47 protein-coding genes (2 of these 47 cut by a window edge) are annotated in these 57,671 nt (G+C 40.6%); 35 read left to right on the top strand and 12 right to left on the bottom strand.

The genetic code is table 11. The features are described 5' to 3' along the window. Positions 1-818, bottom strand: the 5' portion of a protein-coding gene (gerBB, locus tag V756_RS0108320; RefSeq protein WP_024714254.1) for a spore germination protein GerBB. Its footprint begins 289 nt before the window's first position; 818 of the gene's 1,107 nt are visible here — the first part of the coding sequence; the start codon lies at positions 816-818; its stop codon lies beyond the left edge, outside the window. A 6-nt stretch (positions 819-824) separates the two neighbouring features. Beyond that, on the bottom strand, positions 825-2,276 hold the full coding sequence (gene gerBA, locus V756_RS0108315; RefSeq protein ID WP_024714253.1) for a spore germination protein GerBA: 1,452 nt from the start codon (positions 2,274-2,276) through the stop codon (positions 825-827). Positions 2,277-2,540: 264 nt separating this feature from the next. Here gerBA and manA point away from each other — a divergent pair, with 264 nt between their 5' ends. Beyond that, complete coding sequence (gene manA / locus V756_RS0108310) at positions 2,541-3,491, top strand: mannose-6-phosphate isomerase, class I (RefSeq protein ID WP_024714252.1); 951 nt, start codon at positions 2,541-2,543, stop codon at positions 3,489-3,491. A 129-nt stretch (positions 3,492-3,620) separates the two neighbouring features. After that, positions 3,621-6,263, top strand: a complete 2,643-nt coding sequence (locus tag V756_RS0108305) for an N-acetylglucosaminidase (RefSeq protein WP_024714251.1) — start codon at positions 3,621-3,623, stop codon at positions 6,261-6,263. Between the two features lie 38 nt (positions 6,264-6,301). Here V756_RS0108305 and V756_RS0108300 read toward each other — a convergent pair whose 3' ends face one another. The 6 genes from V756_RS0108300 to V756_RS0108275 all read right to left on the bottom strand — a co-directional run bounded on the left by V756_RS0108300 (position 6,302) and on the right by V756_RS0108275 (position 13,197). Beyond that, on the bottom strand, positions 6,302-8,161 hold the full coding sequence (locus tag V756_RS0108300) for a CDP-glycerol glycerophosphotransferase family protein (RefSeq protein ID WP_024714250.1): 1,860 nt from the start codon (positions 8,159-8,161) through the stop codon (positions 6,302-6,304). Positions 8,162-8,179: 18 nt separating this feature from the next. Next, the gene (locus V756_RS0108295) at positions 8,180-9,349 is read right to left on the bottom strand and encodes a CDP-glycerol glycerophosphotransferase family protein (RefSeq protein WP_024714249.1); all 1,170 of its coding nucleotides are present in this window, start codon (positions 9,347-9,349) and stop codon (positions 8,180-8,182) included. A 3-nt stretch (positions 9,350-9,352) separates the two neighbouring features. After that, positions 9,353-10,378 (bottom strand): ribitol-5-phosphate dehydrogenase, encoded by a 1,026-nt coding sequence (locus V756_RS0108290; RefSeq protein ID WP_024714248.1) that lies wholly within the window; start codon positions 10,376-10,378, stop codon positions 9,353-9,355. After that, positions 10,375-11,088, bottom strand: coding sequence for an IspD/TarI family cytidylyltransferase (locus V756_RS0108285; RefSeq protein WP_024714247.1), 714 nt, complete (start codon positions 11,086-11,088; stop codon positions 10,375-10,377). Before V756_RS0108285 ends, V756_RS0108290 begins: the two co-directional genes overlap by 4 nt. A gap of 88 nt (positions 11,089-11,176) precedes the next feature. Beyond that, a complete protein-coding gene (locus V756_RS0108280) occupies positions 11,177-12,328 on the bottom strand; it encodes a CDP-glycerol--glycerophosphate glycerophosphotransferase (protein WP_024714246.1) in 1,152 nt (383 codons plus the stop codon). A 95-nt stretch (positions 12,329-12,423) separates the two neighbouring features. Next, the gene (locus tag V756_RS0108275) at positions 12,424-13,197 is read right to left on the bottom strand and encodes a WecB/TagA/CpsF family glycosyltransferase (RefSeq protein WP_024714245.1); all 774 of its coding nucleotides are present in this window, start codon (positions 13,195-13,197) and stop codon (positions 12,424-12,426) included. A gap of 507 nt (positions 13,198-13,704) precedes the next feature. Between V756_RS0108275 and tagD the strand changes: the two genes are divergently transcribed. The 6 genes from tagD to tagH all read left to right on the top strand — a co-directional run bounded on the left by tagD (position 13,705) and on the right by tagH (position 22,520). Continuing rightward, complete coding sequence (gene tagD / locus V756_RS0108270; RefSeq protein ID WP_024714244.1) at positions 13,705-14,094, top strand: glycerol-3-phosphate cytidylyltransferase; 390 nt, start codon at positions 13,705-13,707, stop codon at positions 14,092-14,094. Positions 14,095-14,186: 92 nt separating this feature from the next. Then, positions 14,187-15,377, top strand: a complete 1,191-nt coding sequence (locus tag V756_RS0108265) for a CDP-glycerol glycerophosphotransferase family protein (protein WP_024714243.1) — start codon at positions 14,187-14,189, stop codon at positions 15,375-15,377. Between the two features lie 41 nt (positions 15,378-15,418). Continuing rightward, positions 15,419-18,643: a CDP-glycerol glycerophosphotransferase family protein gene (locus V756_RS0108260; protein WP_024714242.1), complete on the top strand. Its 3,225-nt coding sequence runs from the start codon at positions 15,419-15,421 to the stop codon at positions 18,641-18,643. 16 nt (positions 18,644-18,659) lie between these two features. Further along, positions 18,660-19,874 (top strand): glycosyltransferase family 4 protein, encoded by a 1,215-nt coding sequence (locus V756_RS0108255; RefSeq protein WP_024714241.1) that lies wholly within the window; start codon positions 18,660-18,662, stop codon positions 19,872-19,874. A 215-nt stretch (positions 19,875-20,089) separates the two neighbouring features. Beyond that, positions 20,090-20,917, top strand: a complete 828-nt coding sequence (tagG, locus tag V756_RS0108250) for a teichoic acids export ABC transporter permease subunit TagG (RefSeq protein ID WP_014665585.1) — start codon at positions 20,090-20,092, stop codon at positions 20,915-20,917. Positions 20,918-20,936: 19 nt separating this feature from the next. Beyond that, the gene (gene tagH / locus V756_RS0108245; protein WP_024714240.1) at positions 20,937-22,520 is read left to right on the top strand and encodes a teichoic acids export ABC transporter ATP-binding subunit TagH; all 1,584 of its coding nucleotides are present in this window, start codon (positions 20,937-20,939) and stop codon (positions 22,518-22,520) included. A 38-nt stretch (positions 22,521-22,558) separates the two neighbouring features. Here the strand turns inward: tagH and galU are convergent, their stop codons facing one another. Then, complete coding sequence (gene galU, locus V756_RS0108240) at positions 22,559-23,437, bottom strand: UTP--glucose-1-phosphate uridylyltransferase GalU (RefSeq protein WP_024714239.1); 879 nt, start codon at positions 23,435-23,437, stop codon at positions 22,559-22,561. A gap of 341 nt (positions 23,438-23,778) precedes the next feature. On the opposite strand from galU, the gene V756_RS0108230 reads away from it, so the two are divergent. The 4 genes from V756_RS0108230 to wecB all read left to right on the top strand — a co-directional run bounded on the left by V756_RS0108230 (position 23,779) and on the right by wecB (position 29,845). Then, positions 23,779-25,146 (top strand): alpha-glucosyltransferase N-terminal domain-containing protein, encoded by a 1,368-nt coding sequence (locus V756_RS0108230; RefSeq protein WP_024714238.1) that lies wholly within the window; start codon positions 23,779-23,781, stop codon positions 25,144-25,146. Between the two features lie 34 nt (positions 25,147-25,180). Further along, a complete protein-coding gene (locus tag V756_RS0108225) occupies positions 25,181-26,701 on the top strand; it encodes a glycosyltransferase (RefSeq protein ID WP_024714237.1) in 1,521 nt (506 codons plus the stop codon). A gap of 74 nt (positions 26,702-26,775) precedes the next feature. After that, complete coding sequence (locus tag V756_RS0108220; RefSeq protein ID WP_024714236.1) at positions 26,776-28,680, top strand: glycosyltransferase; 1,905 nt, start codon at positions 26,776-26,778, stop codon at positions 28,678-28,680. A gap of 22 nt (positions 28,681-28,702) precedes the next feature. Next, positions 28,703-29,845 carry a non-hydrolyzing UDP-N-acetylglucosamine 2-epimerase gene (gene wecB / locus V756_RS0108215; protein WP_024714235.1) on the top strand — a complete coding sequence of 381 codons (1,143 nt, stop codon included), beginning with the start codon at positions 28,703-28,705 and terminating at the stop codon, positions 29,843-29,845. A gap of 39 nt (positions 29,846-29,884) precedes the next feature. On the opposite strand, the gene tagU is transcribed toward wecB, so the two are convergent. After that, on the bottom strand, positions 29,885-30,805 hold the full coding sequence (tagU, locus tag V756_RS0108210; protein WP_024714234.1) for a polyisoprenyl-teichoic acid--peptidoglycan teichoic acid transferase TagU: 921 nt from the start codon (positions 30,803-30,805) through the stop codon (positions 29,885-29,887). A gap of 213 nt (positions 30,806-31,018) precedes the next feature. Here tagU and lytA point away from each other — a divergent pair, with 213 nt between their 5' ends. From lytA to V756_RS01000000122090, 13 genes are all read left to right on the top strand, one after another. Further along, on the top strand, positions 31,019-31,342 hold the full coding sequence (gene lytA / locus V756_RS0108205) for an acidic lipoprotein LytA (protein ID WP_024714233.1): 324 nt from the start codon (positions 31,019-31,021) through the stop codon (positions 31,340-31,342). Between the two features lie 27 nt (positions 31,343-31,369). After that, complete coding sequence (locus V756_RS0108200) at positions 31,370-33,523, top strand: SpoIID/LytB domain-containing protein (RefSeq protein ID WP_024714232.1); 2,154 nt, start codon at positions 31,370-31,372, stop codon at positions 33,521-33,523. Positions 33,524-33,611: 88 nt separating this feature from the next. Further along, entirely contained in the window at positions 33,612-35,099 is a 1,488-nt protein-coding gene (locus V756_RS0108195; RefSeq protein WP_024714231.1) for an N-acetylmuramoyl-L-alanine amidase, read from the top strand. A 208-nt stretch (positions 35,100-35,307) separates the two neighbouring features. Then, positions 35,308-37,212, top strand: coding sequence for a (poly)ribitol-phosphate teichoic acid beta-D-glucosyltransferase TarQ (gene tarQ, locus V756_RS0108190; RefSeq protein WP_024714230.1), 1,905 nt, complete (start codon positions 35,308-35,310; stop codon positions 37,210-37,212). A gap of 233 nt (positions 37,213-37,445) precedes the next feature. Further along, positions 37,446-38,105 (top strand): sugar transferase, encoded by a 660-nt coding sequence (locus V756_RS0108185; RefSeq protein WP_024714229.1) that lies wholly within the window; start codon positions 37,446-37,448, stop codon positions 38,103-38,105. Positions 38,106-38,160: 55 nt separating this feature from the next. Then, positions 38,161-39,612 carry a teichuronic acid biosynthesis protein TuaB gene (tuaB, locus tag V756_RS0108180; RefSeq protein ID WP_024714228.1) on the top strand — a complete coding sequence of 484 codons (1,452 nt, stop codon included), beginning with the start codon at positions 38,161-38,163 and terminating at the stop codon, positions 39,610-39,612. After that, complete coding sequence (tuaC, locus tag V756_RS0108175) at positions 39,609-40,778, top strand: teichuronic acid biosynthesis protein TuaC (protein WP_024714227.1); 1,170 nt, start codon at positions 39,609-39,611, stop codon at positions 40,776-40,778. Before tuaB ends, tuaC begins: the two co-directional genes overlap by 4 nt. 61 nt (positions 40,779-40,839) lie before the next feature. After that, the gene (tuaD, locus tag V756_RS0108170) at positions 40,840-42,225 is read left to right on the top strand and encodes a UDP-glucose 6-dehydrogenase TuaD (RefSeq protein WP_024714226.1); all 1,386 of its coding nucleotides are present in this window, start codon (positions 40,840-40,842) and stop codon (positions 42,223-42,225) included. 84 nt (positions 42,226-42,309) lie between these two features. After that, positions 42,310-43,776 (top strand): teichuronic acid biosynthesis protein TuaE, encoded by a 1,467-nt coding sequence (gene tuaE, locus V756_RS0108165; RefSeq protein WP_024714225.1) that lies wholly within the window; start codon positions 42,310-42,312, stop codon positions 43,774-43,776. A 28-nt stretch (positions 43,777-43,804) separates the two neighbouring features. Next, the gene (tuaF, locus tag V756_RS0108160) at positions 43,805-44,485 is read left to right on the top strand and encodes a teichuronic acid biosynthesis protein TuaF (RefSeq protein WP_024714224.1); all 681 of its coding nucleotides are present in this window, start codon (positions 43,805-43,807) and stop codon (positions 44,483-44,485) included. A gap of 23 nt (positions 44,486-44,508) precedes the next feature. Continuing rightward, on the top strand, positions 44,509-45,267 hold the full coding sequence (gene tuaG, locus V756_RS0108155; RefSeq protein ID WP_024714223.1) for a teichuronic acid biosynthesis protein TuaG: 759 nt from the start codon (positions 44,509-44,511) through the stop codon (positions 45,265-45,267). 28 nt (positions 45,268-45,295) lie between these two features. Then, complete coding sequence (gene tuaH, locus V756_RS0108150; RefSeq protein WP_081719810.1) at positions 45,296-46,483, top strand: teichuronic acid biosynthesis protein TuaH; 1,188 nt, start codon at positions 45,296-45,298, stop codon at positions 46,481-46,483. Positions 46,484-46,627: 144 nt separating this feature from the next. Beyond that, entirely contained in the window at positions 46,628-47,704 is a 1,077-nt protein-coding gene (locus V756_RS01000000122090; protein ID WP_032681962.1) for an MraY family glycosyltransferase, read from the top strand. A gap of 72 nt (positions 47,705-47,776) precedes the next feature. Here V756_RS01000000122090 and V756_RS0108135 read toward each other — a convergent pair whose 3' ends face one another. Next, positions 47,777-48,946: an LCP family protein gene (locus tag V756_RS0108135; protein WP_024714220.1), complete on the bottom strand. Its 1,170-nt coding sequence runs from the start codon at positions 48,944-48,946 to the stop codon at positions 47,777-47,779. Next, positions 48,946-49,599 carry a YigZ family protein gene (locus tag V756_RS0108130; protein WP_024714219.1) on the bottom strand — a complete coding sequence of 218 codons (654 nt, stop codon included), beginning with the start codon at positions 49,597-49,599 and terminating at the stop codon, positions 48,946-48,948. The genes V756_RS0108135 and V756_RS0108130 overlap by 1 nt, the downstream gene beginning before the upstream one ends. Before the next feature lie 216 nt (positions 49,600-49,815). On the opposite strand from V756_RS0108130, the gene degS reads away from it, so the two are divergent. From degS to flgK, 10 genes are all read left to right on the top strand, one after another. Then, complete coding sequence (degS, locus tag V756_RS0108125) at positions 49,816-50,973, top strand: two-component sensor histidine kinase DegS (protein ID WP_024714218.1); 1,158 nt, start codon at positions 49,816-49,818, stop codon at positions 50,971-50,973. An 82-nt stretch (positions 50,974-51,055) separates the two neighbouring features. Next, positions 51,056-51,745: a two-component system response regulator DegU gene (gene degU, locus V756_RS0108120; protein ID WP_003219701.1), complete on the top strand. Its 690-nt coding sequence runs from the start codon at positions 51,056-51,058 to the stop codon at positions 51,743-51,745. A gap of 97 nt (positions 51,746-51,842) precedes the next feature. Next, complete coding sequence (locus V756_RS0108115; protein ID WP_024714217.1) at positions 51,843-52,688, top strand: DegV family protein; 846 nt, start codon at positions 51,843-51,845, stop codon at positions 52,686-52,688. Positions 52,689-52,799: 111 nt separating this feature from the next. Further along, entirely contained in the window at positions 52,800-54,176 is a 1,377-nt protein-coding gene (gene comFA, locus V756_RS0108110; protein ID WP_024714216.1) for an ATP-dependent helicase ComFA, read from the top strand. A 68-nt stretch (positions 54,177-54,244) separates the two neighbouring features. After that, complete coding sequence (gene comFB, locus V756_RS0108105; protein WP_024714215.1) at positions 54,245-54,541, top strand: late competence protein ComFB; 297 nt, start codon at positions 54,245-54,247, stop codon at positions 54,539-54,541. After that, positions 54,505-55,227 carry an amidophosphoribosyltransferase gene (locus V756_RS0108100; protein WP_024714214.1) on the top strand — a complete coding sequence of 241 codons (723 nt, stop codon included), beginning with the start codon at positions 54,505-54,507 and terminating at the stop codon, positions 55,225-55,227. The genes comFB and V756_RS0108100 overlap by 37 nt, the downstream gene beginning before the upstream one ends. A 73-nt stretch (positions 55,228-55,300) precedes the next feature. Next, complete coding sequence (locus tag V756_RS0108095; protein WP_024714213.1) at positions 55,301-55,720, top strand: TIGR03826 family flagellar region protein; 420 nt, start codon at positions 55,301-55,303, stop codon at positions 55,718-55,720. A 79-nt stretch (positions 55,721-55,799) separates the two neighbouring features. Continuing rightward, positions 55,800-56,066 carry a flagellar biosynthesis anti-sigma factor FlgM gene (gene flgM, locus V756_RS0108090; RefSeq protein WP_024714212.1) on the top strand — a complete coding sequence of 89 codons (267 nt, stop codon included), beginning with the start codon at positions 55,800-55,802 and terminating at the stop codon, positions 56,064-56,066. Positions 56,067-56,081: 15 nt separating this feature from the next. Further along, the gene (gene flgN / locus V756_RS0108085; protein ID WP_024714211.1) at positions 56,082-56,564 is read left to right on the top strand and encodes a flagellar protein FlgN; all 483 of its coding nucleotides are present in this window, start codon (positions 56,082-56,084) and stop codon (positions 56,562-56,564) included. 17 nt (positions 56,565-56,581) lie between these two features. Further along, positions 56,582-57,671, top strand: partial view of a flagellar hook-associated protein FlgK gene (gene flgK, locus V756_RS0108080; protein ID WP_024714210.1) — the 5' portion only. It continues 434 nt past the right edge of the window; the window shows 1,090 of its 1,524 coding nt (coding positions 1-1,090); it begins with the start codon at positions 56,582-56,584; its stop codon lies beyond the right edge, outside the window.

Below are 57,671 nucleotides of genomic sequence, written 5' to 3'. Positions count from 1 at the left end.
AAAAACAAATCAAAGCGTTCGATGAAAATCCCCTGTATTTCAAGCGCATGAATAAGGGAGATGGTCGGCCATGTCACTGTTTTTGCTTCAGCCACGGTCATGCAGCCAATCACAACAAACAACGTGATGCTGTAAAAAACCGTTGAGATGGCAATCCCAAAAGCGACCGCTTTTTTTACTTGCTTTGGGTTTCTCATAAAAGGAATGAGATAAAGAATGATCTCGAATCCGGAAAAATATAACAAAGTCTTAGGGAATAAGGAAAAAAAACCTTGATAGCCTCCTTCAAAGACCGGACGTAGATAATTAAGATTGAACAGGCGAAAGCTGAACATCAACAGGGTCATAAAAATAATCAGGCTTACAGGGAAAATATACGCATATACCTTCGAGATCGGATAAACGCCGCCAGCCACATGGTAAATGGCAACCGCAAGAAAGATAAACACGACCAATGCCATAGGTGTGTTTTTTAAAAGGAAGAATCCAACGACTTCTCCCAGCACCCGCGCCTGGTAGCAAACGATGCCGATAAAATAAAGAGAAATATATACATTAAATAAAAATCCGATAAACTTTCCGGCTGCTATGCTGTTAAGCTCATAAATCGTTTTCCCGCTGTTTCTTTGCAGGAAAGGCAAAAAAAGCAGAGTAATGATTATAAAAATAACGCCCTGCAGCAATATCATAATCCAACCGCTCGGACTGTTGGCTTCAGCAGCTGATCGGGGAAGGGTTAAGACACCGGCGCCGATCAGCGTGCTGCTTATCATTATCATCGTCTGCATAAATGTCAGTTTATGCTCTGATTTTTTCATAGCTAATCACCTTTGTCTTATATTATCTTCAGGGTCATTTCGCGTCGGTCTTCTTTTTAAGAACATCGTAGGAATACGGATGACGGTATCCTTCAAATCCTGTCCGGGCTGAGCCATGATCGGAATGATGTAATCCTGCCCGAAGCTTTTCAGGCGCATTAAGTGGCCGATAACAAATAGGAAAACCATAATGACGCCATACATGCCAAGTGCTGCTGCGCTTAACATGGCTGCGATGCGTATTATCCGCAGCGGAAAGTTAAAGGCGTATGATGGAGCAGTAAAGGATGCCAGTGCTGTAACAGAAACCACAATGACCATCAGCGCGCTGACAATTTGCGCCTGTACAGCCGCCTGTCCGATGACAACGCCCCCGATAAGGCCAATCGTCTGTCCGATTGGCTTTGGCAGCCGTAATCCGGCTTCCCGAATCAATTCAATCGTAAAGATCATGATAAAGGCCTCCACGAATGGCGGGAAGGGCACATTCAGCCGGCTGCCTGCAATTGAAATGGCCATTCTGGTCGGCAATAGCCCGGTGTGGAAGGAAACAAGTGAAATATACAGGCCCGGCAAATAGATGGTGATCAGAATGCATGAATAACGCAGTAAACGAATAAGACTGACTGGAATCCAGCGATGGCTGTAATCATCAGGCGAATGCATAAATTCGTCAACCGTAGCGGGTACAACTAAAGCAAACGGTGTGCCATCTACTAATATGGATACTCTTCCTTCTATTAGAGCACCTTCAACACGATCAGGGCGTTCTGTGCTTAAGATTGTGGGGAAAATCGAGAATGGTTCATCTTCAATCAGCTGTTCAAGTGTGCCTGATTCCGGCAAATCATCTATTTTGACTGATTTTAACCTTTTAAACACTTCCTTGATGACATAATCTGGGGCGATATCCTGAATATATGCAACAGCGATTTTCTTTTTTGTCCGTTTTCCGATTGTCATTTCCTTTATAACGAGATTAGGATCACCCGTCCGTTCACGCAAAAGCGCTGTATTCGTCCGCAGTTTTTCAATAAAGCCTATTTTCGCCCCGCGTTCCACAACTTCGGAGGTGGGTTCTTCAAGCGTGCGCGTTTGCACTGACTTTGTATCAAAAGCCAATCCTCCGCGATAGCCATCAGCGAGTAAAACGGCGTACCCGGTAAAAACGAGCTGCTCTATTTCTTTGATTGTAGAGACAACACTGTGATGAAAACCGAAAAAAAAGGCGGATAAGTCTTCAATCGAATGTTCCTTATGGACTAACGCCTCTCTTTGTAAAGGAGAAATGACATACTGCGCCAGCATTTTATTCTCTGTCAGACCGTCAATATACAGTAAACACGCTTTCTGTCTGCTGTCTCCGAAAGCAAATGTGTAAAACATCATGTCGTCGTTTTGTCCCAATGATTTTTTCAGTGTGTCTAAGTTGTTCTGGAGATCAGAGTCGATTTGCATAGTTTCTCTCCTTTGTAAACAGATTGACGGTTTTTATTAATTTGTATCAAAAAAGGGGAATTATTCTTATCAAGGAAAAGCCTGAAACAAAGCTTCTTTTCGACGTGATATAATATAAAGGAAGCGTTTTCTTTAAAGGGGTAATCAAAAGATGATGCTTTGTACATACGTTGTCATAGGAAATAGACAGCTTATACGGGTGTTTGTAAGGGGGACGCACCGGGAAAATAATCATGAGTTATTTACAGGGGAGGGGTACGGATCATGACGCAATCACCGATTTTTCTAACGCCTGTGTTTAAAGAAAAAATCTGGGGCGGAACCGCATTGCGAGATCGATTTGGATACGGTATTCCTTCAGAAAAAACGGGGGAATGCTGGGCCATTTCCGCTCATCCAAAAGGGCCGAGCACTGTGGCGAATGGCCCGTATAAAGGGAAGACACTGATTGAGCTTTGGGAAGAACACCGGGAAATATTCGGCGGCGTGGAAGGGGAACGGTTTCCGCTTCTGACAAAGCTGCTGGACGTGAAGGAAGATATGTCGATTAAAGTTCACCCTGATGATTATTACGCCGGAGAATATGAAGAGGGAGAACTCGGAAAGACGGAATGCTGGTACATTATCGACTGTAAGAAAAATGCGGAGATTATCTACGGGCATACGGCCCGTTCAAAAACCGAACTTGTCACAATGATCAACAGCGGCGACTGGGAAGGCCTGCTGCGAAGAATCAAGATTAGGCCGGGTGATTTCTATTATGTGCCGAGCGGTACACTGCACGCATTGTGCAAGGGGGCACTTGTTTTAGAGACCCAGCAAAATTCAGATGCCACATACCGGGTGTATGACTATGACCGGATTGATGATAATGGCAGGCAGAGGGAGCTGCATTTCGCCAAAGCAGTCAATGCGGCCACGGTTCCCCACGTGGACGGATATATAGACGAATCGACGGAATCAAGAAAAGGAATAACCATTAAAACGTTTGTCCAAGGCGAATATTTTTCGGTATATAAATGGGATATAAATGGCGAGGCTGAGATGTCTCAGGATGAATCCTTTCTGCTTTGCAGTATGATAGAAGGGAGCGGTTTCCTGATCTATAAAGACGAAACATGCCCGCTTAAAAAAGGTGATCACTTTATTTTGCCAGCTCAAATGCCAGACTTTACAATAAAAGGAACTTGTACACTGATCGTGTCTCATATTTGAACTTAATCTCACGTCGAGATTAAGTTTTTTTTATTAAAAAATGGGAGGGATTCACCTATAAATGAAGCATACGCGTGCCGATAAATAGACTAGATTTATATACTCATTGAATAAGAAAGAGGAGAAGGAATGAAAAAGAGATTAATCGCACCTATGCTTTTGTCCGCCGCGTCCCTTGCCTTTTTTGCCATAACCGGTTCTGCACAGGCTGCGGCGTATACGGACTACTCGATATATAAGGTAGAGCCGTCAAAAACGTTCAGCACAGAAAGCCAAGCCTCGCAGGCTGTCGCCAAACTGGAAAAGGACACTGGCTGGGATGCTTCCTACCAAGCTTCAGGAACAACAACGACCTACCAAATTTCTGCTGCCGGCATACAAAACGAAGCAGAAGCGAAAGCAATCCTGAGCGGTCTTACCAAACAGACGACGATTACTGGCACGTCAAGCCCTGTCGGCGGCAAACAGCCGTATGTCACCATCACCTCAGGTGCCATTTCCGGAGATAAACAGGCAAACACAATCCTGGCCAAGCTTAAGCAGGAGACGGGAGTGGCTGGCACTGTAAAAGCTTCCGGTACAGCGCAGTCCTATGTAACCGTTTCGACATCAGAAATCGCTGATGAGACAAAAGTCAAAACGCTTATTCAGGGCCTGGCTAAGCAAACGGGGATTAAAAGCACGTATCAGCCCATCACACACACAGTTTCTGTCTCAACCATTCAGTCAGGCACTATCATGGGAGACAAAAAAGCTGAGCAGATCAAAAGCGCATTTCAAAAGGAATCGGGCCTGAAGGCATCATTAAAAGAAACAGTCAAAGGCCAAGCTTACTATACGTTTACAACAGCTCCGATTTCAGGTGAAGCGAATGCCAAGAATCTATTAAATCAGCTGAAACAAAGCACCGGTATCACAGGAAGCTACAAGTCAATCAATCAAACAGCAACAGCGGAGTCATACAATGTCCAATCAGCTTATTTCAAAGGGCTGAATACAGTAAAGGATGCCATCAGCCAAATCAAGAAAAACACCGGCATATCCGGCAGTTATCAACAAGTTGGAAAAAGCGCTTCATATACCGTGAATATGAAGGGATTAACGAAACAGCAGCTGCAAAAGGTAGATACTTTCTTTAAAAAGAAAAAGTGGCATTACACATCATCAAGCGTCAAAAAATCGACAACATCTACAGCCTATCAAATGACGACAGCAAAGATTGTAGGAGAGCAGCAAGCAAATAAAGCCGCAGCCTTCTTTGCTCAGAAGAAAGTCAAGGCAACGAAAGCCGTAGCTGGAACAACTGCAGAAAACCAATACCAGCTCATCTCAGAAGAAACATCGGATCAAGCAAAAGTCACAAAGGGCTTGAACGTATTAAAGAAAAATCAGCTGAGTGCATCTGCAAAAACAGTCAAAAAACAAAAAGCTGCTACGTTTAAAATCACAACTGAATCTCTGCTTGATACAGCGAAAGTCAATCAGGCACTCACATTTTTTCAGTCGAATCACATATCAGCAGCAAGCCAGAAAACCGGTCAGACCGCAGCAAGCAGCTATAAAATCGTGACTGAGTCTATTATCAGCCAAGAAGATATTGACCGCGTTTTAGCATTTTTTAAACAAAACAATGCCGCCGGCACAACGGCAAAAACAAGCGAAACGGCTTATACACAATACAAAATCGTGACAGCTCAGCTAAACAGTAAAACCGCATTGAACAATGGTTTAACGTATCTAAAAGCGCAAAGTTTAAGCCCAAGCTACACAACGAAAAGCAATACGCTTTACAAAATCAGCTTAAACGAACAGTTTACAGGCAATGATGCAGCTGTTGCAGCATCAACGAAGCTAAAACAATTATACGGATGGACATCATCTATCGTGAAAATCAAAAACGGCCCGCAAATCATGAAAACAACTTACAATCTCTCGCTTCGTGATATGGTCCAAAAACAAATGACAGTCAGCCCGCAAACAGACGGAGCGGCTTACGTCTCGCTCACTTATATTAATACAGCAACGTCAACTGTTACAGCTGATGTACTAAATATCCGGTCAACACCGGCAGTCAGTCAGACAAACGTGATCGGCCAATTTAAAAAGGGCGATAAGGTGAAAATCATCAGTCAGACAAACGGCTGGGCCAAAATCAACTTGGGATGGCGAAACGCAAGCAGTGATGAAGTGGTTCAATACGTGGACCCGAATAACTTTTCCAGAGACAGCAAATACTATTTCCAATTTCTCAAGCTGTCACAGACAGCCGGACTAAGCGCAACTGAAGTCAATCAGAAAGTGCTTACTGGCAAAGGCATCCTGACGGGGAAAGCGAAGGCATTTATCGATGCCGCCAATCAATACGGCATCAACGAGCTGTATTTAATCTCGCACGCTCTCCTTGAAACAGGCAACGGGACATCCGATTTAGCCAATGGCTTAACCTATAACGGAAAAACCGTATATAACATGTACGGAATTGGCGCCTACGACAGCAACCCGAATGAATACGGCGCAAAATACGCGTATGAGCAAGGCTGGTTTACACCAGAAGCGGCTATTATCGGCGGTGCCAAATTTATAGGCTCATCTTATATACACAACACAGCCTACAATCAGGACACCCTGTACAAAATGAGATGGTCAGCCACAGCTGCACACCAATACGCAACAGACATCGGCTGGGCATACAAACAAGTAAACCGCATGTACAGCCTGTATTCCTTGCTGGACGGTTATACGCTTTACTTTGATGTTCCGGAATATCAATAAAAAAAACACCTTTTGCAGCCGCAAAAGGTGTTTTTGATTTATCTATTAAGAACTTTATCTTCTAGCGGCTCCTCTTCCTGAGGGAAGACGATCTGATCAACCACACGTTCACTCGATTTTCCGTCAAGATCATCGAAGAAATAGTGAACAAATGAATCAATTTGTTCAAAGTTATACTTCTCTTCCTTAATGATCGAAATCATTTGCTCAGACGTTTTCGCAAGCGGACCAGGAATAAAGTCGAAGTAATCGTAATAGAAATCACGTTTGCGAATATAATCATCTACATCATAGCTGAAGAAGATCATCGGTTTATTTAATAATGCATACTCAAAACATACCGAAGAGTAATCTGTAATCAGAACATCTGTTACTAGCAACAGCTCGTTAATTTCCCTGAATGAAGAGAAATCATAAAAGAAATCGCTGTACTGATAAGGAATATTGGCATCGTTACGTACGAAAGGATGAATCTTAAATAAGAAGATATATTCATCCTTTAGCTCACGATACAGCCGGTCAAAATCAAGCACTTCAAAAGGATAATGAGCTGATTGCTGACCGTTTCCGCGGAAGGTAGGTGCAAAAAGAATAACCTTCTTGTCCTTAAGGAACGGATATTCCGTATAGAGACGTTCTTTCACAAATGCCTTTTTCGCTTCATCAAAGAAAAAGTCAGTTCGCGGTACACCGGTTGCGATGACATTTTCTATGTCTACGCCGAAGCCCTCTGCATAGTGCTTTCTGATATTTTCAGAGCTGACAATAACCTTCGTGTAGTTTCTATGGTTTTTCGAATGCGGCGACGGTCCTCCAGGCAGCCCGATTCGGCTGTAGCCGAATGTTTTAAAGGCGCCGACAGCATGCCACAGTTGGACAAGGTCAGCATTTTTACGGATTTTTAACGGATAAATAATCGGATAAAAATCATCAATAAAAATAATTTTGCTTGTCGCGAAATGATAGGCCATAGACATCAGTTCAGACAGGCTTTTTCTGTCTCGAATGCTGCTTTTTAAGAAAAATTTGAAATCGAAATTTTCTTCGCGCTTCAGCAGTTCTTCGTAAACAAATTCAAAGTTTCCTGTCATATCAAGCCGGCTGTCAGAAGCAAAGACAATCTTATTGGACTTAATCGGCAGCAGGCGGAATACATCATATGCAAAATGGAACAAGCTCGTATTCAGCTTGCGTAAAAAGCGATTTGCTTCTTTTCCAGTGTCCAGCTCCAAAAGGCTCGGATCAATTTCCTGCAGCTTGTTGCAAGACAGGTTAATGGTCTTTTCGCCCTCATCATAGTTAACAATCAAATTGAACTTCATCAGCTTTTTAGCCGAATGAAATTCCATCTTTGTGGCATACACATCATTTGAGAGGAAATTGCTGACGTTCCCGACCGTATGCACTTCCTGGTGTTTTACATTTTGGTCATCTACAGCTTCAATTTCGAGAAACAACTTATACTCGCCCTGCGGAAGAGGTTTGTCATTTATCAGCTTAGAAAAGTTAATTTGCTGTGAAAATCCTGCCCACTTATAGTTCCCAGGCACATTAGAAGTATCGATTGACAGCTTATCTACAGGAACATCCCGCAATGAAATAGCTGTGAATAACACACCGTTATTTACCAACAATAAACGTTTTCGAACTTGATCCTCTTTTTGAAGCGGCAGGCCTTTGATATACATGTAACCTGCAATTTTAAGTATTGATCCATTCCAAGAAAACTCAGAAATTTTTCTGACAGGGACTTGCTGATTTTCTTCAATTCGCTTCGTTTTATCAAAAAGAGAAAAAACCCTGTTATCTGCCGGATGGACAATGACAGCTTCATTTTCTGTTTTCGTTTTCTTTTTTGATCTGAAAAGTCTGTTCTTAATCTTTCTGGCCAGCTTCACTTTGTACCTCACTTTCTCCTAATCGGCACCAGATGTTAAAAATGATGAAATAAAATCGGCTACCCGCTCTGAAGATTTGCCGTCTTGATGGGTAATAAACGTCTGTGAAAAAGCTTCAATCCGCTTTGTATCAGCCTCGTGGTCACTCTCGATATCATGCACAAGAGACGCAACATCTCTAGAAATCGGGCCGGGTACGAATGATTCAAACGGATAGTAGAAATCTCGTTCTTCCAAGTAGTCTTCTAAATCCGGGCAGTAAAAATACATCGGACGTTTTAGCAGGCTGTATTCAAAAATGACTGAAGAATAATCGGTTATCAGCCCATCGGAGATTGCCATCAAATCGTACAAAGAGTACGCTTCGGTTAAATCCAGCACAAAATCATCCTCTTCCGTGTGCACATGCTTGCGCATATACGGATGAAGATGAAGCATCACGACATAATCTTTCTGGTTTAGCGCCGATTTTAATTGTAGCAGATCAAGCGGGGTAGCGTCACCCTCTTGATGATGTCCGCTGCCTCGAAAAGTAGGAGCATACAAAAGTTTTTTCTTATGCTTAAGTTCGGGATAAGCCCGATGGAACTCATCTAATACAGTGTGTATATGTTCCTTATCATAAAAATAATCCGTCCGTGGAACTCCGAGCGGCAAAATCTGCTTTTGCTCCATTTGAAAAGCTTCAGCAAAATGCGGTACGGCAGCGGGTGCGCTGACAACGGCATAATCATAGTTAGAATGCACGGGAACAATCTTCAAATAATCAGAAGAAGGGCCGAATGGCTTGTTCACAATGCTATAACCGAATTTTTTAAATGCACCGCAAGCATGCCAAAGCTGGATAGCGACAGTTTCCTTTCGTTTTGGCACAACATACAAAGGAAAATAATAATCATCCAACAAAAGCACACGGCATGTGGCAAGGTGATATAACGAGCTGAAAAGATGAAGCAGATATGCAGCTCGTCCGATCAGCCCTTTATCCATCTTGCGGAAAAGCAGGGTGATGCGAAGAGACGGATCTTGCTTCAGCTTTTCATAAACACCTTTAAAATTATCACTTAAATGATCCTCACGATAGGAAGCTATGACAACTTTGTTGTGCTGTACTGGTAATAAAGCGCTCAATAGTTTATAAGCAGTGCCGAATACTCCTTTTACGATTCGTGTAAGGAATGTTTTCACTGTTTAAATTTCCCATTCGATAACAGTTTTTCCCCAAGATGAAGTCAAATCTGCTTCAAACGCGTTTGTAATTTCCTCAATACTGCGTACTGGGAAGCGTCCGCCTACTAATGTTTCTAAATAATCAACGACTTCAGGGTATTGAGCTAAAAAGTCCACAGTACGGGCAAAATCCTCACGTCCGCTGCGGCTGCTGCCGATCAGCGTAATCCCTTTTTCAAGCACCATTCTCGTTTCAATTTCAACAGGGTATTCAGATACGCCTAAGAGCGCTACACACGCTTCAGGATGAACATGGGCAATGATTTGATCAATTGCGCTTTCACTGCCGCGTCCGCCTACACATTCAAAGGCATGATCGATTCGGACATCCTCAGGAATATCGTTAATTTGATAAGCTGCATCAACAAAAGAAAAATGATCAAGCTTGTAAGGTGTTTTCCCGAAGATAAATACTTTGCTGTCCGGATATTTCTTCTTCAGGAGAAGCGTCATGATAAATCCGAGATTTCCGTCTCCCCAGACACCGAATGTGTCGCGTTTTTTGTGCGCCATGCGTTCAAAGCGGGAAAGCGCGTGAACTGCAATCGTAATAAGCTCAGTAAAGGCTGCGACATGCGGGTTAATGCTGTCCGGAAGTTCAACGAGCCGGTCCGGCGCCATGAACATATAATCCTGCATAAATCCATCATAGCCGCTTGAACGGAATCTGCTGGAACGCAGGTAATTCTCCGCAATGACTTCATGCTTTTCAACCGGTGTATTTGGCACCATCACAACCTGGGTGCCGACTTTAAATGTGCCTGTCGGATCAAACATGACTTTCCCGATTCCTTCATGGATCAGAGCCATCGGCAGTTTTTTATCCATCGCTTCTTTGCCGCGTGAGCCAGTATAATAACGCTGGTCGGCAGCGCAGATCGATAAATGGGTAGGCCGGACGACGACCTTATCTGAATGGACAACTTTATCTTTATACGTCACTTCAAATTGTCGGGCAGAAACTAAACGATACGTTTGATTAATCATTGTGAAATTCGCTCCTGTAAAATGGCGTTAGCCACTTTTAAGTCATATGGTGTCGTTACTTTAATATTAAAGACTTCACCGCGGACAAGCTTCACTTTTTCACCTGCTAACGAACAGATCTTGCAGGCGTCAGTCAAAACAGCTTTTTGTTCATCGGACAGTTTATTATAAAGCTCGACCAATTTGCTGATCCGGAAGCTTTGCGGTGTTTGCCCCTGATACATGTTATCGCGGACAGGAATATCAGAAATAAATTCCTGGTCTTCCGAAGCTATAATTGTATCAATGGCTGAAATCACAGTATCGACCGCGCCATATTGAAGAACAGCATCAATGTTTTCGTCGATAATACGATGAGTCAGAAACGGACGCACAGAATCATGAGTGATAATCACGTCATCATCCTGGATGCCAAATTCTTTTTCAATATAGCGGATGCCGCTCATAATGGATTCATTACGGTCGCTGCCGCCTTCAACAACAACAAGGCGATCATTATGCCCGATGAATTTCTTCAAAATGTCTTTTGTATGGTTAATCCATTCTTTAGGTGAAACGATTAAAATTTTATCGAAACGGTCATTTAACAAAAACTTTTCAACCGTATGGATGATAATAGGGCGTTTATTTAACGGCAAAAACTGTTTTGGCATATTAACATTTCCCATGCGGGAACCTTTTCCACCGGCTAGAATCTCAGCATAAATCATAAAATGACTCCTTCCTTACTACAACTCATAATGTTTTATAAAGGGTTTTCATATTATTTGCAATACTGATCTCTATTATATATAAAGATCAGTTTGATTTCTCGTTTATATAGCTTAAAAGCTGTTTACTGGCATTCCCTCTGGAGTACAGATTCCACTCACGTGAAAAGCGCTCGACTTCAGACTGCAGCTTGTCCATATCTTTCAGCTGGTCCAGAAGCGCTCTTGAATCAAAGCAGGGCACCCCCGGAATCACCTCAGAGTAATTCCGAATCAAACCGCGGGTTCTGTCGTAAGCCTCCATATCATACGTATAAAACAAAATGGGTTTGTCCAGCAGCGCAAATTCAAAAGGAACGGAAGAATAATCGGATATTAACAGATCACTCATTTTTAAAAGGTCTGCAAGAGGAAGATCTGAAACATCTTTAATCCACGAACTCTCCTCAGGTAATTCAGCAGACTGCTTCATAACAGGATGCAGTTTGACCGCGAGTATATATTCTCCTTTTAAATCATACTGCAAGTGTTTTTCCGAAAACGGCAGTGAAAAGCTTTCGAACTGGTGATCCCTAAAGGTCGGCGCATACAAAATGATTTTTTTCTCTGCCGGCAGATGATATTTGTTTTTAAGATCGGTGCTGTTTTCCCGCACCTCATAGTAAGCATCGGTTAAAGGCACACCAAACCGAAGAAATTTATCATCCTTTATGTCGAAAAATTCCTTGAATATGTCAGCCATATGTTCAGAACCGACGACAATCCGATCAAATGAAGCATACACTTTGCGGAACCGTCTTACGTCAGACCGCGAACGATTCTGTGTGTTGATATCCTTCAGCCCAAATCGCTTAAACGCTCCGTTCGCATGCCAAACTTGGATGCACTCGATATCAGATCTGCCGGTCAGAACGGTTGTCAAAACAAAATAGTTATCAACAATCACAGCCTTGCTGCTCAGCATAGAAAAGACCGCTTTACATATATGAAGCGGGTGTTTTTCATTAATAACTGAAACAGTAAGCTCAGGAAATTCTTTTTCCAGCGACTTGGCATGCTGGGTAAGCAGCACATGAATGGGGAAGGAACAGTGTCCCTTCTGATATTCCTTTAATATTGCACGGGCGTTATCAGGAAAAGAAACCAGAAGCGTCACTTGATTGCCCGGCTTCACCCAAAACAGCAATGTGCCAAAGATTTTAATGAACAAATAATAAAAAAACGCAAACCAGGATTTCATTCTGTCACCGGCTCACAATGACTGTTACAGAATTCCCGTGGGCTCAGCCAAAAATTCATGCATTTCATTACATACCATAGCTCCTTTAAGACCGGTTACAGATGGCGTGATTGATCTTTGACCTGTCCTGTATATTGCGGCTTTGCTGCAGCTCGTTCGTGTTTCAGCACGGCTGTCACATACTTAGGAATGCTCAGCATTCTTCTCCAGCGTGCAGGGTTAGTGATCAGCCTGTACATCCATTCAAGGTGAAAACGGATAAAAAACGATGGCGCTCTTTTTACATTGCCGCTGAACACATCAAAGCTTCCGCCAAGCCCTACAGCAACAGCCTGAGGGAATAAATGCCGATATTGATGGATAAAGAACTCCTGATTAGGATAGCCTAAAGCGACAAATACCATATCAGGATTTGAGGCTGCAATCTTGTCCGCCACCTCGCGCTGATCTTTCACATAGCCGTCAGAGTATCCGGCAATTTCAATTCCTGGATAATCACGTTTCACTCGCTCAATTGTTTGTGCCATCACATGCTTAGCTGCACCGTAAAAGAAAACTCGTTTTTTCTTTTGATCAGCCTTATCCAGCAGCGACGTAAACAAATCATAACCGGCAATTCTGGATTGAAGCGGTTTTCCAATCATTTTGGAAACCATCACAACACCAATGCCGTCCGGTAAAATAAAATCAGCAGACGAAAGAACCGCTTCATAACGCGGATTCTGCATTGCTTCAAATCCGATTTCAGGATTCGCTGTTACGATGAACGCACCTTTATTCTGATCCAAATATGACGTTTCTAAATGTGATACAAATGTAGTCAGTTCGCTGTCTACAAAATCTAATTGATTAATGGGTTTCGTTTGCATCGTATCAACCCTCCTTTTCATCTATATGTCTATAAAAAACACGTTTCATTCGTATAGTTTGATTAAAGCCTCTTAGCCTGAAAACATCTTACTCTATCTTACCACAAAAATCTTTAGGAACTTTTAACATTCACATTACAATTCCTTCACGTTTTGACGATGAATTAATATGAGGAGGGCGTACAAAATAAATGACGCAGAAGAAAGAAAATCGTTTCACTTAAAAATGCGACAAAAGAATCAATTTTTCCGAAATGGAAAACTTGTTATAATGGATATGGATAAGAAAATAGACCTGTAAAATTTATACATCAATACAACAGTGATACCAAAAAATGCTTGTGTTTGACATTTTTAAAGAGCCTTAACTTTTATAGGAACTTATGCTATTATTATTCATTATTAATGGGACGTAAAAAATGTGTCGAAATGATAAACAATCTGTTAAGGTTTTTGTTTTTTTTCTGGTACTCTCAGTTGAAAACGGTTGGAAGGTGATGTTATCTAATGAAGAAAGTGATAACGTACGGAACATTTGATTTATTTCACTACGGACATATGAAGCTGCTGGAAAGAGCAAAAAATCTGGGTGATTACTTAATCGTAGGATTGTCTACTGATGAATTTAATCTTCAAAAACAAAAAAAGTCACATCATTCTTATGAATATCGAAAATTCATTTTAGAAACAATCGATTTTGTTAATGAAGTGATTCCCGAAAAAAATTGGGAACAAAAAATTTCAGATATCCAAAAGTACGATATAGATACATTTGTCATCGGCGATGATTGGAAAGGCAAATTTGATTTCTTAAAGGAGTATTGCGAGGTCATTTACCTTCCAAGAACAGAAGGCATTTCAACTACCCAAATCAAAAAAGACATGGCTAGTTTATAGAAGCACCAACTAAAAGAGGCTTGAAGTAATTCAGTTGCTTCTTTTTTTCTTGTTTGCGCAAATATTAATCCTCACTCTTTAAGGAGTTCATGATGAAATCTTTTATTATAACCAAATGCAGAAGTTTATTAGCCAGGGCCTATACAGTTCTGTTTAAAATTTTTGCTCTTCTGCCGAGAAACAATAAATTAATTTTATTTGAAAGCTATTCTGGAAAACAGTTTAGCTGTAATCCCCGAGCAATTTACGAATATCTGCAGGAAAATAAAGACCAATATGATTATAAACTGATATGGAGTATTGATAAACGATATCTGTCGGCATTAGACGGAGTTGATGCAGCATATATAAAAAGGTTTTCTTTTAAGTGGATTTGGTACATGGCTACAGCTAAATATTGGATTACAAACAGCCGGCTGCCTTTATGGATCCCAAAACCCAAAAATACATTGTATGTGCAAACGTGGCACGGAACTCCGTTAAAAAAACTTGCTAATGATATGGATGAGGTACACATGCCGGGAACCACCACTGAAAAGTATAAACAGAATTTTCTACAGGAAGCTAGCAAATGGGATTATTTAATTTCTCCTAATGCTTACTCGACTGAAATTTTTAAACGAGCGTTTCAATTTAAAAAACAAATTTTAGAGACTGGTTATCCGAGAAATGATTATTTATTTTCGCCAAAAACACATAACGAGAAAAATAATATAAAGCAGAAGCTTGGTATAGATATAAATAAAAAAGTTATTTTATACGCACCTACATGGCGCGATAACCTATATCATAAAAAAGGCGCTTATAAGTTTGATATTCATTTGAATCTAAAAAAATTAAAGGAACATCTAGGCGATGAATATGTTGTTATACTTCGAATGCATTATTTAGTGGCTGATGTTATTGAGTTAGAGGGCTTGGGAGAATTTGCATATGACCTGTCTATGTATAAGGATATTCGTGAACTATATTTCATTTCAGATATCTTAATTACTGATTACTCTTCTGTATTCTTTGATTTTGGGTCACTTAAAAAACCTATTATCTTTTTTGTTCCCGATATTGATACATACAGGGATAAATTAAGAGGGTTTTATTATGACTTTGAAAGTGAAGCCCCTGGACCGTTATTGATGACCACAGAGGAAGTAATTAAATCTATTCATGATGTCGAAAGTTTTGATTACATTACTAACGATAATTATCAGAAATTTCATAGCGAGTTTTGTTATTTAGAAGCAGGCGAATCAACAAAGAGAGTTGTAAAAAGCATTTTTGGATAAAAGAAATTCATTTAAAAGCAAGCAGAGAAAGGCGAGGCTTAATGGACTACGGCATATATTTAATAAATATGGAAGTTAAAAATGAAAATATCATATTGGATCTTATGTGTAAAAAAAAGGATTTTTATGATCACTTTTTTAGTAGAATAAAGAATGTTGGTCTTGCAACTTTTAATGGGCATATAGATATTTTATCTAATATCTCTTTACTTAGCGATGAAGGCATCATGAAAGTTGTTATCCCGTTAAATGAACTTAAGTCTTGTTCGGATCAAACATTTTTAAAACTCAAGCTTATTTTAGATAGTGATGAAGTTTTTATTGATATCCTAAACCATTTAAATGATACATTTAAACTGGTTATTGACGGATCTGTTCTAGAGTTTGTTCCTCAAGAGAATGGTAATTTAATCATAAATAAAACAAGCCTATCCGAATTGGCTTTTGTTGTTGAAAATGTCCAAATGTCATCAAATTTCACTACCTTTTTTGGATCTCATTCGTTTTTCTTTTTAAATAACTCGGTCACATTTATAAATTGTTACTTAGAAAACGAAGTAACTAAGGAACAATTTATAATACCGAAGAAATCTTTTGTGCTTTTAGAAAACTCAACTTTTGAAATATCCTTAGCAATGAAAGATTATCCTTTATATCAAGGTAACTGGTATTTTCATACCGAAGTTAAGGTAGGTAAAGAGCAGTTTACAGTTAAAATGAAAACTGATATTAATGCTGCTTTACAAACCGAAGAGTTTTTTACTGAAAATGGCGAACTCTTTGTTCATAATGTTGCTCAAAATCAAAATGAAGAATTGCTAATTAGCATTTCAAAATTTAATGAACAGTTAATTCAAACTAAAATTCATCATTTAAGCATCGATAATAATAATTTTCATATAAAATGTGAGGTCATTCCAAATGAGGATGAGCAGATTTTTATAAAAAAATTAGTTTTTATCAATAGAAAAACTGAAGATAAGTACATGGTTTATTTGCAGGAAAATGATCATGATAATGGATTTTTACAAGTAAGTGTTCCTCTTTTAAGACAAAGCTTTTTTGAGACGGATGGAATATGGGATGTCTATCTAGATTTTGATACAAACGGATTAATAGTTAGTCAAAGATTATCATTTGATTCAGCAAATGATAAATCCGTAGGTAAATTTATTAGTCTGCCTAAAACCATTTACAATTCTAAAGGAAGCATTAAAAGAGCACGTATGTATGCTACTCTAGATAACAATTTAGCAGTTTTAATAAAAGATTCAGCGATTTATGGAGATATATCTTATATACATCATGATGGTGATGATGTAATAGTTAAAGGTTCTATGGAGATTTTAGATACGGATTTTGAAATTAAGAATATTTTTTTAGCAAATGAGAATGAGCAAAAAATTTATTTTAATAATAACCTTGAAAAGAGAAAAAATTCTTCTTGGCGATTTGAGAGCAGGTTTAAAATAAATAAAGCAGATATAGATGCAATGAATCATTTCATATTTGATTTTTATATCTCTATTCTTATAAAGGGTCAAGAATATGTTGTAAAACTGAAGTCGAACTTGGACAATATTTTAGATAAATCACAATCTCATGTTTATCCGGCGTTTATAATTAAAGGTATTAAACCATTCTCAATACAGCCTAAGTTTAATAAGTTAAATGAATTATCTTTTGTTTTTTCTTCTTATATTAATGCTGAATGCATAGGTATAATCAGCAAAAATAAAGAAATAGAAATTCGCTTAGCCATTGAAAAAGATAATTTGAATTACAATAAAATTTATTTGAAGTTAAGAGATAAGAATAGTAGTTCAATTTTACTAAAACCTGCATTAGAACTGGAGCAGAAAGACTATAAAGAAATTGTGTTTTTATTAAAGGCAAATGAAGCTGAGAGTTATGGCTTGGAAAAACTAATGCAATACGATGTTGGTCTATGTTTATTAATTAATGATAAGTATCTTGAGTCATCAATAAAAATAAAAGATTTGAAACTAATAAATAGTAAGTCAACATTTAAATCTGGTGCAATTAAAATGCATAAGTCCCTCTTTTTATCTGTTTTTATTGATAAAAGAAATTCTCTTTTAAAGTTAGAAATGAGAGACATAAAGGCCAATGAGAAGAAATCGGAAAAGATAAGGTTTATATTTGCGGGACTTGTTGCAAAAGTTTTAAAGCCATTTGTTAATAAACCAGTGTGGTTTGTTGGAGAGAATTTAGGAGAAGTAGCACAGGATAATGGGTTTGCATTTTTTGAATACTGTGTTCGAAATAAAAAAGACGAAAAATACTATTATGTAAGCAAGGTAGATAACAAAAACCCTGAGAACATTTCAAAATATCCGAAAAACATTATAACTTATGACAGTTTTAAACATCTCGTATTTTATCACATAAGTGAATATTTAATTGTAAGTCATGGTATTAGAGATGTTATCCCTAGTGTCATTCATAATAAAATGAGTGAAAATCCGAAAGAAATCATCTATTTACAGCATGGCATCATTGCAATGAAAAAATTGAGTTTTAATAGAAAGTCATATAATAGTAAAATTAAAAAGTTTGTCGTTTCATCTGATCACGAAAAGCACATTCTAGTGAATGAAATGAATTTTAAAAAAGATCAAGTAATGGTTACAGGGTTATCGAGATTTGATACATTGATTGACAACAGTAAAAAAATGAAATCCAAACAAATACTCCTTATTCCTACTTGGAGAGAGTGGATTGATGACTTTGCAAATTCAAAATTTTATCTTAAATACAGTGGATTTTTAAATAATGAGAAACTGCACAAACTTTTAGAAGATAACAATATTATATTAAAGTTCTTCATGCATATAGAACTGCAAAAAAAATATAGTAACTTTTTTAAAGATCTTCATGAAAACATAAAATTAGTAAAGGTTGGAGAAGAGAGCGTTAAAAGTCTCGTCAGTGAAAGTTCTTTAATGATAACAGATTATTCAAGCGTAGCGTTCGACTTTAATTATCTGGAAAAGCCTGTAGTCTTTTATCAATTTGATTTACCAGACTATTTACATTACAGAGGATCTTATGTCAATTTAAAAACAGATTTATTTGGTCAAACAGCTTATACCGATGAAAGCTTATTGGAAATCGTTCAAAAACAAATTGAAAATGATTTCAAGTATGAGAAAAAATATACAGTGAAGTCAAAGAAATTTTATAAGTATCAGGATAAAAAAAATTCAGAACGTATTTATAACCAAATAAAAATACTTAAATAGGAAGGAGGACAATTTAGTGAAAATTACTTTTTTGGTTTACAATATCTATGGTATGGGTGGAACAGTGAGAACTGTTGCTAACACAGCTAATTATTTGGCTGCTCAAAACTATGACGTTGAAATTATAAGTGTTAGAAGAACAAGGGGTAAACCTATGTTTGATATAGACAAGAGGGTTAAACTGAAACCAATATTTGACGCAAGAAGAGGAAAGCTCTTTGGTAAGAATACACCTTTATATAAGAAAATCATTAAAAGAATTTTAATGAAGATACCAAGTGTGTTTATTGATAAGAATGAAGATCTATATCATATGTTTAATTTATTTGTAGACCTTAAAATTCTAAAAAAACTTTCAGAAATTAATCAGGGTGTACTTATAACGACCATTCCATCTTTTAATTTCTTATCTGCTAAATTTGTTAATCGTAATGTCATTAAAATTGGCCAAGAGCATAAGTATTTTGGCGGATATGAAAAGTCAATTCAATCGAAAATCCTAAAGTATTATAAAAAGCTTGATGCACTGACTTGCTTAACTGATGCAGAAATTAATGATTATCAACAGCTTCTAAATAATAATTCTACAGATATATATAAAATTGAGAATGCCACACACATGCCAAAGGAGAGCTCAAACCTAGAAGAAAAAACAGTAATCGCTGCTGGGAGATTTGTTCATGAAAAAGGGTTTGACCTATTGATTGAAGCATTCGAAAAAGTCGCCCAACAATATCCGGAATGGAAATTGAAGATTTTTGGTGATGGCGTGGAGAAAGATTCATTGCGTCAAATGATATTCGATAAGAAGTTGTATAATAATGTTTTCTTAATGCCAAAAACAGATAACATTATTAATGAGATGGCCAATTCCTCAATATACGCATTGAGCTCAAGAAATGAATCATTCGGAATGGTTATCATTGAAGCTATGTCCGTAGGGGTTCCTTGTGTTAGTTATTCTTGTATTGGTCCTGCTGAAATTATCAAAGATGGTGAAGATGGGGTATTAGTTGAAAGAAATGATGTAGATAAGCTAGCAGAATCTTTAACCACTATAATAAAAGAAGATAGTTTGAGGAAAACAATGGGCAGGAATGCGAAGGAAAATGTAAAAAGATACTCATTTGAAGTAGTAGGAGCGAAGTGGGAAAATCTTTTGAATGAGCAAGAATTCAAAAAAAACAAAACTCACTTAAAAAAGGTTTATTCTCAAATAAAGGTCCAATAGTGCTTTAATTGGTATTTCGAGACAAGTATCTCGAAATACTTTTTTGTTTACTATATCTATTTTTTAGTAAAAAATGGGGTGTGAGTTTTTTCACTGACCTTAAACCTGCTATGATGTGAAAAAAACTCTATTATCTGTTACAATATTCACCGGTGCTTTCAAATTTCTTTAACCGAAAGATCCAAAAAATCATTTAAGTCTAAGGAAGATAAACAATGAATGCATTAGTAAGAATCGTAAAAGAGCAAGTGACATCGTTTCCTTTAATTTTGCGCTTGGCTTCGTATGAGACAAAGTCTCAGTATCAGATGAATTATCTTGGTGTATTATGGCAGTTTTTAAATCCTCTCATTCAAATGCTGGCGTACTGGTTTGTATTTGGTATGGGGATTCGCAACAGCAAGCCGGTCATAACAGGTATCGGAGAAGTGCCTTTTATTGTTTGGATGCTGGCTGGGTTGATTCCGTGGTTTTTTATCAGCCCGACGATTCTTGATGGATCAAACAGTGTGTTTAAGCGGATCAATATGGTTGCCAAAATGAACTTTCCGATCAGCTCACTGCCTTCTGTCGTGATTGCTTCAAATTTATTTAGTTATTTTGTAATGATGGGTGTCTATGTCATTGTCCTTTTAGCAAGCGGAGTTTACCCTAGCTTGCATTGGATACAATATATTTACTATTTAATCTGCATGATTGTATTTATGTTTTCATTTAGTTTGTTTAACTCTACAATCAGTGTGCTTGTCAGAGATTATCAATTTCTGCTGCAGGCTGTAACCAGATTATTGTTCTTCTTGCTTCCGATTTTTTGGAATATCTCAGAGCAGCTCGGGAAAAACCACCCGAATCTTCTGCCTGTGCTTAAGCTGAATCCGATTTTTTACCTGATAGAAGGATTCCGGAACAGCTTTTTAGACGGAAAATGGTTTTTCCAAGACATGAAATACACGCTGTATTTCTGGCTGTTCACATTCCTTTTATTGTTAGTAGGTTCTATCCTGCATATGAAATTCAGAGACAAGTTTGTTGACTTTCTTTAATACGTAAGGAGATTGTACGATGAAACTAAAAGTTTCGTTTCGAAATGTTTCAAAGCAGTATCATTTGTATAAAAAACAATCGGACAAGATTAAAGGATTGTTTTTTCCGGCCAAGGATAATGGTTTTTTTGCTGTACGGAATGTCTCCTTTGACGTGTATGAGGGAGAAACAATCGGCTTTGTGGGGATAAACGGGTCAGGTAAATCGACGATGTCTAACCTGCTGGCTAAAATTATTCCGCCGACCAGCGGTGAAATCGAAATGAACGGCCAGCCGTCGCTGATAGCGATTGCGGCCGGTTTAAATAATCAATTAACGGGCCGGGACAATGTCCGGCTCAAGTGTTTAATGATGGGATTAACCAATAAAGAAATTGATGATATGTATGACAGCATTGTGGAATTTGCCGAGATTGGCGATTTTATTAATCAGCCGGTTAAAAACTATTCCAGCGGTATGAAGTCACGTCTCGGTTTTGCGATTTCCGTGCATATTGACCCTGACATCTTAATTATTGACGAAGCGCTCTCTGTAGGGGACCAAACGTTTTATCAGAAGTGTGTGGACAGAATAAATGAGTTTAAAAAGCAAGGAAAAACCATTTTCTTTGTCAGCCACTCTATCGGTCAGATAGAAAAGATGTGTGACCGCGTCGCTTGGATGCACTACGGCGAGCTTCGTATGTTTGATGAAACAAAAACGGTTGTAAAAGAGTACAAATCGTTTATTGACTGGTTTAATAAGCTTTCGAAAAAAGAGAAAGAGACATATAAAAAAGAACAAACGGAAGAGCGGAAGAAAGAAGATCCTGAAGCGTTCGCCCGTTTCCGTCAAAAAAAGAAAAAGCCAAAATCACTGGCTAATGCGGTTCAAATTGCTATTTTGTCTATTCTGACTGTCTGCATGGCGGGAACGATGTTCTTTAATGCCCCGCTTCGTACAATTGCTTCGTTTGGCGCTATTCCGCAACATGAAGGAAAGAATCATCATGGCGATGCACAAGGCAAGGCAGAGGAACGCTTAACCGCAGTCAATAAGCACGGGTTTATTGCAGCTGAAAAAGCGTCTGCCTATAAGGACCAACGTTTGAAAAAGAAGGCTGACGTGGCACTGCCATTCGGTTCGAAAGTGACGGTAGCTGCAAAAGGCAAACGAGCAGCGAAAATAAAGTTTGACGGGCACTCTTATTATGTGAAACAGAGCGCTGTTGCAACAAACGTGAAACATGCTGAATTGCGGTCTTCTGCTTTTACGCCATATGTTCCGCAAGCCGCAGCAGCTTCCTATGAATACTTCCTGAAATTCTTGGGAGACAGCAGCACTAGCATTCAATCGAAATTGAATGGCTATACTGAAGGAAATACGGCTGACGGCAGAAAGATGCTGGATTTTGATTATGAAAAAATCAGCTATGTGCTGGAGAATGATAAGGCATCAGAGCTTATCTTCCATAACATTTCTTCTGTTACGCCGGCGTCATTGTCTTTAAGTGACAGCGATGTTTTGTATGACAGCAGCAAAGATCGTTTTCTTGTGAATACAGCTGATAAGGTCTTCGCAGTTGATAATGAAGAGCATACACTGACCTTGATGCCGAAATAAAAAAAGGCTATTGGACGAATGTCCAATAGCCTTTTTGTTTAGATTTCTTCTTTGTTTAGCAAACGTTCTATAAATGGAACGAGCTGATCGCGAAGGTCTTTATCCTGCATCGCAAACTCGAGAGTTGTTGTGATAAAGCCAAGCTTTTCACCAACATCATAGCGCTTGCCTTCAAAATCGTAAGCGAACACTCTTTGGATTTCATTCAGCTTTTGAATAGCGTCTGTCAGCTGAATTTCTCCGCCTGCGCCAACTTGCTGCTCTTCTAAGTACATGAAGATCTCAGGCGTGAATACGTAGCGTCCTAAGATGGCAAGGTTAGAAGGTGCAGTGCCTTTAGCCGGCTTCTCAACGAAGTTTTTCACCTGATAACGGCGGCCTTCACTTGTCAGCGGGTCGATAATGCCATAGCGGTGTGTTTCTTCTTCAGGCACTTGCTGAACACCGATAATAGAAGAAAGTGTTTTTTCGTATTCATCCATTAATTGGCGCAGCCCTGGTGTTTCAGCCTGAACAATATCGTCTCCAAGCAGAACAGCGAACGGCTCATCGCCGATAAAGTTGCGCGCGCACCAGACAGCATGTCCGAGTCCTTTAGGCTCTTTTTGACGAATGTAGTGAATGTCAGCCAGATTAGAAGCTTTTTTCACTTTTTCAAGAAGTTCAGTTTTTCCTTTTTCTTCTAAGTTTCTTTCGAGCTCAGGAGAGTAATCAAAATGATCCTCAATCGCGCGCTTGCTTTTTCCTGTTACGATAATGATATCCTCAATACCGGCTTCAACAGCTTCTTCAATTATGTATTGAATGGTTGGCTTATCAACAATAGGAAGCATTTCTTTCGGCATTGCTTTCGTAGCCGGCAAGAATCTCGTTCCGAGACCTGCTGCTGGAATTATGGCTTTACGTACTTTTTTCAATTTCAAAGCACCTTCCTTAAGAACAGATTTAGGGTTCAGCTTTGTTGAATGCTGAGTATTTAAATGTGTAAGTTTCTTTTCTCATCAATACCCTTTTTTCTTTCTGTTAAACACATCTAATCATATAAGAAAAACCATTATTAAACAAGAGTCAATTCAATGACTTTGAGAACAAAGAAATACAAAAAAATGACATCGATTGATAGAAAAAAAGCTTGTGTAATCCGGAAAATTCCAGAGATACAACAGCTTTTTCATCTCTAGAGCCAGCTCAGCAAAAATGATATAATGTAGTTCTGAAAATGTGACTGTACGAATTTTATCCGAAAGGTAATAAATAGATGATGACGATTAAGATTTCTGCCCCAAAATTAGCATATGTTTGTTCAGGACTTCATGCTGCAAAAAAGTTTAATATCAATACTATCGATTGGGATTATCCAATGGAAATTGTCACTTTAAATCATGAGCCTAACGGGTCTTCTTCTTTTAAAGATGCTGCTGTTATCAATATGTACAGCTACTTTAAAGGATCTGAACCTCAGAAAGGTAAGATCGAGCATCCGATTGAACAAGAAGGCTTCACATATATCCAAGAACCGAACAAGCCAATTTACCGCTATTACCATAATGGACGTTATATCAAATATCAAAGATTTACAGCATCAGGAGAACTCGCTGTCATTGATTACTTTAATGAAAACAGGCAAAGATTTAAAAGGGAAGAATATGATTCATCCGGCTATGTACACAGCTTAATGTACATGGATCTGGAGACGAACAAACCGAAGCAGCATCTTTATGTAAGAGCAGATGGCACCTGTTATATGACCAAATGGTATAAGAATGATGGAACAACTGAAAAAATTGTCATTTTTGACGAAAAAGACAATATAGCCAGTGTACTGTATTCAGAAAGTGAACTTTCCCGTTATTTTCTGAGCCGCTTGATAAATGAGACGGAATATTTATTTTTAACTTCAGAAGTGGAAATATATACAATGCTGAAATCTCTTACGGCTGATTATTCTTCTATGTACTTAGGCTTTATAGAGACGAATGAGAAGTTGGATTATCCTGAAAAAGAAATAGGCCATCTTGATGCTTTCGTGGTTCCTTCTTTGAAGAGATATCATGACACGGTCGAAAAAACGGGGCCTCGCACAAATATTTATTATGTCCCTGAAGAGCCATTTACGCGCAAACGATTTGTGGACAAAATAATCGGCCAAGTCTCTTTTAATAATAAATTGAAAGATATGAATGTTGAGCTGTTAAAGGCAGAATGGCAATCAAAATCCGATTTATATTTGTCTGCGAAGGTTGAATTTAAAGGCGTCATTCCGGCCCATTCTGCCGGCCGTCATAAAATGTATTGGAAATTAAAAAATAAAAAGAGCGGCACTGAAAGTACGTTTAACGCAAATGTAAGCTGTGAGAAAGATTTGAGGTTTATTATAAGCGGTACGCTCGGTGTTCACTCTGTATTAGATCAGCTGTCCGTGATTGAATTGTATCTCTGTTCTGAGTGGGATAATAGCTTCTTTGCATCGAGCATACGAGTAACCGATCCAAAGGAAATACCTTTATCAGAACAAAGTATTTCAGGCTGGCAAATAACTTTAGCAGAAGAAAATAATCATTTGCATATTCATACAGCTGAGGGCTTTCGAAGAAAATTAATGAAACGGCTGCTTGCAAAGAAATAACAGAGAACGTTTTACCAGAAGAAGGAGCTTGAAGATGAGAAGGATCTTTTCACTAATATATGAAATAGACATTGAAAAAGGCGGCATAACAAGCTCGATGATGTCAAGATCTTTTACATTTGCGGAGCGCGGCCATAAAATTGATTTGGTTACACTTGATTATAAAGATAACTATGATCAGATAGAGAAAAAGCTGAAGAACGCCGGAAGACTGCATGCTGATGTAAATATCCTCAACATTTATGATGACTATCAAAATCAGCATAAGCATATAAAAGTCGGGAATGCGCAAGAAAGTTATTATGAACAAAATCGCAATCGCTTTGAAGAACCATATGCTGTTTATCATCATGAGGAAAAATTAGAAACGGAATACTTCAAGAATGGTTTATATGTGAAAAAGAAAAAGTGGGATGATTGGAATAACCTTTTATATGTAGATCATTTTAATGAAAATATGCAGATGACAAAGCGGGAGTTCTTTTCTGATGGTTATGTAAGTAAAACGGTGTTTTTTGATACGAGAAGCGGAAAAGTCAATCAAATTCACTACACAGCCCCTGACGGTTTTTGTTATTTAACAGAATGGCACCATTTTCATACAGGAGCCAGTCAGGGAGTTATGCTGTTTGAACGAGATGAAAAGGAAGCTGTCTTTTTCAAAAACAAGCACAAGTTTCATACACATTGGCTTGAGAAGCTATGTGAAAAAGAAAAAGACCCTATTATCATCTGCGATGGAGTCGGAAGTGCTTCAAAAGTAAATGAAATGCGTGAAGGATTGGCTAAACGATATTACTGTGTACACTCAAATCATTTAGATTATCCTTATACATTAGGCAGTAAAGTTCGGAAAAATCATCAATACGCAATGGAACATATTAAAGATTATGACGGGCTGATTGTATTAACGAATGAACAAAAAGAAGATATCATGAGTGATTTTGAGTCGACCAATAATATTTTTGTGATTCCTCATGCGCCAAGAAGGCTTGAAAAATTACAAACGTATGAAAAAAAGAAAAACGAATTTGTCATGGTGGCCAGATATCATGAGGAAAAAGGGATCGATAAGGTCATAAAAGCAATGGAAATCGTAAAAAAGTCGCGTCCTGAAATTGTCCTTAAGATTTATGGCAGCGGCCCCGGCCACGAGGAATACCAGCAATTGATCGATGATCTCCAGCTGGATAATGTGCATTTAAAAGGGTATATTGCAAACCCGGCTCCATTTTATCAGCAGGCGCTTGCCACATTATTAACATCAAAATTCGAGGGATTCAGCCTTGCCATTTGTGAATCGTTTTCGTGCGCAACCCCGGTCATCAGTTTTGATGTCAAATACAGCCCGAGAGAGCTCATAAAAGAACACGAAACGGGAATGCTTGTAGAACCTGATCATATTGAAATGCTTGCTGACAGTATCATTTATTTATACGACAATCCTGAGAAAGCCATTCAATATGGAAAAAATGCGAAGAATGTAATGGATACAGAATATAGTGAAGACCGATTGTTTGAAAGATGGGAAGAAGTATTTGAAATGACGAAATAGTGCATTTCTATACCATTTTGTTCATTATATGAGCTTTTGTGAATGAAATAGAAGCGGATAAGGATAGAGGTGTCATGTTGAAAATTACTGCGGCAGTACCCACATACAACTCAGAACATTTTATCTCTCGCTGCCTGGATAGTCTGATTCAACAAACCATGCCGAATCATGAATATGAAATTATTTGTGTAGATGATTGTTCTCAGGATGGCACGGTTTCAATATTAAAAAAGTACAGTGAACAGTATTCTAATATAACGGTTATAGAACGGAAAAAAAATTCGGGAGGACCGGGAGAGCCAAGAAACCAAGCGATACGTGCTGCGAGCGGTGAATACATCTTTTTTATTGATTCCGATGATTATGTAGGAATTGAAGCGTTTGAGAGAATGTATCAATTTGCACAACAGCATGATTCAGATATTGTGCTTGGTAAAATGGTCGGCGTAAACGGCAGAGCGGTCCCGCAAGCTATTTTTAAAGAAACAAAGCCTGAGGCGGACCTTGTGAAATCTCCGCTTGTCTATTCAATTGGCCCGACAAAACTTTTTAAAGTGTCACTGCTTAGAAAGCATGATATTTATTTCCCTTCTAATATACAGGCCACAGAGGATCAGGTGTTTGTCATGAAGGCTTATTTAGAAGCGGAAAAAATTTCTGTCTTGGCCGATTATGATTATTACTATGCTGTACAGCATGACGGCGAGCATATGACGTTTGCGTACGTTGCGCCCAAAAGCTACTACGGAGCAATGAAGGTAATCATAGATATGATTCGTGAGAGCCGTCTTTCTCATACCAACAAAATGAAGTTTATGGCGAAGTTTTTAAATCGGCATTTTGACTTTTCCAGAACAACGGATTTTACCGTAACGATCGAGGAGGAACGGGAACAGCAAACATGGATGACGGAGCTGCATCATTTTGTTGAACAACATATTCCGCGGGAAATTGACAAGCTTGTTCATTCTCATACGAGGCTAAAATTATATTTTGTACGTCAGAATGACCTAAAGGGCTTAAAGCAGTTTGAAGCTGATAAAGAAAATATGGCCCAATATACGTCAGTTAAAAATGGTCATATCATAGCAAACTATCCCAGCCTTATCTCATATCATTTGGCAGAGAATGAACGGATTGTTGATGACAGAAACAAAATCAGTCATTACGTGAGCAATTTTCAAATGAAGAACAATACTTTTTCATTAAAAGGGTCAGTTACCCACACGGCTTTACAACCAGAGCATCAAGCTATGCAAACTTTGTCAGGCATTTGGGTGCACCGTGAGAGAAAAACCGAAATAATCATTCCTCCGGTGTATTCTGAGTGCGGCAAATTTGAATTTCTCACGAAGTTTACTGATTTGGCTATACATGAAGAAGATATTGGCGTTTGGGACTTCTTTATTGAATCGGAGATAGACGGGTATAAAAAACGCGTCCGGATAGGCAACAGCAGAGATAAGTATCCGTATTCGAAACAAGCTAAATTTATTGGGAATAATGGGGAATATGCTTTTAGCGCAAGGCCGTACTTTACGAAAACATATGATAATCTGTCTGTGGATATAAGAAAGCAGGAAGTGTTGAAAGTGGAAGTTAAACATGATGAGTCGGATTTAACGTTTGTATTTCCTGGAAGCCAGTTGTTTTTCCCGAAACAATCCTTATTATTGCTGGAATGCAATAATCAAGAGTTTTTAATCCCAATAAAAAATCAAATCAGTTCTGCTGATGGGACAGTGATTCAGGTTGACCGGAATTTAGTTGAACAAAAGTTTGCCCCGGCTCATTTACAAAACACCAATATCGTTTTATCCATCAATTCATATAAAACGACATTGGTTCCTAAAAAGGATGCCAGCGTGTACTTTTGCAGTAAAAATATTGAAAAAAAGCTGTGGTGCTTTAAAATAAAGAAGAAAGTAGACCTATTTATACAATCAGACCAATCAAAATTCTATCTCACAGCCCGTTAAACAAAGAAACCAGGTGACAAATATGAAAAAACTAAAAGTCATGACTGTCTTCGGGACAAGGCCTGAAGCGATCAAGATGGCACCTCTCGTGCTTGAATTGAAAAAATATCCTGAAATAGATTCATACGTAACGGTCACTGCACAGCACAGACAAATGCTCGATCAAGTGTTAGAAGCATTTCACATCAAGCCTGACTTCGATTTGAACATTATGAAGGAGCGGCAGACACTGGCAGAGATTACGTCCAACGCACTTGTGAAATTGGATGAGCTGTTTAAAGATATCAAACCCGACATTGTGCTGGTCCATGGTGATACGACAACGACGTTTGCCGGAAGTCTAGCCGCTTTTTATCATCAAATTGCCGTCGGCCATGTGGAGGCTGGGCTCCGTACAGGAAATAAGTATTCCCCGTTTCCTGAAGAGCTCAATCGCCAGATGACAGGAGCGATTGCTGATTTGCATTTTGCCCCGACAGGCCAGGCGAAAGACAATTTATTAAAAGAAAATAAAAAGGCCGACTCTATTTTTGTAACGGGAAATACAGCGATTGACGCGCTCCGCACAACGGTGAGGGACGGCTATTCACATCCTGTACTCGACCAGGTGGGTAAGGACAAAATGATTCTCTTGACCGCTCACCGCCGGGAAAATTTGGGTGAACCAATGGAAAACATGTTCAAGGCCATCCGCAGAATTGTTGAGGAGTTTAACGATGTACAAGTCGTTTACCCTGTGCATCTTAATCCTGTTGTCCGGGAAGCGGCTCAGAAGCATTTTGGCGATTCCGACAGAGTGCATCTGATTGACCCTTTAGAAGTCATTGATTTCCATAACTTTGCAGCAAAATCGCATTTCATTTTGACCGATTCGGGCGGTGTTCAGGAGGAAGCGCCATCTCTCGGGAAACCGGTACTTGTGCTGCGCGATACGACGGAACGCCCTGAAGGAGTGGAAGCGGGAACGCTGAAACTTGCGGGGACGGATGAGGAAACCATTTATCAGCTGACAAAACAGCTGTTAACTGCTGATGATGAGTACAAAAAAATGTCCCACGCTTCTAATCCTTATGGCGATGGAGAGGCCTCCCGCCGTATTGTAGAAGAATTGCTGTATCATTACGGATATCGGAAAGAACATCCGGATTCATTTACAGGCAAATAAAAAAGAAGCTTCGCACACTGTGCGAAGCTTCTTTTTGTTTTAATTTTCAAGGCTGTCCTTCAGCTCTTTTGTGATATCGGAAAGGGCATTTTCATCAGCTTGGTAGTAGTAAATTCCGTTGATTTTTGTGCCTGTGCCTTTCAGTTCGTGCTGTTTAATATGTTTACGCGCGCCTTTGTAATCGGATTGAATATCCCACATGTCATCAAAGGTCAAGTTCGTTTTCACATTATTTTCAACGACTTTAAACATATCTCCGAATTTCGTGATGGAAGAAATATTTGCGCCTTTATTAATGATTCCTTCGATCACTTGGCGCTGGCGGTCCTGGCGTCCGAAATCGCCTCTCGGATCTTCTTTTCTCATCCGGGTATAGGCGAGTGCTCCTTTACCGGTGAGCGTGATTTCTCCTTTGCCGAACGAGTAACCGTCATAGCTGAACGCGAATGTGCTGTTTACTGTGACGCCGCCAAGTGTATCAACAACGTCTCTAAAGCTTTCCATGTTTACTTTTACAAAATAATCAACCGGAACATCGAGGAAGTTCTCAACCGTGTCAACTGCCATCTGCGTACCGCCGAATGCGTATGAATGGTTAATTTTATCCGTTGTGCCTTTCCCGATAATTTTTGTATATGTGTCACGCGGGATGCTGACCATGTCAGTTGTATTCGTTTTTGGATTAACGGTCATGTATATGAGCGTGTCGGCACGGCCTTTATCGCCATCACGTTCATCAACACCCATGATTAAGACGGAAAATGGATCTTTTTTATTGATGCTGACCTCTGTATCCCTCTTTTTCGATTTATCAATATTTTCATGAATACTTGCCACGGTTGAAGCTGCTTTATGCCATAAGTAGTATGCATAGCCGCCTGTTCCGAGTACAAATACAGCCACGATGGCTAAAATGACAAGTAATACCTTTCTTTTTTTCTTTCTTTTTTCAGCTCTCATAATAAGTCCTCGCTTTTTTGTAATCTAGTACGATTATAAGTTTCTTAATAATTGAAAACAACTAAAATTTGTCTGATTCTTTACAATAGACGGCTGCTTGTAACAAATGTTTCGGTATTTTAAGAAAATCCGCAAAAATTTTTCGTTGTTTTGAAAGAAATCTTAAAATAAGCTTAAAATTGTCGATAAAAAGGGGAGAGGTGAAATATAGGAATGAAAAAACTTGCTATTTTAATGTTCTCAATGCTGCTTCTTTTATCTGCGTGCGGCACAGCTGAGAACTCATCAGGTTCAAAAACAAATTCAGAAAGCCAGGATGCGGCGGCTGAAGAGACTGTAACGAAGGAAGGCACATTTGCCGGTTTGGCGGACAGCCATACGATTGCAGTCACTATTGACGGAAAAGAGACTTCGATTCAGGTTGGTTCAGACCTTCAGGACAAAATGAACAGTATTTCAGAAGGCCAAAAAGTGGTTGTCAAATATACAAAAGATTCAAATGGCGCCTTAACGCTTAAGGATCTTGAGACAAAGTAATAAAAACTTCTTAGGGGGTTCTATGTTTTGAAAAAAATGAAGCTCTTGCTTCTATCGTCAGTCACCGCAGCGGCTCTCGCGTGCCCGGTGTTTACGCAGTCTGCGAAAGCCGCTGACAAAACCATTTCGGTTAAGCTGAGTAATTATGTAGGCAGCAAATCAAGCTTGGATGTCGATATCACAGGCGGCTATGAAATTCCCGGTTCAAGAATTGCGGATACAGAGCGATATGGGGGAGCAACTCGTTTTGATGTTGCCAATAATGTCGCTTCAGCCGGATGGACAAACCCAACGACTGTGGTCATTGTCAATCGAGACGCTTTTGCCGATGCACTCTCAGCAACACCGCTTGCCAAAAAATACGATGCACCAATCTTGTTAACGGATGCAGATTCATTAACACTCAAAACAGAAAGCGAAATTGCAAAACTAAATCCTGACAATATTCTCATCATTGGCGGGACAATCAGTGTTTCTAAAAATGTAGAAAACACATTAAAAAAATATGGTTCTATCGACCGGATTGGCGGGGCTACCCGTTACGAGGTTTCTAAAAACATAGCCAATCGAATGGGGAATTACAGCCAAGCAGTAGTGGCAACAGGCATGGTCTTTACAGATGCCTTGTCAATCGCGCCATATGCTGCAATGAACGGTTATCCGATTTTACTTGCGGGAGACAACAACATCCGCAGCGATTACAAAATTCCGAGCAAGGTTACAATCGTCGGCGGTCCGTTGAGTGTCAGCACTGGCGTGGAAGCCAAATTAAAAAAACAGGCGACTGTGAAACGGATTGGCGGGGTTTCCCGGTATGAGGTATCTGCCAATATCGTAAAAGAATTAAATATGAAAGCGACAAAGGTATTCATGTCAAACGGCCAAACATTTGCGGACGCATTGACGGGGTCTGTGCTTGCGGCGAAGCAGGGGAGCCCTTTACTGCTGGTTGAATCCGGCAGCCTGCCGTCACCAGTTGCTAATGTAGTGGCGTCAAAAGGAGCTCAGTCATTTGCTCTGCTTGGAGGAAGCATCTCCATCAGTGATACGCTGAAGAACAAACTGGCAGATACTTTTGCAGGAACCGGCTATACGGTAAAGTTATCCGGCGGAAACCTGGTGCTTTATAAAAACAGCACTGCCATCAAGACGCTTGGGACTTCTTTTACAGCAAATCCTAAAAAATATGCCGCTACAAATTCTATCAGTCTGAATGGAACGTCATATCTCGGAAACATGAATTTTGCGATTGAGTCAGGCAAATATGTTCGTCCAACCAATGTGGATATCCCTTTTGAAGATTATTTAAAGGGTGTTGTTCCTCATGAGATGCCGGCGAGCTGGGAGAAGGAAGCGCTAAAAGCTCAAGCTGTCGCTGCCAGAACTTATTCCATCAGATCAGCTGGGAAAGTAGTACAAGACACCACCGCTTTTCAGGTATATGGCGGCTATGACTGGAATTCGAAAACTTCTGAAGTGGTAGAAGCTACAAAAGGAAAAGTATTGAAATACAATGGCGATTTGATTTCAGCTACATATTCCTCAAGTAACGGCGGCTACACGGAAGCAAGCAACGAAGTGTGGAGCAGCCAGGTTCCTTATTTAAAAGCCCAAAAAGATACGTACGACCCGCAAAGAAGCTGGTCCCTGTCTTTAAATAAAACCCAGCTTGATAAAAGCAGTCTGAGTCTGAAAAGCCCTAAATCTTGGTGGAGCTCTAAAAATGAAACAAACTCAGCATATTTGAGCGGTTTAAAAAGCTGGTTTATTAAAAATAAATACAGCAGTGCCGAGTCTATCAAAATCACGAAAATATCCAGTGTGAAATTCAGCACGGAGAAAACAGCCGGTCAGCGGCCGAAAACAGCAAGTGTCACATTCTCATATTTCGCGAAGGAAAAATCAAATGGCTACATTCTTTCCAATGGCAGCCTGAGTGAAAAAACAGCAACAATTTCTGTACCGACAACACAGCTGAGAACAATGCTTGGCGCTTCAAATATGAAGAGTACATACGCTTCTGTCTCAAGCAATACAAGCGGTTTTATTATCAGCGGTAAAGGATACGGACACGGCATAGGCATGAGCCAGTACGGAGCGAATGCCCGAGCTGCTGCCGGACAATCCTATACGACGATCTTAAATTTTTACTATCCGGGAGCGATTCTATCAAGCTATTAAAAGATTGATAGAAGTCCAGGGAGGCGATATGCCTCCTTCGTTCGTTATTTGATGTATGAATTATTATCAATCTTTGGAGGGACTACCTTTGCAGATCTTTCTTAAAAGCATACCGATGCTGATATTAGGAGTCGTGCTATTTGTACCAAATGCATTTGCTGCCAACTCTGTTACAAGGCTGGATGGAGCAAGCAGATATGAGGTTGCTGTGAATGTTTCAAAACAAGGCTGGAGCAGTGCGGGCACGGTTGTTGTGGCAAACGGAACAGCATATGCCGATGTATTAACTGCTGCTCCTCTGGCTTATAAATACAATGCCCCGATTCTATTGACGGAATCATCTAAACTGACTGCACCGACGAAAGACAGAATCAGCCAGCTTAAACCGAGCAAGGTCATCGTCATTGGCGGAACGATCAGTGTTTCTAACAACGTTGTAAGTGACATTAAAAAATTGGGTATTTCCAATGTGGAACGGATCGGCGGAAGAAGCCGCTATGAAGTTGCCCAAAATATTTCTAAAAAATTGTCTTCGAATTCAAAAGCGGTCATCGCAAATGGAACGGCGTATGCTGACAGTTTAGCAATCGGTTCTTATGCTGCACGTAACGGTATACCAATTCTTCTGACGACTGCAAGCTCCATTCCTGCACCAACGAAAAATGCGATGAGCAGCAAAGGAACAGCATCCACTATTGTGGTTGGAGGAGAAATCAGTGTCTCTAAAAGTGTTTACAGCCAGCTTCCTTCGCCAACAAGAATCGGCGGAAACAGCCGTTTTGAAGTGGCAGCAAATATCGCGAAGAAGTATTATTCATCATCAAAAGCCGCATTTGTCAGCAATGGCTATCAATATGCCGATGCTTTAGCGGGATCCGTGCTGGCGGCAAAACAAAATCGCCCAATGCTATTTACTGATGCCGGTTCACTGCCTACTGCGACAAGAACCGTCATCGGATCAAACAGCAAGAACACATTCACTGTACTTGGAGGAACAATTTCAGTTACTACCAATGTCGTAAACCAGCTGAAAAATGTCATTGTAGGCAAAAAAGTATTTGTGGATGCCGGACACGGGGGTTATGACAGCGGAGCGATCGGTAATAGTTTAAAGGAGAAAGACGTTAACCTTGCCGTTGCTAAGCTTGTAAACAGCAAACTCTCTAAAGGCGGAGCAATCCCGATTATGGCGAGATCTACAGATGTATTCTTAGAGCTTTCTGAACGGGTTGCCAAAGCTAAAAGCAATAATGCGAACCTATTTGTAAGTATTCACTCCAATTCAGCGAGCCCTGCTGCAACCGGTACTGAAACATACTATTATACAAAGTATGAGTCTGAAAACAGCAAACGGCTTGCGACTGAAATTCAAAATAGGCTCTACAAAGCGCTCAACACACAAAACCGCGGCGTGAGAATCGGCAATTTCCATGTGATTAGAGAATCAACGATGCCGAGCAGTTTAGCGGAGCTGGCGTTCATTTCAAATGCGAACGACGCAAGTAAATTAAAGAGTGCTTTGTACCAAGAAAAAGCAGCTCAAGCTATATATGAAGGAATTATCGGTTATTATTAAGAAGAAATGAGTATCGTTAATAGCGGCTTGCCGGCAGAACCCATTAGGAATTGTCGGCAAGCTTTTTTATACAGTAAAATGAGAAATATTTATACATGCTATGTAAAAATTCAGCAAAATTTAAGGTTAGGTCTATTCTTATTGACAGATGTTTTTGATATAATGATCAGACAAAATATAACGATCCATTAGGGTAGTGAGGTAATCGATGAAGATAAGCATTGTTATCCCTGTATATAATTCAGAAGATCTTATTTCCGAGTGTCTTGACAGTTTAGTTAATCAAACGATGCCAAAAAAGGATTATGAGATTATTTGTGTAGATGATAAGTCTACGGATTCATCTTTAGACATTTTGAATCAATATAAAGAGAAATATGAAAATATTGTTGTTATTGAAAGAACGGTTAATTCAGGCGGTCCAGGTGCTCCGCGAAATGATGCAATTAAAATTGCCAAGGGTGAATACATTCTATTTGTTGATTCCGATGACTACCTAGGCAATGAAGCATTGCTAAGGTGGTACAATTTCTCAAAAGAGAATGAATCAGATATTACTTTAGGAAAGTTAAAAGGGATAAACGGCAGGGGTGTTCCCAAATCAATGTTTAAGGAAACAAATCCTGATGTTGATTTGGTTGATTCCAAAATTGTTTTTACTTTGGGACCTCAAAAACTGTTTAAAGCCTCACTTTTAAAAGAAAACCAAATCACCTTCCCAACTCACATAAAAGCGGCGGAAGATCAAGTCTTCACAATGAACGCTTATTTGAAAGCAAAGAAGATTTCTGTTTCAGCTGACTATGATTATTACTATTTGGTCAAAAGAGACGGTGAACATATGAGTGTTGCTTATGTTCCACCAGAGAACTTTTATGGCGCAATGGAAGATATTATTTCTGCCATCAAGGCAAGTGACCTTGAAGAAGCCAGAAAAATTAAGCTGATGGCCGTATTTTTAAATAGGCATTTTGATTTTTCTCGGACAAAAAATATCACAATTAAAATGAAAACCGATGAAGAAAGAGCTGAATGGTTTAAATATTTGTCATCGTTTATTCATGCGGTGCCTGAAGAGGCGGATCAATTCTTGCTTCCGCATATCAAATTGCGGCTGCTGTTTATACGGAATAATGATTTGCAAGGATTAACCCAGTATGAACGAGAGGAACAGGACATGAAAAAGTTCTGTACTGTGCATAATGGGAATATCATTGCACGTTATCCGAGCTTAGAGAAGTATTCCATCTCTGAAGATCTGCTAAAGGTAAATTATAAAAACAAGCTTGAACATTATCTGCAGAATATTGAATTTAACGATCGCAGCCTCAGCATTCAAGGAACCATTAAACACAAATTGCTGGATGATGAAATGAATAAAAATCAATCTCTGACAGGGGTATTTGTTCATCGCGATACAAAGGCGGAAAAGTACATTTCGCCGGCATCATTTGAAAATTCAACATTTACATTTGAGTGTAAGTTTGATGAGCTTGCTTCTGCAGCGGAAGATTTAGGCGTTTGGGATTTCTTTATTGAATCATCATTAGACGGCTACAAATTAAGGGCGCGAATCGGAAACAAGCGTGCCGCGTACAAGTATTCAACGAAAACAATGTATTTAGGTCATAACGCTTTGTTTGTCTACAGCGCCAGACCATACTTCACAATGAACTATGATAATCTTTCGATTGATATCAAGAAGCATGCATATACAGAAGCTGAACTTTCTTACGAAACAGAATCAAAAGATTTATCATTTAACTTTAAAGATAAGCAAATCTGTTTGCCGAATCATTCAAAAATCATTGTGAATACCGGACAGTCTGAAATCACATTACCAGTTAAACGCATTGATTTAGAGCCTAACTGTACGAAATTGACGGTAAATGTTGAGAGTTTGCTTGACCAGCTGGCTCATGTAAAGAAAGAGCGATTAATCGAATTTGCGATAAATACTTCTCAAAATAAAATCAGCGCTAAAGAGGATAACCAAGTAATTGTTTTGGACACAAAGAGCATTGAACGAAAATCCATGTTATTTTTTAGTAAAAGGGTTGAGGTTCAGTACAAGCTGTTAACCTCTAAATCAAAATTTTATTTTCAATATTAATGCTTTGCAGCAAAAAGAGACAAATCTGTAAAATGGTTTGTCTCTTTTTTTATGCAATATGCTTACTTTTTGAAAAAATTGTCTAAAACAATAAAAAGTTTACGATTAAATGTCAGAAAAAATAACAAATTCACACTTCTTAACATACCATTTACATCCAATTAATATCTGTCTGCTAAACTGACTGGCATAGGTCATCATAACATCCCAAACAAATCGTGAGGTGTGTGTCAGTGAGTGCAGAGAAAAGCATGAATGTGAGCCGTGAATTCTCAGTTCAGCCAATACATTCTTTAACATTATCTGAAAGGACGGCTCGTTATTTAGCAGTAAAGCGCGTAATGGATATTTGTTTTGTGCTCATTGGATTGGCGGTTGCGCTGCCAATGATTGCGGTATTTTCAATATTGATTTGTTTGGAGACGCCGGGACCTGCCATATATACGCAGGAACGCGTAGGGAAAGGCGGGAAACCATTTAGGCTTTATAAGCTCCGTTCCATGAAAATAGATGCCGAGAAGTCTGGTGCGGTTTGGGCGCAGAAGCAAGATCCGCGGGTGACAAGGATCGGAGCTTTTATCAGAAGAACGAGAATTGACGAGCTTCCTCAGCTTTTTAATGTGCTGAAAGGCGATATGAGTATGATTGGCCCGCGTCCGGAACGTCCAGTGTTTACGGAAAAATTCCAGAATGAGATTCCAGGCTTTGCACAGCGTCTGGCTGTTAAACCGGGATTGAGCGGCTGGGCTCAGGTGAACGGCGGTTACGATATGACGCCGAAGGAAAAGCTGATATTTGATTTATATTACATTCGCAATCTGACTTTCACTTTAGAATTTAAAATTATGTTAAAAACTTGTAAAGTTGTCTGGACAGGTGATGGTGCGAGATAAAATGGGATTCCTGCATTTGCCATCTGTCTGAGCTTAAAAAGAAGTAGGGAATATGATGCCAAGTATTACAAAACAAATCATGAGCGGCGCAAAGTGGACAAGTATTTCAACCATGTGTATTACGATCATACAAATCGTTCAGTTTGCTTTGCTAGGAAATATGATGACCTTAACTGAATTTGGGCTCGTCGGCATGATCACGACCGTTACAGTATTCGCCCAGATTGTGCTTGATATGGGCTTTGGCGCAGCGTTAATTCAGAGAGATGACGCGACGGAGCGCCAGCTGTCAACATTGTATTGGCTTAATATCATGACCGGCGTTTTGCTGTTTGTTCTTTTATATGTGAGCAGTCCCTTTATTGCGGGATTTTATCAAAGGGAAGAGCTGGTGTTTCTGATTCGGATTTTAGCAATTATGTTTTTGATCGCACCAATCGGACAGCAATATCAGTATATGCTGCAAAAGCAGCTGCATTTTAATACGTTAAGCAAAATTGAGATTTTTTCAAATGCATTGTCATTCGGATATTTAGCAATAGCGGTTTTTATGATGGATGCGATTTTGGCGTACGTCATTTCTCAAGTGCTGCTGCAGTCCAGTAAAGGGATTTTGTATTGGGCCGTATACCGGAAAAAATGGCGCCCCGTGTTTGTTTTTGATTTGAGGGGAATGAAGGAGTTCTTTTCCTTTGGTGCCTTTCAGCTTTCATCCCGTCTTGTGAACAGGCTGGGAGCGAATATCGATATGATTTTGATCGGCCGGTTTATCGGTGCTGAAGCATTGGGGATTTATAACCTTGCTTACCAGATTGTCACCATTCCGGTTTTGAAGATCAATCCGATTGTGACACGGGTGGCGTTCCCTGTTTTCGCAAAAAACAAATATGAAAACAGCGCGATCAGAGAAGGCTTTCTGAATATGACAAAAATGCTTGCGCTTGTCTCGTTTCCGCTGTTAATCGGTCTCGTATCTGTGTCAGACGCCTTTATCACAGCGGTTTTCGGGGAAAAATGGCTTGCTGCTGTCCCGGTCCTAAATGTTTTGGCCATTGTCGGGATACTAAGAGTGCTCATGAATCCAAATGGCTCTGTGCTTCTTGCTAAAGGAAGAGCGGACTTAGCATTTTATTGGGATTCCGGTGTGCTGCTGCTGTACGGATTGTCACTGTTTGCAGCGGTTCAAACGGGAAGCCTGCTGACAGTCGCATGGGTATATGCCGTCATCAGCGTTTTCAATTTCCTGATTGGGCGCTGGCTTCTGGCATATGTCATCAAGCTTCATCTTTCGGCTTATTTCCAGTCGATTATGAAGCCGTTTCTGATCACAGCCGTGATGGCCGTCATCGCGTTTGGTGTAAGCCTAGGTACAGAACACTTTAGTCTGCAGGCAGAAATGCGGCTGGCCATTTCAGTGGCGGCCGGGGCGCTGTGTTATCTCTTTCTGTTGGTAAAAGCGTACCCTCAAACGAAAAGCAAACTACTAAGAAAAGGGCGTTTGTCATGAAGATTTTGTGGATCACAAGCGTATATCCGAGCAGTCTAAAACCCGGTGAAGGTGTGTTTCATGAGACACAGGTGCAAGAGCTGCAAAAACTCGGGCTGGATATCACCGTGATATGCCCAAGGCCTTTTCATTCAGCTCCTGTCCGCATGCTGAAAAAGGCATATCGAAAAAAGGATGCCAGACCGGAGTACGAGATGAGGAAGGGGATACCGGTATACCGGCCATTCTATCGGGCCGTTCCCGGACAGCTGAAGTGGGCGCAGCCTCACCGGAGAATCGCATCATCGATTTTAAAAACGATGAAACACCGCGACTTACACCCGAATCTGATTCATGCGCATTTTGCTATGCCATCGGGCGGAGCCGCAGCAGTTGTATCGGAGTCAGAACGTATTCCTTATGTCCTGACCTTGCACGGCAGTGATGTGAATGTCTATCCGCATTACAGTAAAGGGGCGTTTAAAGCTTTCAATCGTGCGGTAGGTTCCGCGTCAGCCGTTTTAGCAGTCAGCCGCAAGCTTCAGGAAGAAACCAAAAAGCTTTCCGGCTTTGACAGCTCGGTTTTGCCAATCGGTATACAGCTCAGCCGTTTTCAGGAGAATGAGCAGACAAAAGAAGAAATCAGAAAAAAACTCGGGCTTCCGCTCGATCAGCGTCTGGCGGTCTACGTGGGGCGGCTCGTCAGGGAGAAAGGCATTTTTGAACTGTCTGAGGCCATCGAATCGCTGAAGGCACCTCCTAAGGCAGTCTTTGTCGGGGATGGTCCTGCGAAATCAATGCTGATTCAGAAAGGACATATCGTCACAGGCCAAGTGCCCAATCATATGGTAAGAGACTTTTTACTTGCGGCAGACATGTTCGTGCTTCCTTCTTACAGTGAGGGGATGCCGACTGTCGTGATTGAGGCGCTGGCCTTAAAGGTTCCTGTCATCTGCACAAATGTTGGCGGTGTGGCATCGCTATTCGGAAAGCACCGGCATCTGCTGATAAAACCGAAATCCGCTCAAGCCTTGGCAGAAGCGATCACTCTGTACGAACATGAGCAAATATGGAAACCGGAAGTAGCAGATGATTTGTATAGAATCGTGCAGGCTCAATTCGATGCCGGAAGAAATGCCAAGATCCTGCATGATCAGTATCAGACGGTCATGAAAACGACCGTTTAATCGGAAGAAACTGCGACCAATATAAATAAGAAGTTCATTTTACAGGAGAGGGATGAGCGCTGTGAAAAAAATAGCTGTCATTGGAACAGGTTATGTAGGACTCGTGTCAGGCACTTGCTTTGCGGAGATCGGCAATAAAGTGGTTTGCTGTGATATCGATGAATCAAAAATCAGAAGCCTGAAAAATGGGGTAATCCCCATATATGAGCCAGGGCTTGCAGACTTAGTTGAAAAAAATGTGCTCGATCAGCGTCTGTCCTTTACTAACGACATTCCGTCCGCTATTCGGGCGTCAGACATTATTTATATTGCAGTCGGAACGCCGATGTCCAAAACAGGTGAAGCTGATTTAACGTACGTGAAATCAGCGGCGAAAACGATCGGCGAGCATCTTAACGGCTACAAAGTGATCGTAAATAAAAGCACAGTCCCAGTCGGAACAGGGAAACTGGTTCAATCTATCGTTCAAAAAGCCTCAAAGGGAAGATACTCATTTGATGTTGTGTCTAACCCTGAATTCCTTCGGGAAGGCTCAGCGATTCATGACACGATGAATATGGAGCGTGCTGTGATTGGCTCAACAAGCCATAAGGCCGCCGCCATCATTGAGGATCTGCATCAGCCTTTCCGCGCTCCTGTCATTAAAACAAACGTAGAAAGTGCAGAAATGATTAAATACGCCGCGAATGCGTTTCTGGCGACAAAGATTTCTTTTATTAACGATATTGCAAACATTTGTGAGCGAGTCGGCGCAGACGTTTCAAAAGTTGCTGATGGCGTTGGGCTAGACAGCCGTATCGGCAGAAAGTTTCTGAAAGCGGGTATTGGGTTTGGCGGATCTTGTTTCCCAAAGGATACGACCGCGCTGCTTCACATCGCAAAATCAGCCGGATACCCGTTTAAGCTTATCGAGGCTGTCATTGAAACGAACGAAAAGCAGCGCGTCCACATTGTAGATAAGCTCTTAACTGTGATGGGGAGCATCAAAGGAAGAACGATTTCCGTTCTCGGATTGGCCTTCAAGCCAAATACAAACGATGTGAGGTCCGCTCCAGCTCTTGATATTATCCCGATGCTGCATCAGCTGGGCGCACATGTAAAAGCGTACGATCCGATTGCTATCCCTGAAGCTTCCGCGATTCTTGGCGAACAGGCCGAGTATTACACAGATGTGTATGCTGCGATTGAGGAGACAGATGCATGCCTCATTTTAACGGATTGGCCGGAAGTGAAAAAAATGGAGCTTGTAAAAGTGAATGCCCTCCTAAAGCAGCCAATCATCATCGACGGCAGAAATTTATTTTCACTTGAAGAGATGCAGGCCGCCGGATACATTTACCATTCTATCGGCCGTCCTGCTGTTCGGGGAACGGAACCTTCTGACAAGTATTTTCCGGGCTTGCCGCTCGAGGAAATGGCTAAAGACTTGGGGAGCGTCAATTTATAAAAAGAAAATGTGTTACTTGGTTGAAGCTGCTGGCTGCTAGGCTCGGCCGCCGGCTCCTGAAACATCAGGAAAGGGGTTAAACATGTGAGTATCAAACGTTCGGCGGTCCACACGCTTGCGTTACTGGCCGCAGCTATATTTGGAGTTCTCCTATTGCTGGGAGCCATCCGTCAAGATATAGGTTTCATGCAGATGGCTGCCCTGCTTGCGGTGTTGGCAATCGGTCTGTTTGCGCTGACGCTTGCCACTGCATTTACAACAAAAGAACAGCTCTTTATGGCTGTCATCTATATGTTGATCGCCTGCACTTTTTTAAATAATGCATTTTTCGCCATTCATCTCGGTTTTTTCAGTTTATTCCTTTACAGGCTTCTGCTCATTGCAGCTGGGTGCCTGCATGTGATCGGTATGGTTCGGAATCGAACACATATTGAAAGATGGAATGGGCTGCAAGTGAAAGGGATATTGCTCTTTTTCGCCTTTTGGTTTATATACGGCCTTGTTTCTCTGCTGTGGGCCAAGTCGGTAACAGCCGGCCTTAAATACTTGGCCTTATTGGCAATGGGAATCTTCTTCATTTACCTCATTGTCATGTACGTGCAAAAAATGGAGCGGCTGATGATTGTTTATTCCATTTGGCTGGTGATGACGGTATTCCTTATGGTCATTGGTTTTTACAATCATATCACCCACCATCATCTTGCGAGTTCCACGCTGTACAGCGGGCCGGAATATAAGCAGCATTATCCGACATCGGTCTTTTTTAATCAAAATGACTTTGCGACCTTTTTATCGATCAGCTTCTTTTTTTACATCACGATGGTCAAAAATATAAAGAACGGATACCTTAAGGCGATTGGCCTTGTGCTCTCGCTATGCGCGTTGTATTTAATTTTTGCTACTGGTTCAAGAGCCAGTCTTCTGGGGATTTTTGCAGGTGTTGCTGTCTATATCTTCATTGTATTGCCGCCTATCTTAAAGAAAATGGCCGTCTGGCTGTCAGCGGCGGGCATTGTCATTTTTGCCGTCCTTTTCGCCAGCAGAATGTATTCAAAGCTTTGGGAGCTGTTTCTGGCCCCGCAGACGCTGCATTCATTTCAAGACAGGCTTCCATCAAATGTGGCCCGTGCCAATCTGCTGAAAAACGCATGGCATTTTTTCCTTGATTCATACGGATTCGGAGTCGGAGCGGGGAATGTATCCTATTATCTTGAGCACCACGCTTTATATGATACTGACAATGTGGCAGAGGTGCACAACTGGCTCGTCGAAATTCTTGCTAACTTTGGCTTGTTCATCATGCTGGGATATGTGACGGTTTATGCCTACCTCATATGGGTGCTTTGCAAATTTTATGAAAGAAAATTAGAAAATCAGTCAAAACTGATCACAGAAGGGCTTATTACCGCTCTGGTCAGTTTCCTTGTATCCAGTATCAGCCCAAGTTCTGTTTCAAATTTATTTTTCCACTGGGTATTCCTGGCGCTCGTCATTGCCGCTGTGAATGTGTTAAGGCGATCCAGACAGATGCCTGAACCGATGTACAGATAAACAGACTACAAAAAGCAGGGAGACTTATATGAACGATATATTGATAAGAATAGCCCGGCGCATTAAAAAAAATATCATTTGGATCATAGCAGTGCCCATTATATTAGGTGCTGCGGGGTATATCCTGCCGACACAAATTGCTGATCAACAGAGCTATACTGCTGAGGACACTTTGGCTGTGGGAAGCTATGATCATCCGGTTTATAACAGCACAGAGGAAATTCCGCTTCTGCTCAAGAGCGACTCTTTTTTGAAGGAGGCGCTTCCTGACGAAAAGGAAGAAGAGTTGGCAGAGATCAAAGAAAATCTCACTATCAAAACAGAATCTAAATCTTTACTGACCTTGAGCTATAGCGACGAGGATAAGGATAGAACGGAAGCCGTCCTAAATGCCATTTCCTCAGCCTTTCTCAAAAACGATCAAAAACTGTACACAGAAAGAGAAGCCGTCATCCGCCGCAGCATAGACGCGCTTGAAGGCGAGAAGGTTAGCGAGGATTCCAAAGTCGATAAAGAGAGATTTTTGTATGAACTTAAAAACACACAGCTTAACTTGAAAGCGGCGAGTGTCACTGATTCTGAAACGGTAAGTGAGACAGCAGGCGGCGGATTATCTCCGAAAAAGAAAGCGGTTCTCGGCGTTATGATCGGACTTGCGATTGCCTTTATGTTCGTTGTCATTCCTGAATTTTTCAGGGAATTCTTTTAAAATCATACGATGGAGATGTGATCATGACCAATTGGAAACCTCTCGTATCTGTCATTACGCCTTCTTATAATGCGCATGACTATATTGAAGACACGATACAGTCAGTGTTAGAACAGAGCCATTCTCAATGGGAAATGATTATCGTGGATGATTGTTCAACAGATGGCACAGGAGACATTTTACAGCAGTATGAAAAGTTAGATGAAAGAATTCATGTGATTTGTCTGGAGGAGAACAGCGGAGCCGCAGTTGCGAGAAACAAAGCATTGGAGCGTGCTCAAGGGCGTTATGTCGCATTTTTGGACAGTGATGATAAATGGAAAAAAGACAAACTGGAAAAGCAGCTCGATTTTATGACGGAGCGTTCTTGTGCGTTTTCTTTCACAGGCTACAGCTTAATAGAGCAGGACGGGACCCCGCTCGATAAATATATTCATGCCCCTGAAAGCCTGACGTATGATGACGCCTTGAAAAATACGATTATCGGCTGCTTGACAGTGATGATTGACAGGGAGCAAACGGGGCAGATCCAAATGCCGAATATCAGAACGAGGCAGGACTTGGCTACATGGCTGTCTCTTTTGAAAAAAGGATTTACCGCTTATGGAATGAATGAATGCCTGGCTGAATATCGGCTTGTAGGCAATTCGATATCGAGCAACAAATGGAAGGCTGCGAAAAAAACGTGGTTTGTCTACAGGGAGATTGAACGTCTTCATTTCATCAAAGCAACGTGGTGTTTTGTTCAATATGCAAAAAACGCGGTGAAAAAAAGACTATAGCCGCAAACAGAGAGAAAAGGTGATGAAGGTGGAAACAAAAGAAGCGATCACTCATGTCATCGTTGCCACTGCTGAATGGGGAAAAGACCAATTAAGATACAGAAGGCACCGGCTCGCGGAGTTTCTAGCAGCTCAGGAGGAAACGAAGGAAGTGATTTGGGTATGTCCGGCTCCGCGTACTCAGGTGAAAGGATTTCAAGAAGTCCATTTAGGCATCAGGCAATTTGCTGTCAAAGACCTGCTGGAGAAAAAAATGTTTCGTTTCGGACGGTATACAGATGTCTTTTACAGGCATAAGCTCTCGCCATTACTTGATGAGCTTGCGGCTGCAAACGGTGAACGCTGCTGTTTATGGTACACGTTCCCGGGATTCCCGCTGCTGTCATCGCTGCATCCTTGGGATCAGGTCATTTATGATTGCAGTGACTTATGGGCGGCGCCGATCAGCGGCCGATCAAATCTGCTGTCTGAGTTCCGGCGAAAAGTCATTAAATCAGCGGAACTGAGAATTATACATCGTGCAGATTCCATTACCTGTTCCTCGGATTATCTTCACAAGGAAGTAAACAAAAAACTGACTGCGGGACGAGAAAAGGTGCATACTGTCGAAAACGGCGTTGAATACGAGCTTTTTTCTGCAAATAAAGCGGTTCCCGATCGCAGCATATTACAGGGAAGAGAAGGAACGGTATTAGGCTTTATCGGCGGGATTAAACCGAAGCTCGATTTTAAAATGATTGAAGAAGCCGCACTGCAAAAGCCTGATTGGACATTTTTGTGGGTCGGTCCGGATGCCACGAACGGCGACGTTTCGTTTCAAGAGCTGCTGAGGCTTCCTAATGTCATATGGACCGGTCCGGCAGATCCAAAGGATGTCCCTCATTATATGGAGCTTATTGACATTGGCATCATGCCATATAAAAACTCATCGTATAATCAAGCTGTGTTTCCGCTGAAACTATTTGAATTTTTAGCGGCAGGAAAACCTGTTGTCGGTTCTAATCTTCCATCAACCTCAAAAATGCAAAAGCCGTATGTGTACGAATATGTAGAAGGTGATCATCCAATTGATTTTATAGCTGCGTGTGAAAAAGTTCTTGGACAAAACGAAGACGAAACCTATAAAGAAATGCGCCGAAACATTGCCCGCACGCAAGATTGGGATTGCTTATTTAAACAAATTATGAAGTATACAGGGATTCAAAAACATGCGTAGTCCTATAAATTGGGATGCGCGTTTTTTGATAATACGTGTTTCTTTTTGATGAAGCTTGTTATAATAACTAAGGAGAAGGTATAATGGAAGGAACGGTTCTCTATATAAATAAAGACTTCATTTAATTCCAAAGGAGACTTCTTTATGCTTGACGAACGCATGATTCGCATTGTTGTTGCGTTTATTGTCTCGCTGCTGACAGTTTTAATCATAACCCCAATCGTAAAAAGGATTGCGATTAAAATAGGTGCAGTTGACCAGCCCAGCAATCGAAAAGTACATGACAAAATCATGCCCCGGATGGGCGGGCTGGCCATATTTATCGGTGTGGTAGCAGGTGTGCTTGCATCTGGCATATACACAGAAACAAGAATGACGGCCATTACGGCCGGAGCATTCATCATTATTGTGTTAGGTATTCTTGACGATAAATTTCAATTAAGTGCGAAAGTTAAGTTTTTGGTCCAGCTAGGTGTAGCCATCATGATTGTAAGCACCGGCTTAAAAATGGACTTTTTCTCAGTTCCTTTTTTAGCAGAACGATTTGAGTTAGGGTGGATGGCTTATCCGCTGACAGTATTATGGATTGTCGGCATTACAAACGCGATTAACCTGATTGACGGATTGGATGGCCTTGCAGCCGGTCTGTCAGTTATCGGCCTGTCAACGATCGCCGTTATGGCGCTATCCGGCGGAAAAGTGCTGATTCTGTCACTTTCATTGGTTGTCATCGCCAGCACGCTCGGATTTTTGTTTTACAACTTTCACCCGGCAAAAATCTTTATGGGTGATACAGGATCACTTTTTTTAGGGTATTGTATTTCGATTCTTTCATTATTAGGCCTGTATAAAAGCGTAACATTGTTCAGTATCGTTATCCCGATTATCATATTAGGCGTACCAATTTTTGATACAACATTTGCGATCATCAGAAGAATATTAAACAAACAGCCGATTTCGGCACCCGATAAGTCGCATATCCACCATAGGCTGATGGCCTTTGGCCTTTCACATCGGATGTCGGTCCTTGTTATTTATCTGATTGGCTTTATTTTCAGCATTAGTGCAATTGTACTCAAAAGTGCCACAATTTGGCTTTCTTTGTTTATTATCTTCGTTTTAGTCATTTTTATGCAGATCATAGCAGAAGTGACAGGACTCGTGAATGAAAAATTTAAGCCGTTTACAAAATTTTATAAACGGCTCGTGAAAAGAAATTAAAAAACTCCGGCTAGTGAGCCGGAGTTTTTTTGTGCGCAAAAATGCCCGATCCTCTAAAGGATCGGGCATTTTTTAATAGGATGAATCAGTGGTTGAATTCGTTGTACTGTTTGAGCTTGTGCTGCTGTCATTCGAATAGCTGCTTCCGCTCGTTGAACCGTCAGTTGTTGTGCTTTCATTTGTACCAGAACTGTCAGTGCCATAGCTGTCTGAGGTCGTGCTGTCAGTGCTGCTTTCTTCTGGTTTATAATGTAAATGCTCTTGGAGCGTTTTTTTGACTTTCTCCAGATTTGTGGCATCCGGTTCAAAGTAATACGTTTTTTTAGCCCCTAAGCCTAAATACAAATCAGAACCTGTAATGCTCAACGTGTCGATTTTCTTGCTGGTAAAGCCGCTGTAAATCTGCTGCAGCGCTAAACCTTCTGTAATGCGAATATTGGTTTCGACGTTTTCGCTGGCTTTTTCTGCGATTTTATCAATCTTAGCAATGTTGCTTGCGCTTGACATTTGGTCAATCAACGCATTTAAGATTTGTTTTTGTCTGTCATTACGCCCGAAGTCTCCGCGTTTATCCTGTTTTCTCATACGGGCATACGCCAAGGCTTCTTCGCCGTTTAAGTGCATTTCGCCTTTTTTGAAGTAGATCCGTTTGCTTTCATCAACGTCGCTTTTTTCATCGAAATCAAAAGGTACATCTACATCGATGCCGCCAACTTCATTAATTACATCTTTAAATCCGTCAAAATCGACTGTGACATATTTATCGATTGGAATTTGCAAGAAGTGTTCAACGGTTTCGACTGTCTCATCTTTTCCGCCTTTGCTGAAAGCGGCGTTAATCTTTGTTTTGCTTCCGGTTGTGTCACCGGCTAGCTGCACACGTGTATCACGCGGAATGCTCAGCATTTTCATGGTTTTATTTTTTGGATCAAGGGTAACGACAATAAGAGAATCGGATCTCCCTTTTTGCCCTTTGGTTGCGTAATCCTCTATCCCCATAAATAAAATAGAAAACGGTTTTTTCTTCATATCTACAACTTTGCTGCGCAGATTTGATTTATCTCCGCGGGAAAGGGCATCGTATGAATCATCCGCAGCGTTAATGGTCTTATAAAGTTTATATCCTCCAAGCCCTACAACTACCAATAATGCAAGGGCGAACAATAACATCATTCTTTTTAAAATTTTCCTGCGTTTGCTCTTTTTCTTTTTACGTACACGCACTCTAACGCGTTCAGCCATTATTCAGTCTCCTTTATATGATTGACGGCTTTTTCAAGATACGTCAACTCTCCCTCTTTAATATCACTCTTTCCATTTGTCAGTTCTGTCATCCACTCAGAAAATGCGTTTGTTTCTTTTTCTTCCACATAGGTTTCAAATTCAACATTTTCGGCATAATGGATTTCCTTTAACAGAAATTGTGATTCCCTTAACTCATTTTCAATCTTGCCAAGCCATGTGTAATCTGCGGAAGTATGCATAATCCGCATAAGCTTCCGTTCGACAACACCTATATGATTTAATCCTTCAGACACTGATTTCCCATAAGCGCGAATTAATCCGCCGGCCCCAAGTTTAATGCCTCCGAAGTATCGTGTAACGACGGCGCAAGTATCCTTAAGTCCGCGTTTTTTTAATACCTCGAGCATCGGTACTCCCGCTGTACCGCTTGGTTCTCCATCGTCATTGGCTTTTTGTATATGATCGTTCTCGCCAATTACGTAAGCCGAGCAATTATGAGTCGCATTCCAGTGCTGTTTCTTTATTTTCTGTATGAATTCCTGTGCCTCTTGTTCGGTAGAAACACGGCTTAAATGACAGATGAAACGCGATTTTTCTATAACAATCTCGTGTTCTCCTGCTTCTTTCACAGTAAAATAGCTGTGCAGCATGCTTGCTGACCCTCCTGCTAAGCATAAAAGACTGCCTATACAAATTTGTACAGTCTTTAGAATTTTTGTGCGTATTTTGTTATCATAAAGAATAGATGGAACATAAAATTGTTTTTTTCTAGAATATACGCATTCTTTCATTATAATTCGACACAATTTGCAGATCAATTACATTTATAATAAAAATATATGACAACGCCGTGACGGAGGGAAATTATGAATAAAACAAAGATGGATTCCGAAGTGCTGGATTCTATTTTGATGAAGATGCTGAAAACCGTTGACGGGAGCAAGGACGAGGTTTTTCAAATCGGGGAGCAGTCACGCCAGCAGTATGAACAGCTGGTTGAAGAACTGAAGCAAATTAAACAGCAGGTGTATGAAGTGATCGAGCTTGGCGATAAGCTTGAAGTGCAGACCCGCCATGCGCGAAACCGTTTATCCGAGGTCAGCCGCAATTTTCATAGATTCAGTGAAGAAGAAATTCGCAACGCGTACGAAAAAGCCCATAAGCTGCAGGTAGAATTGACGATGATTCAGCAGCGCGAGAAGCAGCTGCGCGAACGCCGGGATGATTTAGAGCGAAGATTGTTAGGCCTTCAGGAAATCATTGAGCGGTCTGAATCGTTAGTAAGTCAAATTACAGTTGTGCTCAACTACTTGAATCAAGATTTGCGTGAGGTCGGGCTGCTTCTTGCCGATGCTCAGGCAAAACAGGATTTCGGCTTAAGAATTATTGAGGCACAGGAAGAAGAGCGAAAAAGAGTCTCAAGAGAAATACATGACGGGCCTGCTCAAATGCTGGCAAATGTTATGATGCGATCGGAATTAATCGAGCGGATTTTCCGTGACAGGGGCACTGAGGACGGTTTCCAAGAAATTAAAAATCTCCGTCAAAATGTGCGGAATGCCCTTTACGAAGTGAGAAGGATTATATATGATTTAAGACCGATGGCCCTTGATGACCTCGGCCTGATTCCAACTTTAAGAAAATATCTATATACAACCGAGGAATATAACGGGCAGGTCAAAATACATTTTCAGTGCATTGGTGAAACAGAGGATAAGCGGTTAGCGCCTCAGTTTGAAGTTGCGCTCTTCAGACTCGCACAGGAAGCTGTGTCTAATGCGCTAAAGCATTCTGAATCTGAAGAAATTACAGTCAAAGTTGAGATCACAAAGGATTTTGTGATTTTAATGATAAAAGATAACGGCAAAGGGTTCGACCTGAAGGAAGCGAAAGAGAAGAAAAACAAATCATTCGGCTTGCTGGGCATGAAGGAAAGAGTAGATTTATTGGAAGGAACCATGACAATAGATTCGAAAATAGGTCTTGGGACATTTATTATGATCAAGGTTCCGTTATCTCTTTGACTATGATTTGTAAAATAGAGCCAAAAGGCATATTGACCGAAAGCTAGAGTATATAGAACAATAATACAAGGAGGCGTGGCTTGTGACTAAAGTAAACATTGTTATTATCGACGACCATCAGTTATTTCGTGAAGGTGTAAAACGGATATTGGATTTTGAACCTACCTTTGAAGTGGTAGCAGAAGGTGACGATGGAGACGAAGCGGCTCGTATTGTCGAGCACTATCATCCTGATGTTGTGATCATGGATATCAATATGCCAAACGTAAATGGTGTGGAAGCTACAAAACAGCTTGTAGAGCTGTATCCTGAATCTAAAGTAATTATTCTATCAATTCACGATGACGAAAATTATGTAACACATGCCCTGAAAACAGGCGCAAGAGGTTATCTGCTGAAAGAGATGGATGCTGATACATTAATTGAAGCGGTAAAAGTAGTTGCCGAGGGCGGTTCTTACCTTCATCCGAAGGTTACCCACAACCTCGTTAACGAATTCCGCCGCCTTGCAACAAGCGGAGTTTCTGCACACCCTCAGCATGAGGTATACCCTGAAATCCGCAGACCATTACATATTTTAACTAGGCGGGAATGTGAAGTGCTGCAGATGCTTGCAGACGGAAAAAGCAACCGCGGTATTGGCGAATCATTGTTTATCAGTGAGAAAACCGTGAAAAACCATGTGAGTAATATCTTGCAAAAAATGAATGTGAACGACCGGACGCAAGCCGTTGTGGTCGCTATTAAAAATGGCTGGGTAGAAATGAGATAGTATAAAATGAGACTTGCCTTTTACTAGGCAGGTCTTTTTTTAATTTTGTGTTTCCCTTACAATAGATTTATAAAGCATTAAGGCAGGTATTGAAGCTATGAATATTGCAATAGTAACAGACAGCACAGCATATATTCCGAAAGAAATGCGAGAACAACATCAGATACACATGATCCCTCTCCAGGTTGTTTTTGGGGAAGAAACTTATCGTGAAGAAATCGAACTGGACTGGAAAAGCTTTTACGATGAAGTAAAAAAACATGCAGCGCTTCCGACGACTTCTCAGCCGCCAATTGGCGAGCTGGTTGCTTTGTATGAAGAGCTTGGCAAGTCTTATGATGCGGTCATCAGTATTCATCTTTCCAGCGGGATCAGCGGTACGTTCAGCAGTGCAGCAGCGGCCGACACAATGGTCGACAACATTAAGGTGTATCCATTTGACTCAGAGATCAGCTGTTCGGCTCAGGGCTTTTACGCTCTTAAGGCTGCTGAATTAATCAAAAATGGAGTATCATCGCCGGAAGATATCATAAAAGAACTGGAGGAAATGAAAAAAACAGTCCGGGCGTATTTTATGGTAGATGATTTAGCCCATCTTCAGCGGGGCGGACGATTAAGCAGCGCCCAAGCCTTTATTGGGAGTCTTCTAAAAGTAAAGCCTATTCTTCATTTTGACAATAAGGTAATTGTGCCTTTTGAAAAGATTCGGACACGTAAAAAAGCGATTTCGCGAATTTATGAGCTTTTAGATGAAGATGCGCGTAAAGGGTTGCCTATGCGAGCTGCTGTTATTCACGCGAATCGAGAAGAAGAAGCGGCGAAAGTCATCGAAGAGCTTTCTGAAAAATATCCTCATGTTGAATTTTATAACAGTTATTTTGGCGCGGTTATCGGCACCCATTTGGGTGAGGGGGCGCTAGGAATTTGCTGGTGTTATAAATAACGAAAAATCTCCGTTTTCGCAGCGGAGATTTTTTTATATTTTTATTTTGATTGCTGGACAGTAAATATTCACTGAGTCATACTGTCTCGAAAGGAAGGAGGGTTATGCTGATTGCCGACTGTAAGGAACGTTTCTTTCTCAAAAGAATTGCAGCAGACGCTTCAAAGCCGCCATCTGCTCAGAACTGAACTCCCATTTTCCGATGAGCTGATTGAATGGCATATCGGGAATGGCTATATCGCCGCTCAAAACTCTATATCGATAAATAAACGGGGATATAGGTGTAATAGATGCGGCCAAAATGATCAGCGGTATTTTTCTTTTTATCACTCATCTGGAAAGAAGCAGATGTATTGCCGCTCCTGTGTCATGATGGGAAGGGTGAGTGAGAATGTGCCTCTATATTCATGGAAAGAAGAGAATGAAGCGAACTGGCTGCCTGTCAAGCTGACGTGGGATGGCAAGCTCTCAAGCGGACAGCAAAAGGCCGCCGATGTCTTAATCGAGGCAATATCAAAAAAGGAAGAGCTTCTCATCTGGGCGGTTTGCGGCGCTGGCAAAACAGAGATGCTATTCCCTGGTATAGAATCCGCGCTAAACCAAGGACTGCGTGTTTGCATTGCGACACCGCGCACCGATGTTGTATTAGAGCTTGCTCCCAGACTCAAGGCTGCCATTCAGGGCACTGACATTTCAGCGCTTTACGGAGGAAGCGAGGACAAAGGACGTATATCTCCGCTTATGATTTCCACCACACATCAGCTTTTGCGTTATAAAAACGCATTCGATGTCATGATCGTTGATGAAGTTGATGCCTTTCCGTATTCTGCTGATCAAACTCTTCAATTCGCTGTTCAGAAAGCAAGAAAGAAAAACAGCACTCTTGTTTACTTAAGTGCAACGCCCCCAAAAGAATTAAAAAGAAAAACATTGAACGGACAGTTACATTCAGTTCGGATTCCAGCGAGATACCATAAGAAACCTCTTCCGGAACCACGCTTTGTATGGTGCGGAAACTGGAAAAAGAAATTAAACCGAAACAAAATTCCGTCAGCGGTAAAAAGATGGATAGAGTTTCATGTGAAAGAAGGGAGGCCTGTTTTTTTATTTGTTCCCTCTGTTTCTGTTCTGGGAAAGGCAGCTGCCTGCTTTAAAGATGTTCATTGCCGAACCGCGTCTGTGCATGCAGAAGACAAGTGCAGAAAAGAAAAAGTACAGCAGTTCAGAGACGGCCAGCTTGATCTCTTACTCACAACAACAATACTAGAAAGAGGCGTCACCGTCCCAAAGGTGCAAACGGGTATATTAGGGGCGGAATCGCCTATTTTTACGGAAAGCGCACTAGTTCAAATCGCAGGAAGAACAGGTCGGCATAAAGAGCATGCTGGCGGTGATGTCATTTTCTTTCACTACGGTAAAACAAAGAGTATGCTGGATGCAAAAAAGCATATAAAAGAAATGAATGACTTGGCAGCCAAAAATGGATGAATATACTAGCCATTATTTGAAAACGTGGTACAGTATACTCATATGACCGATGATGAGGAGCTGTAAAAATGCTTGTCAATTCAAAAGAAATCGTAATGAAAGAACTGCTCGACCGATATATGGACCAGCTTCATATGACCTGCACTTGCGAGGTATGCAAAAACGATGTATTGGCACTTTCTTTAAACAAAGTTAGACCATCCTACGTTACTGATCTTAAAAAGATCGCATATTCGAAAGCGGAGATGGTAGATAAACAAAAAAACACGGCTATGCTTGTTATTTTGGCTGAATCTGCTGCTGTGGTATCAGAGAATCCAAGCGATTTATGCCAAACGAAGCAGGAGGGGGCGTTCATAAACTGATCTGTCTGCTATGCGATTCGCAATTTTCTCAAGCTGTTACATGGAGAGCACTTTTTTTATTAAAGCCTGACGAAAAGGTCTGTCATTCCTGCAGAAGCAAATTTGAAAAAATCACAGGACATATCTGCAGCCTGTGCGGCAGACCTCAATCCGTTCCTGCGGTATGCAGGGATTGCGAGGCATGGAAATCGAGGATCAGTCGCAGCTTGCTGCTCCGCCAAAACCGTTCAGTTTACACATATAATGATATGATGAAAGAAACGCTCTCCCGTTTTAAATTTAGAGGAGATGCAGGAATCATAAATGCATTTAAAACTGACTTTTCTTCAACCTTTTCAGAGGTATACCCCGATAAGCATTTTGTTCTCGTTCCAATTCCGCTGAGCAAGGAACGGGAGGAAGAGCGCGGATTTAATCAGGCTCAGCTCTTGGCAGAATGTTTAGACCGGCCTATCCGCCGCCCCCTCATCCGCTTGAATAATGAGAAACAGTCAAAGAAAAAGAAAATGGAACGCCTGTTTTCAGCGCGCATTTTTGACACGAAAAACAACTCAGTTAAAGGTATGAATATCATTTTAATAGACGATCTTTATACAACAGGCGCCACTTTGCATTTTGCAGCGCGCTGTTTATTAGAGAAAGGAAAAGCCGCTTCAGTGGCATCCTTTACCTTGATCAGAAGCTAAATGATTCTGTTTTTATGCCGATATAATCATTAGAAATCAACACAGGTATATTATCGAATAAGGAGAAATAAAGATGGGAGAACTGGCGAATTGTCCGAAATGCAATACTTTGTTTTTAAAAACAAAGCTGCAAACCATATGTCAGGCGTGTATTAAGGAAGAAGAAAAATCATTTGAGATTGTATATAAGTTTTTAAGGAAACAGGAAAACCGGCAATCAACTTTGAGCCGGGTAACCGAGGAAACAGGTGTGGAAGAAGAGCTGATATTGAAATTCATCAGGCAGAAACGCATTCAAATCGCTCATCTTCCTAATTTGGCATACCCTTGTGAAAGGTGCGGGGCATCGATTCGGGAAGGCAAGTTCTGCAAGGCCTGTCAGTCCGATTTAAAGGCTCAAATAGATCATTTGGATCACGAGGACACGCTGAAAACAGAGAGAGAAAATAGTAAAAAAGACACATACTATGCCTATAATACCAAAAACAGCTGATTCCCTAAACTAACTGAAACCGCAGTCGATAAAAGGGTTAGATTGTTTAAAGACTGCAACGGAAAGCGAGAGGAATCCTATGAAAATCAATCAATTTGGAACACAATCCGTTAATCCATACCAAAAAAATTATGATAAGCAAGCGGTACAAAAAACTGCTGCACAGCCTCAGGATAAAATTGAAATTTCATCCCAGGCTAAAGAAATGCAAAGTGCATCCGACGCAGTCACTGGTTCACGCCAGGAAAAAATTGCGCAGCTTAAAGCGCAAATTGAAAATGGATCATACAAAGTAGACGCAAATCATATAGCGAAAAACATGATTAATTTTTATAAAAAGCAATAACAAAGGAGAAAGCCCATGTCAGCAAAGCCAATTATCGAACAATTGAAGCGACTTTGCGTTCTGCATGAGCACCTGCTCACGCTGTCTGAGGAAAAGACGGAAGCGCTCAAAGCCGGCAAAACAAAAGAGCTTTCTAACATTTTGACAAAAGAGCAAAAATATATTCAAGCCATCGGACAGACAGAAGAGGACCGGATCAAAGCAACTTCCGTCTTTCTCGGATACAGTGAAAATAACACTATTTCCGCATGTATCGCCAAAACTACAGGCAGTGAAAAGGAAGAGCTGGAACAGCTGTATGAAGCTCTTTCTAACGTTCTCGGACATCTGAAAAAAGTGAACGAGATGAATAGGCAGCTGACGAGAGATGCGCTGCAATTCATCTCTATTTCTTACGATATGCTGGTTCCTAAGGATAATAACTTTAATTACAGCAAATCAATTAAAGCTGAGCTTCCGAAGAGCAGCCGAATGAAACTATTTGATTCAAAAGCTTAGCAGAAAGGAATTGGAATATGACATCTACCTTTATGGGGCTTGAAACTGCAAGGCGGGCGTTAAGCGCTCAGCAGGCAGCATTAAGCACGACGGCAAATAACGTGGCAAATGCCAATACTGATGGTTATACAAGACAGCGTGTCTCATTGGAAGCAACTGACTATTTCCCTGCTGTATCAAAAAATGCTGAAAAAACCGCTGGACAAATGGGTACGGGAGTTCAAGGGAAGTCAGTTGAGAGAATAAGAGATATCTTTCTTGATTACCAGTACCGCCTTCAAAACAACAGTGCTGGATACTACGACACGAAAGCCAAAGCTCTGTCCCAAATGGAAGGCATCTTAAATGAGACGGACGGCAGCGGCTTAAACAGTGTGCTTAATTCGTTTTGGAATTCCTTGCAGGAATTATCGAATAATACAAACGAAGACAGTGCACGTTCTGTTGTCGCTGAAAAAGGAAAAGCTCTAGCAGAAACGTTTAATTATCTTTCTGAATCACTTACAAATGTTCAATCAAACTTAAAAGCAGAGCTAGATACGACTGTGTTGGATGTCAATTCGGTGCTTTCCCAATTAAACAGTTTAAATAAGCAAATTGCACAAGTAGAGCCGGTGGGGCTTCTGCCAAATGGTTTATATGATCAGCGGGATTTGCTGATTGATAAATTATCCTCAATGGTTGATATTAAAGTCAGCTATAACAAATCAGGCGGTAATGCACTTGCTTCTGCTGAAGGAACAGTATCAATTGAAATCCTCGATAAAAATAAACAGTCGCTGGGAACTGTTTTGGACGGTGAAAATTACGAGGTTTCAGAACTTGCAGCCAACTACGATAATGCAACTGGTTTAGTATCTAGTATCTCAATCGGGAACACTGCTGTACAGGCTGAGTCATTCAATAGCAAGGGATCTCTTTTAGGATTTATAGAGTCTTACGGTTATGTAACAGCAAACGGCGAAGAAAAAGGCGTATATCCTGACATGCTTTCTGACCTCGATAATATGGCACTTGAATTCGCGAAAGCGTTCAATGAGGTGCACCGGAATGGTTTGACCAAGAGCGGCGCACAAGGCGGGGACTTTTTTGAATTTACCGGCGGTG

Source organism: Bacillus tequilensis KCTC 13622 (assembly GCF_000507145.1).
Taxonomy (GTDB): Bacteria; Bacillota; Bacilli; order Bacillales; family Bacillaceae; genus Bacillus; species Bacillus tequilensis.
The sequence above is the reverse complement of the archived record's forward strand: the minus strand, read 5'-3'. Positions and strand labels throughout refer to the sequence as shown.

Bases quoted from the DNA above. Each gene is read 5' to 3' on its own strand.
- tuaB (WP_024714228.1), top strand. From the start codon at position 38,161: ATGCCAAGTATTACAAAACAAATCATGAGCGGCGCAAAGTGGACAAGT.
- gerBA (WP_024714253.1), bottom strand. From the start codon at position 2,276: ATGCAAATCGACTCTGATCTCCAGAACAACTTAGACACACTGAAAAAA.
- degS (WP_024714218.1), top strand. From the start codon at position 49,816: ATGAATAAAACAAAGATGGATTCCGAAGTGCTGGATTCTATTTTGATG.
- V756_RS0108280 (WP_024714246.1), bottom strand. From the start codon at position 12,328: ATGAAATCCTGGTTTGCGTTTTTTTATTATTTGTTCATTAAAATCTTT.
- V756_RS0108100 (WP_024714214.1), top strand. From the start codon at position 54,505: ATGCCAAACGAAGCAGGAGGGGGCGTTCATAAACTGATCTGTCTGCTA.
- V756_RS0108305 (WP_024714251.1), top strand. From the start codon at position 3,621: ATGAAAAAGAGATTAATCGCACCTATGCTTTTGTCCGCCGCGTCCCTT.
- wecB (WP_024714235.1), top strand. From the start codon at position 28,703: ATGAAAAAACTAAAAGTCATGACTGTCTTCGGGACAAGGCCTGAAGCG.
- tagH (WP_024714240.1), top strand. From the start codon at position 20,937: ATGAAACTAAAAGTTTCGTTTCGAAATGTTTCAAAGCAGTATCATTTG.
- tuaC (WP_024714227.1), top strand. From the start codon at position 39,609: ATGAAGATTTTGTGGATCACAAGCGTATATCCGAGCAGTCTAAAACCC.
- tagG (WP_014665585.1), top strand. From the start codon at position 20,090: ATGAATGCATTAGTAAGAATCGTAAAAGAGCAAGTGACATCGTTTCCT.
- flgM (WP_024714212.1), top strand. From the start codon at position 55,800: ATGAAAATCAATCAATTTGGAACACAATCCGTTAATCCATACCAAAAA.
- tuaF (WP_024714224.1), top strand. From the start codon at position 43,805: ATGAACGATATATTGATAAGAATAGCCCGGCGCATTAAAAAAAATATC.
- tagU (WP_024714234.1), bottom strand. From the start codon at position 30,805: ATGAGAGCTGAAAAAAGAAAGAAAAAAAGAAAGGTATTACTTGTCATT.
- V756_RS01000000122090 (WP_032681962.1), top strand. From the start codon at position 46,628: ATGCTTGACGAACGCATGATTCGCATTGTTGTTGCGTTTATTGTCTCG.
- V756_RS0108225 (WP_024714237.1), top strand. From the start codon at position 25,181: ATGAGAAGGATCTTTTCACTAATATATGAAATAGACATTGAAAAAGGC.
- tarQ (WP_024714230.1), top strand. From the start codon at position 35,308: ATGAAGATAAGCATTGTTATCCCTGTATATAATTCAGAAGATCTTATT.
- V756_RS0108275 (WP_024714245.1), bottom strand. From the start codon at position 13,197: ATGCAAACGAAACCCATTAATCAATTAGATTTTGTAGACAGCGAACTG.
- V756_RS0108095 (WP_024714213.1), top strand. From the start codon at position 55,301: ATGGGAGAACTGGCGAATTGTCCGAAATGCAATACTTTGTTTTTAAAA.
- V756_RS0108220 (WP_024714236.1), top strand. From the start codon at position 26,776: ATGTTGAAAATTACTGCGGCAGTACCCACATACAACTCAGAACATTTT.
- V756_RS0108135 (WP_024714220.1), bottom strand. From the start codon at position 48,946: ATGGCTGAACGCGTTAGAGTGCGTGTACGTAAAAAGAAAAAGAGCAAA.
- tuaG (WP_024714223.1), top strand. From the start codon at position 44,509: ATGACCAATTGGAAACCTCTCGTATCTGTCATTACGCCTTCTTATAAT.
- V756_RS0108230 (WP_024714238.1), top strand. From the start codon at position 23,779: ATGATGACGATTAAGATTTCTGCCCCAAAATTAGCATATGTTTGTTCA.
- manA (WP_024714252.1), top strand. From the start codon at position 2,541: ATGACGCAATCACCGATTTTTCTAACGCCTGTGTTTAAAGAAAAAATC.
- V756_RS0108260 (WP_024714242.1), top strand. From the start codon at position 15,419: ATGGACTACGGCATATATTTAATAAATATGGAAGTTAAAAATGAAAAT.
- comFB (WP_024714215.1), top strand. From the start codon at position 54,245: ATGCTTGTCAATTCAAAAGAAATCGTAATGAAAGAACTGCTCGACCGA.
- flgN (WP_024714211.1), top strand. From the start codon at position 56,082: ATGTCAGCAAAGCCAATTATCGAACAATTGAAGCGACTTTGCGTTCTG.
- tagD (WP_024714244.1), top strand. From the start codon at position 13,705: ATGAAGAAAGTGATAACGTACGGAACATTTGATTTATTTCACTACGGA.
- V756_RS0108265 (WP_024714243.1), top strand. From the start codon at position 14,187: ATGAAATCTTTTATTATAACCAAATGCAGAAGTTTATTAGCCAGGGCC.
- V756_RS0108290 (WP_024714248.1), bottom strand. From the start codon at position 10,378: ATGATTAATCAAACGTATCGTTTAGTTTCTGCCCGACAATTTGAAGTG.
- V756_RS0108115 (WP_024714217.1), top strand. From the start codon at position 51,843: ATGAATATTGCAATAGTAACAGACAGCACAGCATATATTCCGAAAGAA.
- lytA (WP_024714233.1), top strand. From the start codon at position 31,019: ATGAAAAAACTTGCTATTTTAATGTTCTCAATGCTGCTTCTTTTATCT.
- V756_RS0108285 (WP_024714247.1), bottom strand. From the start codon at position 11,088: ATGATTTATGCTGAGATTCTAGCCGGTGGAAAAGGTTCCCGCATGGGA.
- V756_RS0108130 (WP_024714219.1), bottom strand. From the start codon at position 49,599: ATGCTGCACAGCTATTTTACTGTGAAAGAAGCAGGAGAACACGAGATT.